The sequence below is a fragment of the Streptomyces siamensis genome, from assembly GCF_039543605.1.
GTDB lineage: Bacteria > Actinomycetota > Actinomycetes > Streptomycetales > Streptomycetaceae > Streptomyces > Streptomyces siamensis.
The window spans coordinates 113,822-160,751 of record NZ_BAABKB010000009.1; the positions used below are offsets into that span (position 1 = coordinate 113,822).

The window sequence follows — 46,930 nt, forward strand, 5'->3', positions numbered from 1 at the left end:
CCCCCCGAAGCGCGTCGGACCCTGAAGGACGCGGTGGACGTCATGACGGCGAGCTGGCTGTGGGAGCTGTCCAACCAGATCCAGCACCGCGTCCCGGACCCGATCGACTACCTGGAGATGCGGCGCGCCACCTTCGGCTCCGACCTCACCCTGAGCCTGTGCCGGATGGGCCACGGGCCCGCCGTCCCGCCGGAGGTGTACCGCAGCGGACCGGTCCGCTCCCTGGAGAACTCGGCCGTCGACTACGCCTGCCTGGTGAACGACGTCTTCTCGTACCAGAAGGAGATCGAGTACGAGGGCGAGATGCACAACGCCGTCTTCGTCGTGCAGAACTTCTTCGGCTGCGACTACCCGACCGCGCTCGGCGTGGTGGGCGATCTGCTGAACCAGCGCATGCGGCAGTTCCAGCACGTTGCCACGCATGAACTGCCCGTCCTGTACGAGGACTTCGGTCTGTCGGAGGAGGTGCGCGAGATCATGGCGGGCTATGTCGCCGATCTGCAGAACTGGATGGCGGGCATCCTGAACTGGCACCGGAACGTCGACCGCTACAAGGCCGAGTACCTGGCGCGCCGTGCCCACGGCTTCCTCCCGGACCGGCCGCCCGCTCCGGCGCTGCCCGTCGGCTGAGGCCGCCCATGCCGGACGGCTCCGCCGGGAGCGCGGGTGGCGGCCCCGCTTCCCGGCCGGTGCCCGCACGGGGCGGGCACCGGCCGGGACCGCCCCGCTGGGGGCGCGGGGAACTGCGCGCCCGGCGGCAGCCGACGCGCGCGGGCGGGCACCGGTCGGGACGGCCCCACCCAGGGGCGCGGGGAACTGCGCGACCAGCCCCCACCGGCCCGCGGTCGCCCTGCATCCGCCGCCGTCCCCTGGTCGGGCGGTTTTGACCTGCGCTCGCCCGTGCGGGCCGGGTGTCGCCGGACGCGCGGTTCCTCGCGCCCCTGGCCGGGTGGGCTCGGGCCCTGTTCGCCTGCGCAGGGTGGGTGTGGCTGGGTGCGCGGTTCCTCGCGCCCCTGGGCGGGTGGGTTCGGGCCCTGTTCGCCTGTGCAGGGTGGGTGTGGCTGGGTGCGCGGTTCCTCGCGCCCCTGGGCGGGTGGGTTCGGGCCCTGTTCGCCTGTGCAGGGCGGGTGTGGCTGGGTGCGCGGTTCCTCGCGCCCCTGGGCGGGTGGGTTCGGGCCCTGTTCGCCTGCGCAGGCCGGGTGTCGCTGGGGGCGTGGTTCCGCGCGCCCCTGGGCGGGCGGGTCAGGGGCGGCCGGTCGTCCTGCGTGCCGCCTCCTCGGCGGGCTGCCGCACGGCCGCGGCGCCGGCGGGCGACAGCTCGTCGCGTATCGCGTCGCCGGCCGCGAGAACCGCGCGGGCATCCTCGGGAAGATCCGCGTCGGCCAGGGCATGGGCGAGGGCGTAGTGCTCCTCGGCGATGAACCGGCCGAGATTGACGCCCTGCCAGTGCCGCAGCGAGTCGTCGCCCGGAGCCGCCAGGACCCTTCGGAGAACCCCCAGGGTGCTCACGGCTCCGTCGAGACGGGCCGCCTCCCGCTCCAACCGGGCCTGGGTCAGCCGGGCCGAGACCTGGTCCCACGCCCGCTCCTGGAGCTGCGCGTACAGCCGCTGGGCGCGCAGCGCCTGGGGAAGGTCGCCGAGCCGCTCGAACTCCCGGGCGAGCGAGCCGAGCGGGGACGGGTCGAGGCGCGTCGGGGCGTCCGGCCGCCGCAGCATGCTCTGGTTCATCTCGATCTCGTCCAGCCGCCGGATCAGCGCCACCCGGGCGAGCTCCGTCAGGCCCTGGTCCAGGGCGAGTTCGGTCCAGGTGAGCAGCGGTTCGTCGGCGGGGTCGGTGCCGAACAGGGACTCGTCGAGGTCCCGCGCCCAGGAGCGCAGTTCGGCGCCGTCCACGTCCGGTTCGGGAATTCCGCCGAGCCCGCACCAGGTGTCGAAGTCGGTGTCGCGGACCTCGTGGAGCAGGGGCAGGTCAGCGGGGTCCCCGCGCAGGCCCACCAGCACGGCGGCCAGCCGCAGTTCGTCCGTCATCGAGGACCGCGCCTCGTGTCGGAGCAGTCGGCGGAGCAGGCCGGTGTCACCGTCCGCGCGGTCGAACTGCGCGGCGCGCAACGCGACCCGACGCCGTACCGGATCCTCGGCCAGCGCGTCCTCCACCGTCTGCTCACCCGCCCGCAGCCTGGCCAGGTCGGCGTGTCCGCGGGCCAGAACGGCCTCCCACAGGGGTGGGCCGGGCAACTCGTCCAGCAGGCGGTAGGCGAGGAGTTCCTCTCCGTGGATCAGCACGAAGTCGGGCTCGGTGCGCCGCAGTGCCGCGTACAGCATGCCGACGAGCTCGACCGGGGAACGCTCGGGGAAGCCCAGAGCGGCGCGCAGTTCGGTCCGCTCGTCGTCGAAGCCGTAGCACTCGCGGAGCTCGTCCTCGGTCTCCGCGACCGCGGCCAGGATCTTCTCCGCGCCGTCCTGCGGCGACAGCCCGAGGTAGTCGTGCCAGCCGGGCAGGCCGACGAATATCTCCAGTGCCTCGTCGGCGCTCGACCCCACGACGCCCGAGCCGCCTTCCGAGTCCGCGTACAGCAACGAGCCGTCCGCGCACAGGAAGTAGGTGCCACCGGTGTCGTCCCCGGCCACCACCTCCAGGGGTCCGCCCGAGGCGAGACGGACCGGCTCGACATGGCCGTGGGCCGTGCGGCTCAGGTCGAAGCCGAAGGGGAACGCGGCCAGGCCGGCCAGGTGCGGGTCCTGCCGGAGCAGGCGCAGGGCGTCGTCGGTCATGTCACAGAAAGTAACAGCTGCCACTGACAAGGGGACTTGACCCGTGTGCGGCAAGGGGGACGTGACCGGTCGCGGCATCGGCACGCACCGCCGTGTGCCTGCCGGGCACCGTCACTCGGCACGTACCCGCGCGGCGTGCTCCACCGCGGCCCGTGCGAGCGCCCTGATCAGCGGGTGCGGGCGCGAACCGTCCCCGGACAGCTCCGGCTGGAACAAGGTGGCCAGGAAGAAGGGGTGGCCCGGGAGTTCGGCGATCCGGACCCGGCCGTCCTGGTCGTGCCCGCTGAAGCGCAGCCCCCGCGCGCGCAGGGTGTCGAGATGGCGTGAGGGACCGTACGAGCAGAAGTACCGTTCGACCGTCCGCTCCGCCCCGATCAGGGACTGCGCGAGCGTGCCCGGCTCGACGGTGACGGCGGCCTCGTGCCCCACGAGCGAGCACGCGAGCGGCTCGATCAGGAAGTCGTCCGCGTCGGGGTCGTTCTCGGCGTGCGCGACCCGGGTGAGGCCGCAGACGTCGCGGGCGTACTCCAGGAGGGCGTGCTGGAAGCCGCCGCACGTGCCGAGGAACGGGATGCCCTCCTCGCGAGCCGTCCGGATCGCCGTGAGCACGCCCGCCTCGCTGCGGTAGGGGCTCCCGGGAAGCACCCACACGGCGTCGAAGCCGTGTACGGCCGTCGCGTCCTCGGCGTCCTCGGAGGGGATCCAGTAGGCGTCCAGGACGATCCGGTCGCGGTCCGCGAGCGCGTCGAGCAGGAGCGGGACGCGGGTGTGCGAGACGACGGTGGGGGAGCGGTCCCCGACGAGGGCGATCCGGGCACCGCGTGCCGGGCCCGCCGTGCCGCCGCCGTTCGCGGCCGGGGTGTTCGTGGCCGGCCCGTTCGCAGCCGTGCTCGCGGGGGCCGAGCCGCTCGTGGCCGGACCGTTCGTGGTGATGGCGCCCGTCGGGCCGTTCGCGGCCGTGCCGCTGTTCGTGGACATGCGGTTGTTCGTGGTCATGCGGTTCATCCTCGGCGCGCCGCCGAGTTCACGTCCAACGATGATTTCCGCACCCCCGATAAGCAACGCTGATACGGTGCGCCATCCTTGGCGGCATGGATCCGCATCTCCTGCGTACGTACGTCGCCGTGGCGCGGCTCGCGTCCTTCTCGGAGGCCGCGCGCGAGCTCGGCTACACCCAGTCCGCGGTGTCCCAGCACGTCGCGGCGCTGGAGCAGGACCTGGGTGCGCCGCTGCTCACCCGGCGGCCCGTCGCACCGACCGCGGCGGGCGAGCGGCTCCTCGAACACGCGGGCCCGCTGCTGCTGCGCCTGGACGCCGCCCGGGCCGACGTCGCACGGACGGTGGCCGCGCCCGAGCACGGTCTGACGCTCGCCGTGGCGCCGACCGCACTCGGGCCCCGTGTCGTCGCGGCGCTGCCCGCCGCGGGTGTGACCCTCAGGATGCTGTCCCGCGACGAGGTCCCGGCGGCCGTCGCGACCGGCGGCGCGGACCTGGGGCTCGTCGACGGACTCGCCGCGCCCAGCGACCCCCTGCGGCTGCCGGACGTGGCGCCGCTGACGACCCACGGGGTCGGCGAGGAGCCGGTCTGTGTCCTGCTGCCCGCGTCGCATCCACTGGCCCGGCGCACGGGGCTGCGGTTGGGCGACCTGGTGGACGCCCGCTGGCTGGACGCCCCCGGCGCGGGGCTGCCGCTGGCCCACCTGCGCGCCGCGCACGGCAGTGCGGGCTTCCGCCCTGCCCTGCGCTACGAGGGCACCGACCTGCGTGCCCTCACCGCTCTGGCCGCCGCGGGGCACGGCCTGCTCCTGCTGCCGCGCACGGCGGCCGTCGGCGTGCCCGGCACGGCGGCCGTGCCGCTGGTGGCTCCCCGGCTCGTGCACCGTACGGAGCTGGTGCACGCCGGATCGCCGCGGGGCGCGGCGGCCGCATTGGTGGACAAACTTCTCGAACGGTCCTGAAAGTCTCACTCGTTAGTGAATCGTCGCGCGTCGGCGCGCAGGGTAGAGCAAGAGCCGGAGGCGGTCCGTAGAACAGCTGCCGGAGGCGATCCATGGAACAGACCGCGTTGCGTCCCAAGCCGATGCCCGGTCAGGAGCCGGGCGGTGGCCGCCCGTCCGGCGGCGGGCGGCGACCGCATGCCGCCCGACGCCGCGGCAGGCGTCTGATGACGCTGCTGTTCAGTTTGTTCGTCGGCGTGGTGCTGGTCCTGTCGGGGGTCGGGCTCGGCACCGTGGGTGCCACGGTGATCGGCATGAGCAGACTGGCGGCCCTCCAGCAGAAGGCGGGCGGTGCGGCGGGACCCGGGCCGTCCGTGTCGCCGGGCGCCTCCGGGCGTGTCTCCGGTCCGGCCGCGCCCGGCGGTTCCAAGTCGGCGTCGGTGGGCGGCGGGACGGCTCCGGTGACGGAGTCCGCGCCGGCCACGCTGGGTGTCGAGGCCGTCGACGCACCGAAGGGCGGGGGTGCGCTCGTCGTCGCCGTCCATGTCCCCGGGCCCGGGTACACCGCGGGCCTGGTGCGTGGTGACGTCCTGCTCGCCCTCGGGGAGAGCCGGATCGGTTCGGCGGCGGACCTCGCGCACGCGGTCGCCGCCGCGCGCCCGGGCGCGTCCGTCACCCTCTCCGTCCGTCACGCGAACGGGTCCCGACGTCAACTGTCCACGGTCCCGGGCGTCGTGACCTGATTCCGGCCCCGGCTCACGCGACCCTGAAGTGGCTCGTCAACCGCCCTTCGTCGTCGAGCACATGGAACGCGAACCCGGGCGGGGCGTCCCGGTCCGCGACCCCTTCGCCCTCCCAGGGCAGCCGCAGTGTCCAGGTCACGCCGGGGCCGACGACGAGCGGCCGTCCGGCGAAGGCGGTGGCCGCCGGTGTGTGCGCGTGCCCGGTGATCAGTCCGACGATCTCGGGCCTGCGCTCCAGCAGCCCGGCCAGGGCGCGCGGCTCGCCCAACTGGTAGGCGTCCGGCAGCGGATGGTGCAGGGCGACCGGCGGGTGGTGGAAGGCGAGGAGCGCGGGCAGGCCGCCGTCCAGGTCGTCGAGCGTCGCCTCGATCCAGGCATACGTCTCCTCGTCGAACTCGCCCTCGTCCCGGCCCGGGATGCTGGAGTCGCACATGAGCACGGCCGCGTCGTCGAAGACGTGCAGGCTGTTGACCGGGCCGTCGCCGGCGGGGCCGCCGAGCAGGGCCTTGCGGTAGGGCGCGCGGCTGTCGTGGTTGCCCGGGCAGGTGAGGACCGGGAACGGGGCCGTGTCCGGGTCGCGCAGTCCCAGCAGACGAGCCGCCTCCTCGTACTCCGCCTCCGCGCCGTGGTCCGCGATGTCTCCCGTCACCAGGAGCGCGTCCACCCGCCCGGCGAGCCCCCAGAGCCGGTCGCGCACCCGCTCGGCCCGCTCCGTCGCCCGCTCTGTCCCGTCCAAGTGAAGGTCGCTGATGTGCGCCAGCACGAGCATGCCGTTCCCCTCCCCGTCGTTGAGGCGTCGAGGCCCCGAGTTCATGTAATGGAACAACAGAATCTAAGCATTAGCTCTAATGGCAAGGCAATGCCCAGGCGTTAGAAGAAGGCCGGGCGAGGTCCGTGCGGAAAAGTGCTGGCCGCCCCGACGGCGCTGCGTCACCATGGCCGCATGCTGAGCACCCTTCTCGCCTTCCTCGGCGCCTGCACGCTGATCGCGGCGTCCCCCGGACCCAGCACCGTGCTGATCATCAAGCAGTCGTTGCGCAGCCGGCGGTCCGGTTTCCTGACCGTCCTCGGCAACGAGACGGGGGTGTTCGTCTGGGGCGTCGTCGCCGCCTTCGGCCTCTCCGCGCTGCTCGCCGCCTCCGAGGTGGCGTACGGCGTCATGCGCGTCGTCGGCGCCGTCGTCCTCGTCGGCTTCGGCATCCAGACGCTGCGGCAGGCGCGCCGCTCCAAGGACGCCCCGGACGGTGCCGGCTGGGAGGGCACGGAGCAGAGTGGCTGGGCCTCCTACCGGGGTGGACTGCTGCTCAACCTCGCCAACCCCAAGGCGGCCGTCTTCGCGATGTCCTTCCTGCCGCAGTTCGTGCCCGAAGGAGCCCCGCACCTGCCCACCATGGTCGGCCTCGCCGCGCTCTGGGCGGTCTACGAGGTCGGCTACTACGGCCTGTACGTGTGGTTCGTCGGGCGGATGAAGGCCGTGCTGTCCAGGACCGGCGTGCGACGGCGTCTGGAGCAGGTCTCGGGCGGCGTCCTGCTCCTCCTGGGTGCGCGCCTCGCCCTGGAGAGCTGACACAAAGGCACCGCAATCGGCTCGCGCACGCCCCAGCGGAGGGGCAGGATGCTGCCCGTAGCCCCCTGGGGGACTCCGGACGGTTGGAGGCATGCATGACCGCCACACCCGCGCCCTTCGCGGCCGGCGACTACGAGGCCCGGATGCGGCGTGCGGCCGGGGCCGCCGCGGACGCCGGGCTCGACGGCGTGCTCGTCGCGCCGGGTCCCGACCTGGTGTGGCTGACCGGGTACCGGCCGGTGGAGACCGAGCGGCTCACCCTCCTCGTGCTGCGGCCCGGCCAGGACCCGGTCCTGGTCGTGCCCACCCTGGAGGCGCCCGACGCCGCCAAGGCCCCCGGCGCGCCCGCCCTGACGCTCCGCGACTGGACCGACGGCAAGGACCCCTACGAGGCGACCGCGCCGCTCCTCGGCCACCAGGGCCGCTTCGGAGTCAGCGACAACGGCTGGGCCCTGCACCTGCTCGGACTCCAGCAGCACCTGCCCGGCACCCGCTACCAGGCCCTCACCAAGGCCCTGCCGATGCTGCGCGCCGTCAAGGACGCCGCCGAACTGGAGCGGCTGGCCGCGGCGGGCGCCGCGGCGGACCAGGCCTTCGAGGAGATCCGCAAGGTCCGCTTCTCCGGCCGCCGGGAGACCGACGTGGCCGCCGACCTCGCCGATCTGCTGCGCCGGTTCGGGCACTCCCAGGTCGACTTCACGATTGTCGCCTCCGGCCCGAACGGGGCGAATCCGCACCACGAGGCCGACGACCGCGTCATCGAGCACGGCGACATGGTCGTCCTCGACTTCGGCGGCCTCAAGCACGGCTACGGCTCCGACACCTCCCGCACCGTCCACGTCGGCGAGCCCGACGCCGAGGAGCGCACCGTGCACGACGTCGTGCGCGCGGCCCAGGAGGCGGGCTTCCGCGCGGTGCGGCCGGGCGCCGCCTGCCAGGACGTCGACCGCGCGGCCCGGGCGGTCATCACCGAGGCCGGATACGGCGACCGGTTCATCCACCGCACCGGACACGGCATCGGCGTCACCACCCATGAACCGCCGTACATGATCGAGGGCGAGGAGCAGCCCCTCGTGCCCGGCATGTGCTTCTCCGTGGAGCCCGGCGTCTATCTGCCGGGCCGCTTCGGGGTCCGCATCGAGGACATCGTCACGGTCACGGAGGACGGCGGGCGGCGCCTGAACACCACCTCCCGCGAGATGGTGATCGTCGACTGACCTGCACCCACCGACCGTGCGGCAGAAGCCCCGCCCACGCCCCCGAACGACAAGGGCGCGACCATGACCCAGGCACCGACACCGACCGAGGACACCGTCCGCGAACTGGTCCGTTCGCTGCTCGCCGACGGCAGGGCGGAGGGAGCCGGTTTTGACGTGCGCCCGGTCGCCGAGGGCGGTGAACACTCCAGCTGGTGGGTGGGCCGGCGCCATGTGCTGCGGCTCGCCCGGGACCGTGACGCCGCCGCGCGCCAGCGCCGCGAACGGCGGCTGCGCGACCTGATCCGGCCGCACCTCGGCGTCCCGGTCCCGGTGAGCGTCGCCCACGGCGAATGGGCGAGCGGACTCGGCTGCACCCTGGACACCCGGCTCGCCGGCGGTTCGGGCGAGGTCCAGGACGTCTCGGCCGTCGGCGAGGCCGACCTGGCGGGCCTGCTCACGGGTCTGCGCGAGGTGCCCGTACGGCAGGCCGAGACGCTCGGCGTGCCCCGCGTCGCGCCGCGCTCCCTGGAGGCGCTGCGCGACGCGGCCGCCGGTGCCGCCGAGCGGCTCGCCGCCGCCGAGGAGTTCGACCCGGCTCGGCTCGCCCAGCTCACCGCACCGGGCGCCGCCCAGCTCGCCGCACAGCCGGGAGTCGCGTTCCTCGTGCACCACGCCCTCAAGGGCGAACACCTCGTGGTCAGCGCCGACGGGCGGGTGCGCGGCGTCCTCGACTGGACCGACGCGGTGATCGGCGACCCGGCCGAGGACATCGGCGGGCTGGCGATCGCCGTCGGCGCGGGGGCGGCCGTCCGCGCCGCCACCCTGGCCGGGTACGGCGCCCGCCCTTGTCTGCGCGGCCTGTGGCTGTCGCGCTGCGACACGGTGATCCGTCTCGCCGACCGTCTGCGGGGCGGCGACGGCAGCCCCGTCCCGCTCCTGCGGACCCGACTGGGCCGCGCCTGGGAGGCGATCATGCTGGAACGGGTCACCGATCTGCGGGACGACCCCGACGAGTCGCCCTAGGGTCACGCCTGGGTCAGCACCACGCACGATTCGCCGGGCACGGTCAACACCCCGTCCGTGTCCGGCGCTTCCACCGGTTCCCACGCCGCCAGCACGCGCGCGTGGCGCAGGCCCAGCGGGATCGCCGCGGGCTCCTTGCCGAGGTTCACCGCCACCCGGACGTCCCCACGCCTGAGGGCGATCCAGCGAGCCCGGGGGTCCTGGGCCACCCTGACCGCGGCGAGGTCGGGGTCCGAGAGGTCGTGCTGCCGGCGGCGCAGCGCGATCAGCTCCCGGTACCAGGCCAGCACGCGCGCGTGGAGGGCCTTGTCGGGCTCCGACCAGTCGAGGCAGGAGCGGTCCCGGGTCGCCGGGTCCTGCGGGTCCGGCACCTCCTCCTCGGCCCAGCCGTGCGCGGCGAACTCGCGGCGTCTGCCCCTGCGCACGGCCTCCGCCAGTTCCGGGTCGGTGTGGTCGGTGAAGAACTGCCAGGGTGTGCTCGCGGCCCACTCCTCGCCCATGAAGAGCATCGGGGTGAAGGGCGCGGTGAGCGTCAGCGCGGCCGCGCAGGCCAGCAGCCCGGGGGAGAGGGACGCCGACAGCCGGTCCCCCTGGGCGCGGTTGCCGATCTGGTCGTGGGTCTGGGAGTAGCCGAGCAGGCGGTGCGCCGAGACGCGGGTGCGGTCCAGCGGGCGGCCGTGGTGCCGCTCGCGGAAGCTGGAGTACGTGCCGTCGTGGAAGAAGCCGGAGGTCAGCGTCTTCGCGAGCGCCGCGAACGGGTCCCGCGCGAAGTCCGCGTAATACCCCTGCGCCTCACCGGTCAGCGCGGTGTGCAGCGCGTGGTGGAAGTCGTCGTTCCACTGGGCGTGCAGCCCGAGACCGCCCTCCTCGCGGGAGGTGACGAGCCGCGGGTCGTTGAGGTCCGATTCCCCGATCAGGAAGAGCGGCCGCCCGAGCTCGCCGGAGAGCGCGTCCACTGCCGTCGACAGCTCCTCCAGGAAGTGCAGCGCGCGCGTGTCCCGCAGCGCGTGCACCGCGTCCAGTCGCAGCCCGTCGAACCGGTAGTCGCGCAGCCAGGCGAGAGCGCTGCCGACGAGGAACGCGCGCACCTCGTCCGAACCGGGCGCGTCCAGGTTCACCGCGGAGCCCCAGGGTGTGTGATGGGTGTCCGTGAAGTACGGCCCGAACGCCGGCAGGTAGTTGCCGGACGGCCCGAGATGGTTGTGCACGACGTCGAGGACCACGCCCAGTCCCAGCCCGTGCGCAGTGTCGACAAAGCGCTTGAGCGCCTCGGGTCCGCCGTACGGCTCGTGCACGGCCCACAGCGAGACCCCCTCGTACCCCCAGCCGTGCCGGCCGGGGAACGGGCACAGGGGCATCAACTCGACGTGCGTCACACCCAGTTCCACCAGATGGCCCAGCCGCTCGGCGGCCGCGTCCAGTGTGCCCTGCGGCGTGTACGTCCCCACGTGGAGCTCGTACAGCACCGCACCGGGCAGCGGGCGCCCCGCCCACGGCGCCCGCCATGCGTACCGGTCGTGCTCGACCACCGCGCTCAGCCCGTCCGGGCCGTCGGGCTGGCGCCGCGAGCGGGGATCGGGCAGCACGGGGCCGTCGTCCACCGCGAAGCCGTAACGCGTCCCGTGCTGCGCGTCCGCCTCGCCCGTCCACCACCCGGCCCGTTCCGGATCGCGCGCCAACGCGCGCGTGGCGTCCGCGCAATGCAGCGTCACCCGGTCGGCCTGCGGTGCCCACACCTCGAACCGCACAGACGGTTCCCCCTTGTCAGCTCACCGTGACGTAATCCGTCCATGGTGCTTCACCTGAGATCAATTCGCTTTCGAATCCACCCTTTTGCCGCGTGTCCGCCGCGCATGTGTCACACCCGGGCCGCCGAATCGTTCCGGTCGGCCGAGGCGTCCCTTTCCCCGTTTTCTGGACACCCCGCCCGCCCTGTCCGACAATCACCAGCGTGACGTCGTCTTTCGAGTTCCACACGTACCCCGCGCGGCTGTCCGACGCGGAGCGCGACCGGGCGCTCAAGGCGCTCCGCGACGGCGTCGCCCTCGGTCGCCTCTCCCACGACACCTTCATCCGCCGCATGGAGCTGGCGCTCGCCGCCCGCAGGCCCGACGAACTCGCCGTGCTCACCGCCGACCTGCCCACCGAGGGGCGCTGGGCGAAGCTCGTGTTCGGCACCGTGGAGGCGATCTCCGGCTTCTCCGTACGGGTGCGCAGGGCCTGGCAGGCCGAGCGGCTCCCCAAGCTCCAGCTGCCCCACCCCGGGAACCCGTACCCGCTGCGCATCGGCCGCGACCCCGCCAGCGGGCTGCGGCTCAACCACGAGACCGTGTCCCGGGTGCACGCCGAACTGAGCCGGCAGGGCGGGCTGTGGGTGCTGCGCGACCTCGGCTCGACCAACGGGACGACCGTCAACGGCCGGCGCGTCGTCGGCTCCACCGTCGTCAAGGACGGCGACCAGGTCGCCTTCGGGCGGATGGCGTTCCGACTCGCCTCGGACTGACCGGGTCCGCTTCGGAAGTAACCGATTTCCCCAACATCCTCGGTGTTCCGCGGTGTTGACGAACCCTTACCGCCGTGACTGACTGTGCGTACACCATGCACATCAGGTGAACCGACGGCACCACATGAGTGGAGGTGTGTCCTGCCGCCACTCCTCCGCTACCCGACCGTGGACGAGCTCGGCACCCGGGCGGCCGCGCTCGCCGCCCGTCGCCCCCGGGACGCCCGACTGCGCCGCGTGGGCACCTCGCGGGCCGGCGCGCCGCTCTGGCTCCTGTCCGTCGGGCACGGCAGCCGCCAGGCCCTCGTCGTCGCCGGACCGCACGCCAACGAACCCGTCGGCGGCGCGACCGTCCTGCGCCTCGCCGAACGAGTCCTCGCCGACCCCCGGTTGTGCGAGGGAGCGGACGCCACCTGGAACCTGCTGCTGTGCCTCGACCCCGACGGCTCCCGTCGCAACGAGGCCTGGCTGTCCGGCCCGTACACCCTCGGCCGCTACTTCCGGCACTTCTTCCGGCCCGGCTTCCTGGAACAGCCCGAATGGCTGCCGGACGGCGCGGACAGCGCCGTACTGCCGGAGACCCGGACCCTCCTCGACCTCCAGGACGAACTGCGGCCCTTCCTCCAGTGCTCCCTGCACGGCGTCGACGTGGGCGGCGCCTTCGTCGAGCTCACCCACGATCTGCCCGGCCTCGCCCAGCGCGTCGCGCACGCCGCCGCGCGCCTCGGCATCCCGCGGGAACTCGGCCCGTACGACACCCTGTACTGGCCGGCCCTCGGGCCCGCCGTCTACCGCATCCCACCGCCGCGCCGGGGCGACCTGGCCGCCGCCATCACGGAGGCCGCGGTCGAGTCGACCTGGTTCCACCCGCACCCGTACGGCACGGTGACCGCCGTCGTCGAGGCCCCCATGTGGGGCGTCGCCGCCGTGGAGGACGCGGGCCGGCCCGCCGACGCCGAGGCCGCGCTGCGCTCCGTCAGCCGCAAACTGCGTGACGACACACGGCTCCTGGAAGGCATCCTCGCGCGCGTCAGACCGGGCCTCGGCACCTCCCCGGACACGGCCTGCCTGCTCGCGCCCGTCGACGACTATTTACTGGTCGGACCCGGACTCGCCGACTCCTGGGATCCCGACCTGGACCAGCCCGCCGCGCGCCCGCTGCCACCGCTCGACACCGCCCGCCTGACGGCCCTGCGCCTCGCGGGCCGGCGCGTCGCGCTGCGGACGGCGGGGCTGCTGCACCAGCTCGTGACCGCGTCCGGCCACGATCCCGCGGGGGCGCTGCCGGAACTCGACCGGCTCATCGACGCGTGGTGCGCCGACTACCGCGACGGCTGCGGAGCGCGCTGGATCCCGGTCGCCCGCCAGGTCGAGTACCAGGCGCGTGTCGTGCTCTCCGCGTTCCACCTCGCCACGCGGCGGGCCCCCGCGCGCTCCCGTTCGAGTGACTCCGGGTGGGGTTCGCCCACCGCCGTGCCGATGCACCTGGAATGACGACACGCATGCGAGCGGTCCGGGCCCTGGTGCTGGCCGGGGCCGCGCTCCTGACCGCGGGCACCGTCCCGGCCGACGCGGTGCCCCGGACGTCCCACGCCGGCGACTGGCTCCACCTCACCGTCACCCACGGGGACGTGGCCACCGGCGGCACCCGCGGCGCCCTGCTGCTCTGCGACCCGCCGGGAGGACACCCGCACGCGGCCCGGGCCTGCGAGGAACTGGACGCCGCCCACGGCGACATCTCCCGCATCCCGCCCGCCCCCGACGCCGTGTGCTCGCTGATCTACGCCCCGGTGACCGCCTCGGCGCAGGGCGTGTGGGACGGCCGCCGGATCGACTACACGCACACCTTCTCCAACTCCTGTGTGATGGAGGCCGAGACCGGAGCGGTGTTCGCCCTGACGGACTGAGCCGGACGACGGCACCGCGCGGACGCCCCGGCACCGACGGACCGGGCCGGATGACAGCCCCGCAGGGGCCGCGGCACCGACGGACCGGGCAGCACGGACGACCCCGCGCGGACGCCCGCCGTCGCCCGCCCCGGCCGAGGATCCGGCCGGCGATCACGCGCGCGGACGCCGCGGCCGGTGTCAGGCCGCCCCGCCGCGCGCGTGCCGGGCCGCCGCGACCACCGTGCGGGCCTGGTGCTCGACCTGGTTCTCCAGCGGAACCCAGCGGGCACGGAAGCGGTCGGCGAAGGCGTCGCTCCAGGAGGCGACCAGACGTTCGAGGTGCGGCGCCGCACGGTCGTCGGCCTCCTGGAGCACCCGCAGCAGCATCGAGGCGGCCCGCAGCGGGAGCCGGCGGCCGAACGCGTCGACACTGCCGACGTACGCCATCGTCGTGTCCGGGGGCGGTGTGCGGGCCCAGTCGTCGGCAAGTCCCGGCACCAGCCCCAGCGCCCACTTCGCGGCGCGCAGGAGCGGCCCGTCGGGCCCCGGCAGCCGTGGCAGCGCCTCCGCGAGCACCACCTCCACCTGGAGCGCGTCGCGCAGCAGGCGGCGCGCCAGCCGGCGCATCGCCGCCACCGGCGCCGGGTGCGGCGCCGGATCGTCCACCAGGTCGCTGGCCCACATCGGTACCTCCACGACGGCGGTGAGCCCGCCGTACCGGTGGGCGTGGTACCAGGTGCTGTGCCGGGCGTCGTCCGGCATGCTCGGATACGCCGCGTCCGAACCCGGCGCCGGCATCACGTGCACCCCGGGCCCCGAGGCGGGCCAGCCCGCGGCGTCCGACGCGGCCGTCTCCACCGGGATGTGCAGCTCCGCCGCCGACTTGGCGAACGGCTCGGCGAGTCCGGGGATGTCCTTCGTCAGCTGTACCCAGCTGCCGCCCAGATCGGTCCCGTGCAACGTCACCTGGAGGTAGGGCCGCAGCTCGTCGATGACCCGGGTCAGGGCGCGGGTCTCCGGCGGCAGCCGGTCGGGAGGCAGTACGGACGGAGACCACTCCGGCTGCTCGGGACCCGCCGGACGGAAGAAGCCCCGGTGGTAGTCGAACAGGGTGCGCGGCGCGGGCGTGACATGGAGGTTCGCGCCGTCCGGGTCCGCGCACAGCAGGAAGTGCCAGGAGGTGCCCGCCCTCAGCTCCCGCTCCTGAAGGGCTCGTTCGGCCAGGGCCAGCAGGGTCGAACCACCCGTCGGCTCGTTCGAGTGAGCCCCCGCCACGACGAGGACCGCGCGCCGGGCGTGCCCCACGGAGAGCAGGTGCAGGGGTCTTCCCGCGCGTGAGGAACCCACTTGCCTCAGGGTGCACAGGCCGGGACGATGAGCGGCCAATGCCCGTGCGGCGGAGACGATTTCGGTCACACTGGGGTAGCGCAACTCCGGCAGGAGACTCACCCCCGACTTGTCCGCCCTGCGTCGCTTTTGGCAGTAGTCCACGGTCTGGATGAACTGTCAAGGATCGGGCCGGGCGGCTCCAGGGGGCGCCAGGTGGCACGTATCGACGGCAGGGGGAGCGCCAGGCCGGTCACCGCTGGTGCAGACCGCGTCCCGCGAGCGTCAGGAACGTCTCGCCGACCGCCTCGGAGAGCGTCGGGTGCGCGTGGATGTGCCGCGCCACGTCCGAGGGCTCGGCGTCCCAGCCCACGATCAGCTGGCTCTCCGCGATCATCTCGGACACGTTCGGGCCCACCAGATGGACGCCGAGCACCTGTCCGCCGCCCGCCTCGGCCACCACCTTCACCATGCCGCCCCGGCCGTGCACCATGCCCTTCGCGACGGCGGTGAGCGGCATCGTGCCGACGTCGACCCGGTGCCCACGCGCGCGTGCCTCCGCCTCGCTCAGCCCCACCGCCGCCGTCTGCGGCGACGAGTAGGTGACCCGCGGCACGGCCGCGTAGTCGACCGGCGCGGACTCCACGCCGGCCAGCGTCTCGGCGACCAGCAGCCCCTCCGCGAACGAGGCGTGCGCGAGTCCGGGCGACGGCGGCGGCAGCAGGTCCCCGACGACGTGGATGCCCGGCACAGCGGTCTCCAGCCGGTCCCAGTCGGCGGATTCGAGGAAGCCCCGCCCGTTCGCCGCGAGGCCTGCCGCGGCCAGGTCCAGTCCCTCGGTCACCGGAACCCGTCCCACGGCCACCAGGAGCCGTTCGGCCGCGACCGTGCGGGTCCCGCCCCGCTCGGTGCGCACCCGGGCCCGTACGCCGTCGTCCACGACCTCCGCGTCGAGCAGCCGCGCCCCCGTCAGCACCTCGATGCCGCGCTTCTTCAGACCGCGCGTCAAGTGCCGGCTCACGTCGGCGTCCTCCAGCGGGACGAGCCGTTCGGCGGCCTCGACGACCGTCACCTCGGCGCCCATGGAACGGTGGAACGACGCGTACTCGACACCGATGGCACCGCCTCCGAGGACCAGGACGGACCGGGGGAGGCCGGGGGCGAACAGGGCGTCGTCGCTCGTCACCACGCGCCGCCCGTCCGCCACGAGCCCGGGGAGCGTGCGCGGGCGTGATCCGGTCGCGAGGACGATGCCACGGCGCGCGGTGAAGGTGCCCGCGCCCTCGACCTGTACGGCACGGACGCCGGTCAGCCGGGCGCTGCCCCGCACCACCCGCACGCCCGCGTGGGCGAGGTGTCCCTCCACGCCCCGGTGGTTGCGCTGCACGATGTCGTCGCGGGTGGCGACCAGCGCGGCCCAGTCGACCTCGTCCAGCGTGGCCTTCACGCCCCACCGCTCGCGGGCCTCGGCGATGCCGTCGACGAGTTCGGCGGCGTGCAGCATCGCCTTGCTCGGGATGCAGCCGCGGTGCAGGCAGGTGCCGCCGACCTTGTCGCGCTCGGCGAGCACGACGTCGAGGCCCAGGGCGGCGGCGCGCAGCGCGGTGCTGTACCCGCCGGTGCCGCCGCCGATGACGACGACATCGGCCGCGGCGTGGGACGTGCCGGACGCGCCGGGGGTGCCGGATGTCCTGGAGGCGGCGGATGCGCCGGCGGTGCCGGATGCGCTGGAGGTGTCCATGTCCTCAGCCTCCGCCCGCTCCTTGTCATGAGTCCAAGGCAATGTTTGTGTGGAACTCATGCAGAACACTTATGGGTCTCCCGGCGTACGGACGTGCCCGGGATGAGCCTGCGTCAGATGGAGTACTTCCTGACCGTCGTCGAAGAGGCGTCGTTCACCCGCGCCGCCGAGACCCTCCACGTCACCCAGCCCGCGCTGTCCCACCAGATCAAGGCCCTGGAGAAGACCGTCGGCGGGCCCCTCCTGGAGCGCATGCCGCGCGGTGTGCGGCTGACGCCCATGGGCCGGGCCTTCCGGCCGCACGCCGAGCTCGCCGTCCGCAGCGCGGCCCAGGCCCGCCGGGCCGCTCGCGCCGCCGCCGGCGCGGAGGGCGGCGAACTGCACATCGCCGCCGTGCACTCGGTGGCCGTCGGCGTCCTGCCCGACGTCTTCGCGCGCTGGCGGGCGGCCCACCCCGGCGTCCTGCTGCACCTTCACGAGTACGCCACCTCGCAGGCGCTGGAGGAGCAGGTCGAGCGGGGCGTCGCCGACCTCGCCGTCGGGCCCGCGCCCGTCGACTGGCCCGGCAGCGTCCTGCCGGTCGGCGAGGAGGAGGCCGTCCTCGTGGTGCCCTTCGACGACCGGCTGGCCGGCCGCACGACGGTGACACCGGCGGAGCTGTCCGACCGTCCCTGGATCCGCTGCGCGATGGAGCCCGTGGTCGACGGGGAACGCTTCCTCGACCGGGTGTGCGGGCAGGCGGGATTCCGGCCGCGTACGGCCGTGTTCACCGAGCACACGTCGACGGCGGTACGGATGGCCGCGGCGGGGGTCGGCGTCGCCGTCGCGCCCTCGCACATCGTGCGCGGAGCCGTCGGCGAGGACTGCGTGGTGCTCTCCGCCGACCCGCCCTGGAAGCGTCCCCTGACCGTCTTCACGCGCGAGCCGCCGACAGGCGCCGCGGAGGCCTTCGTGAACCTCCTGCGCGCGTCCTGGCCCGAGGCTCCGGCGCCCCGCCGCGAGACGGCCGATTCACCCGTACGGGCGCACGGGGACTGCGGTCCGGGGGCGGCGGTGGTCGGCTGATACCAACCGCGCGCGGGTCCGGCGCGCAGACCCGAGGCGGGAGGCCCCGGTGCTGTGTTCTCACGGCCTTCCCGGCGAAGGCGCGCCCACGCCCGTGCACGCGGGACCGCGGTCCGCACGGCCGGCCGCGTGCCGCGACAGCCCGGCCACGGCGCCGGTCCCGCCGGGCGAACGCCCGTCCGGCGAGGGCCCGCCTGAGGTCGGAGAGCGACCTCGGCACGGCGGCCCACCCGACCCGGCGGCCCCCTCGCGCACGACCGCGCCGCCGTCGCCTGGCTCGGCGGTGCCTTCCGGCTCGGCGGTGCCTCCTGGCTCGGCGGCGCCTCCTGGCTCGGCGGTGCCTCCCGGCTCCGCGGTGCCTCCTGGCTCGGCGGTGCCTCCTGGCTCGGCGGTGCCTCCTGGCTCGGCGGTGCCTTCCGGCTCGGCGGTGCCTCCTGGCTCGGCGGTGCCTCCTGGCTCCGCGGTGTCGCCCGGCCGATCCGCTGCCGCCCCGTCAGCACCGCTCGGCCCGTCGGTGTCGCCCGGGCCCGCGGGAGCTTCCGGCCGGTCGGTGCAGACCGGACCGCCGGCCTCCTCTGGTCCGTCGGCCGGTCCACCGGTCCCGGGCGGCACGTCGGCGCATTCCGGCCCGGTGGTGCCGCCCGCCCCGTCGGCTCCTTCTGGTCCGTCGGTCGGCCCGGCGGCGCCTGGCGGCCCGTCGGGGTCGCCCGCCGCGGCGGCGTCCTCCCGCCCGGTCGTGCCGCCTGCCCCGTCGGCATCTGCCGGCTCGGCGGTGTCGCCCGGCGCGGTGACGCCTGCCGCCCCGGCCGGGTCCTCCGGTCCGCTGGTCGCGTCGACCGCCCCGGTGGTGTCCTCCGGACCGCCGGCGAGGGACTCCGTGTCGCCCGGGCGGGGCGGCGGGGGACCGGGCCGAGCGCCGAGTCTGCTCGACGTGGGGACCGAGCACGACCCCCACGCGTTCTACCGCACCCTGCGGACCCGCTTCCCGCTCGTGTACGACGAGCGGTCCGACGCGTGGCTGATCAGCAGGTACGCCGACGTGCGCGGCGCGCTCGCGGACCCGCGACTGGTCGTGCCGCCGTCCGGACGCACCCTGGTCCATCGGGAGGGCGGCACGCACAGCGCGCACCGCGCCCTCGTCTCACCGGCCTTCCGCGGTGCCGCACTGGCCGCGCTGACGGCCGGCGTCGAACGCACGGCCTACGTCCTGGCCCGGCGCATCGCCGCCCGCGAAGAGGCCGACCTCGTCGCCGAGTTCTGCCACTGGCTGCCCACCGCGGCCGTCGTCGGCGCGCTCGGACTGCCGTACGAGGACACCGCGCGCGTGCACGCCTGGTGCCGCTCGGGTCTGGACCACCTCGGCGGTCACCACCCCGAACTCGAAGTGTTCCTGCGCCCGTACATCGCGCGCCGCCGTGCCCACCCCGGGGCCGATCTGCTGTCCGCCCTGTGCACGGCCAGGACCGACGGGCGCCGGCTGTCGGACGAGGCCGTGGCGGGCCTGGCCGGCACCCTGCTCGGCGCGGGCGGCGAGACCACCGCGCGGGCACTCGGCTCGTTCCTCGCCAACCTCCTCGACCACCCCGGCCAGCTGGCGGTGATCCGGACCCGTCCGACGCTGACCCAGGGCGCCTGGGCGGAGTCGCTGCGCCGGGACCCGCCGCTGCACATCGTGGAGCGGCGGGCCCTCGCACCGGTCGGCGTGATCCCCGAGGGCGCCACCGTGGCCTGCCTGCTGGGCTCCGCGGGCCGCGACCCGGCACGGTTCGCAGACCCGGACCGCTACGACGCCTTCCGTGCCGATCCGGGGGACCTCGCGTACGGCTCCGGAAGGCACTTCTGTCCTGGCCCCCTGCTGGCCGCGCTCACGGCGGAACACGGTCTGCACGCCCTCATGAGCGTGGCTCCGGCTCTGCGCTGGGTGCCCGGTTTCCGTCCCGTCCCGGAGGGGCCCGTCAGCCCCTCGCCCCGGGCCCTGCGGGTGCTGCTTCACTGAGGCGCGCCGAGCCGTTCGAGGAGGGCGGCAGGCGCGTGCGCGAACAGGTCGGCCACGCGCGCGTGCCCGGTGAACTCCCGCCCCGGGGACAGCACATCGGCCCACCGTCCCTCGGGGAGGGGCAGCAGGGTGTCGCCCCAGCCCCCGGAGTCGGCCAGCCTCAGCGAGAGCCGGGTGACGGCCGTGACCACTTCGCCGGAGCGCGCGAACGCCACGCAGTGCGCGGCCCCGGCCCCCTCCGCCGGCAGCCGCTCGTACGTCGCCGACTCGCCGAAGGCGGCGGGTCGCCGTGCGCGCAGCCCCAGCGCGGCCCGGGTCAGTTCCGTCTTCTCGGACGGGCTCCTCGGCGGAGCGAACGGCTGCCGGTTGTCCGGGTCCACCAGAGCCAGGTACTCGTCCTCGGTGCCCTGGTAGAGATCGGGCACCCCAGGCATCGTCAGATGGACCAGAGCGGCGCCCAGGACGTTGGCCCGCACGTGGGGAGCCAGGGACGCCCGGAAGGCGGCCACGCGCCGCCCCGGGGCTCCGCAGGGCCCCTCGGCGACGAAGGCCGCCACCCTGTCCTCGTAGGCCGGGTTCCGCTCGGTCCAGGCGGTGTGCAGACCGGCCTCGCGGACGTGCTTGAGCAGCGCGTCGCGCAGCCGTGCCTCGGCGTCGGGGCCCAGCCCGAGCACGGTCTGCCACGCGGCCCACGCCAGCTGCGGGTCGGGTACGCCCGTGCCGTCGCGGGTCACCTCCGCGAGCAGTCCGGCCCACCGGTCCGGGCACTCGCTGAGCACGGCGAGGGCCGCGCGCACGTCGGCGCTGCGCTTGGTGTCGTGCGTCGACAGGACCGTGCCGGTCGCGGGCCAGTCGCGCTGCACGCGCGCGCAGTAGGCGTGGAAGGCGTCCGGCGACAGGGCCGGGCTGCCCGGACTGCCGCCCACCTCGTTGGCCGACAGGAGGGGCACGTAGCGGTAGAACGCGGTGTCCTCGACGGACTTGGCGCGCAGCGCCGACGCGGTCTGCGCGAAGCGGACGCGGAACTCCCGGTGCACGGGCCCGTCCCCGGCCCGCCCGAGCACCAGGTCGCGCACGACGTCGACGGCGTGCGCCTCGTCGGGCACCGTGAACGCGGCCCGTGCCTCGTCGGCGGCCTGCTCCGTCACCACCAGGGAGGCGTCCGTCGACGAGTAGGGGCGGTACACGTCGAGGCGTACGAGGAGCTCTCGCAGCGCGGTGCCCAGGGCCCAGGGCGCGTGGTCGCGCAGCGCCGGATCGGGGGACGCGGCGCACAGACCGCTCACCACGCGGGTGAGGCGGTCGACCTCGGTGGCCAGTTCGTGCGTGACCACCTTGTACGCGGCGCGGCGCACCGTGGCCTCCCAGTGGCCGCCGCGGTCGGGCTGCGGTGCCGCGAACCTCCGGTACTGGCCGAGGAGTTCGCCCGCGCCGGCCGGGTCGGTGAAGAGGCCGTCCACGTGGCGCAGCGCGTCGTAGCCGGTGGTGCCCGCCACGGGCCAGGCCGCCGGGAGCGGCTCGCCGTCCGCGAGGATCTTCTCGACCACCGTCCAGCGGCCCCCGGACGCCTCGTGCAGCCGGCGCAGATAGGCGTCCGGGTCGGCCAGGCCGTCCGGGTGGTCGACCCGCAGGCCGTGGACGACGCCTTCGTGGAGCAGCTCCAGGATCTTCGCGTGGGTGGCGTCGAAGACCTCCGGATCCTCGACGCGTACGCCGATGAGTTCCGAAATGCTGAAGAAACGGCGGTAGTTGAGCTCGGTGCGGGCCTGCCGCCACCAGGCGGGGCGGTACCACTGGGCGTCGAGGAGCTGGAGCAGGGGCAGTTCTTCGGTGCCGGCGCGCAGCGGAAAGGCGTGGTCGTAGTAGCGCAGGACGTCGCCGTCGACCTTCAGGTGGTCGATCTCCGCGCCGAGCCTGCGGGCCAGTACCGGCAGCAGCAGTTGACCGCCCGCCTCCCAGTCGATGTCGAACCAGCGCGCGTACGGCGACTCGGGGCCCTCGCGCAGCACGTCCCACAGGGCGCGGTTGTGGCGCGGGTCCATGGCCATGTGGTTCGGCACGATGTCCACGACGAGGCCGAGGCCGTGCTCCCGCGCGGTGCGGGAGAGCGCGCGCAGTCCCTCCTCGCCGCCCAGTTCGGCCCGTACGCGTGAGTGGTCCACCACGTCGTACCCGTGCGTCGAGCCGGGGACGGCCTCCAGGACGGGCGACAGGTGCAGATGGGAGACGCCGAGCGAGGCCAGGTAGGGCACGGCCGCCTCGGCGCCGGCGAACGGGAACTCCGGCTGCAGCTGGAGCCGGTACGTGGCCGTCGGCACGGCCGGAATCACCGGGCCGGGAGCCGTCGGGTCCGAAATCTCCGGGTCGGGACGCTCAGGTGTCATGCGAACCTACGTACCCTTCTTGTCGCCTTTCGTGTCATCGGCGCGCGCATCCGGACGCCGGGCACCCGCACCCAGGCCCTTCACGCGCGTGCGCACCGGGAACGGTGCGCACGCGCGCGTGCCGGGCGTCGTGGACCCGGGCTGATCCGAACGAAGCCCCCTAGGCGGGCCGCTGAAGCACCGTCATGCTCCGGTCGACCAGCGTGAGCCGGTCACCGGCCTCCACCTTGGCGCCCGTGCCAGGAGCCACCCCCTCGGGGACGGCCGTGTCGACGACGACCTGCCACTGCCGTCCGTGGTCGAGCGGCACCACGAACTCCAGCGGCCGCGGCGAGGCGTTGAACATCAGCAGGAAGGAGTCGTCGGAGATGCGCTCCCCGCGCGGGCCGGGCTCCGAGATCGCGTTGCCGTTGAGGAACACCGACAGGGCCTGGGCCTGGGCGGAATCCCAGTCGCGCTGTGTCATCTCCTTGCCCTCCGGGGTGAACCAGGCGATGTCGGAGAGTTCGTCGTGCGTGCCCTGGACGGGCCGGCCGTGGAAGAACCGGCGTCGCCGGAAGACGGGGTGGTCCCGCCGCAGCCACACCATCGCCCGTGTGAAGTCCAGCAGCTCGCTGCCGTCCTCCGGCCACTGCACCCAGGACAGTTCGTTGTCCTGGCAGTAGGCGTTGTTGTTGCCGTCCTGGGTGCGGGCGAACTCGTCGCCGTGACTGAGCATGGGCACGCCCTGGGAGAGCATGAGCGTGGCGATGAAATTGCGGATCTGACGTCCCCGGAGGGCCAGCACGTCCTCGTCGTCGGTGTCCCCCTCGGCTCCGCAGTTCCAGGACCGGTTGTGGCTCTCGCCGTCGCGGTTGTCCTCCCCGTTGGCCTGGTTGCGCTTGTTGTTGTAGGAGACCAGGTCGTGCATCGTGAAGCCGTCGTGGCAGGTCACGAAGTTGATGGAGGCGAGCGGACGGCGGCCGTCGTCCTGGTAGAGGTCCGAGGAGCCCGTGAGGCGGGACGCGAACTCCGCCAGGGTGCGTGGCTCGCCGCGCCACAGGTCCCGGACGGTGTCGCGGTACTTGCCGTTCCACTCGGTCCACAGGGGCGGGAAGTTGCCCACCTGGTAGCCGCCCTCGCCGACGTCCCACGGCTCGGCGATCAGCTTCACCTGGGAGACCACGGGGTCCTGCTGGACCAGGTCGAAGAACGACGACAGCCGGTCCACCTCGTGGAACTGGCGGGCCAGCGTGGCCGCCAGGTCGAAGCGGAACCCGTCGACGTGCATGTCCGTGACCCAGTAGCGCAGGGAGTCCATGATCAGCTGGAGCACGTGCGGGGAGCGCATGAGGAGCGAGTTGCCGGTCCCCGTGGTGTCCATGTAGTAGCGGGGGTCGTCCGTCAGGCGGTAGTAGGACGCGTTGTCCAGGCCCCGGAAGGACAGCGTCGGGCCCAGGTGGTTGCCCTCGGCCGTGTGGTTGTAGACCACGTCGAGGATGACCTCGATCCCGGCCTCGTGCAGGGCCCGGACCGCCGACTTGAACTCCAGGACCTGCTGGCCCCGGTCGCCCCAGGAGGCGTACGCGTTGTGCGGGGCGAAGAAGCCGATCGTGTTGTAGCCCCAGTAGTTGTTGAGGCCCATCTCCACCAGCCGGTGGTCGTTCACGAACTGGTGAACGGGCATCAGTTCCAGCGCGGTGACGCCGAGTTCGGTCAGGTGTTCGATGATGGCGGGGTGGGCCAGCGCCGCGTAGGTCCCGCGCAGCTCGTCGGGCAGCTCCGGGTGCTGCATGGTCAGGCCCTTCACATGGGCCTCGTAGATCACGGTGTGGTGGTACTCGGTGCGTGGTCGCCGGTCGTCGCCCCAGTCGAAGTAGGGATTGACCACGACCGAGGACATCGTGTGGGGCGCGGAGTCCAGGTCGTTGCGCTTGTCGGGCGAGCCGAAGGGGTAGCCGTACACCTCCTCGCCCCACTTGATCGAACCGCTGACGGCGCGCGCGTACGGATCGAGGAGCAGCTTCGCCGAGTTCGTCCGCCGCCCCCGCTCGGGCGCGTACCGCCCGTGCACCCGGAAGCCGTACCGCTGGCCGGGCATGATCCCCGGCAGGTACGCGTGCCGGACGAAGGCGTCGGTCTCGCGCAGCTCCACCGCTGTCTCCGAGCCGTCGTCGTGCAGAAGACACAGCTCGATCCGGTCGGCGGCCTCCGAGAAGACCGCGAAGTTGGTGCCGGCGCCGTCGTACGTGGCGCCGAGTGGATATGCCTCTCCAGGCCAGACCTGCATGGATATGACTCTTCCAGTAGTGCCGAGCCCCTGGGGGCGAGTCCGGGCCGAGTCTCCCTGAAAGTGATGGAACCTCCTGTGACTTACATCCCTCTTACCCGGTGACCAGGCATACGGCGTATGCCGAACCAGTGGGGCTCGAACGACTCCTGACGACATGGGGGGAGTAGGGGGAAATGTGCGCAAGATAGTGCACCGCCATCTGGGCAAGGTGGTGGCGGGTGCGGCCATCGCGGTGGCGGGGACGGCCGTGATGGTCGGAATCACCCTTCCGGGCTCGGCGGGGGCCGAGGAATCGGGAGGCGCCAAGGGAAGCGGGGGGACCTCGCGGCAGGCGGCTCAGCAGGGACAGGGAGCGGTGCAGCCGGGCGTGGTCGAGCAGGCCCCGGACGAGGGCGAGAAGGGCAAGGGCCGCGACCCGCTGACCGACGACGAGACCGAGCGGGTGACGCGGATCGCGCTCAGCCGCCAGATGCTCACCGCCGGGGAGAACGTCGAGGGCAAGCGCGGCCCGCAGCGGCTCAGCGTGAACCTCGCCGAGCCCGAGGCGGACGAACTGGACGACCCGAACGCGCCCCGGCGCGCCGACGTCTCGTTCTACGACTACAAGAACGACACGCTCGTCACCCGGACCGTCAACCTCGACACGGGGAAGGTCGAGAAGACGGGCTCCCAGCACGACGTCCAGCCGCCGATCAGCCGCGACGAGATGACCGAGGCCGCCGAGCTGCTGATCGCCGACCCGCTCGGCGCGGGTCTGAAGGCCGACTTCAAGGACGCCACCGGCAAGGAACTGACCTCGCCCGGCCAGCTGGTGCTGAACAGCATGGTCTACCGCGCGACGCCCGGCGCCCAGCCGGCCGTCCTGGGCGCCTGCGGCGAGCACCGGTGCGTGCGGCTCTTCCCGAAGGTCAAGAACGGGCCCTGGATCGACAGCCGTGACCTGGTGATCGACCTGAGCGCCCGCAAGGTCGGCAAGCTCGGCTGACCGCGGCCTTCTCCGACTTCCCACACTTACTGCTTTCCGCAAGGAGTCACTTCTTCATGCGCGTCAACAGAAACAGCCGTGCTCGCAGCCGGACGGCGGTGGGCCTGACGGCACTGGCCCTGGCCGCCGGCGCGACGACGGCGGCGGGTCCGGCCGTGGCCCAGCCCGGGAGGGCCGCCGCGGCGGCCGCCGACTGCAGCGCGGCCTACCGGATCGAACAGAAGCTCTCCACCGGCACCACATGGCGGATGTGCTGGCACTACGAGAGCGAGGCCGGGCTCGTCCTGGAGAACATCTCGTACCAGCCGCCCGGCGAGGCCCAGCCGATCAAGGTCCTCAACACGGCGAAGCTCGCCCAGATCGACGTCCCGTACGACGACGGCTCGGTCGAGTACAGCGACCTCACCGGTGCCGGGTTCGGGCAGGGTCTGGTCGACATGGCGCCCGCCGAGTGCCCCGGCGGCACCATCAAGACGGTCAAGGTCCCCGACGCCTGGGACCCGCAGCACGCCGACGTCAAGGGCCTGTGCACCACGACCCGCTCGCGCGGCCACGCCTACCGCATGCAGGCCGACACGGGGAACAAGGTCTTCCAGAAGCAGGGCAAGGACCTGCTGGTCTACACGGTCAACAAGGTCGGCTGGTACGAGTACATCACCGAGTGGCGCTTCCAGGACGACGGCACCCTCAACATGAACGTCGGCGCCACCGGCAGCCTCTCGCCCGGTGACTACGACGCGGGCGACGGCCGTGGCTGGCCGCTGGGCAAGAACGCCAAGGACTACGCCACCAGTCACAGCCACAACGTCTTCTGGCGGCTGAACTTCGGCCTCGACGGCTCCTCCAAGACCAAGGTCGAGCAGTACGACTCCGCGGTCAGCCCGCCCGCGCAGGGCGCCGAGGCCCCGAGCAAGAAGACCACGCTCACGAAGGTCACCAAGGAACTCGCGGGCGACGCGAAGAACTCGCGCTGGTGGCGCATCGTCAGCAACAGCGGCAAGAACAGGGACAACCACGCGCGTTCGTACGAACTCGTGCCGGGCCCGACCACCAAGTACCTCGGGCGTAACTTCACGAAGCACGACGTCTACTTCACCGAGTACAACAAGTGCGAGCAGTTCGCCAGCGACAACCTGCGCAACTGCGGTGCCGGGCACGGCAAGTCCGTCGACAAGTGGGTGGACGGGCAGACCCTCACCCACCCCGTCGTCTGGGTCAACGTGGGATTCCACCACATCGCGCGCGACGAGGACCAGCAGCCCATGCCGGTCCACTGGCAGGGCTTCTCCATAACGCCGCGCGACGTCACAGCTATGAATCCGCTCACTCCGCCGGAGCTCGCGGACCAGAACGGCCATGTGGAACAGGGTCGTTGAGAAACGACCTGCGCATCGGGCTGCACCGCCCACCGCTCCCGGAGTACCCTTCCTTGATCGTTGACTAGGGGAGAGCTCGGGGGAGCGGAAGGCGGTGCGCGGGTGGGCTCGGGAGGGCTGGAGTTGCCTCCTGGTGACGAGGGTCACGAGGGAAACTCCACAGATGTCCCACCCGGCGCGGTGTCCCTGGCACGGCCGATGGAGATGGGATCCATCGGTCCGGAACTGGACTGGGGGGCCGACGCCTGGCGCGAGGTGCGGACGCGTGCCCAGCGCGCCGGACGCGCCTACATCTGGCTGAACCTCGTGGAACAGCGGCTGCGCGCGGTCGTGGCCGCTGTTCTGCGTCCCATCTACGAACCCGTCCACGGGGACGACTGGGTCGTCGCCGCCGCCGGTCCCGCGGGGCAGGAATGGGTGCAGCGCGCGGTCGCCGTACGCGAAGTCAGCCGCCGCAAGGGGTACTTGCTCGACCCCGCCGACGACAACGTGCTCAGTTTCCTGACGCTGCCGCAACTGCGCGAGCTGATGGTGCAGCACTGGCCGTGCTTCGAGCCCTACTTCGACGAGCGCCGGGACGTCGAACTCGCCCTGGACGAGCTGGAAGTGACCCGCAACGTCGTCTCCCGCAACCGCGCCCTGTCGGAGGCCGTCCTCAACCAGGCCGAGCGGGCCGCGGCCAGGCTTCTGGAGATACTCGGCGCCGGCAGTGACGTGCCCTCCGCGCGCCGGCTCCCCGTCGACGCCGTGGAGGACCTGGTCGGCGACCGGTACGCGGACGTGGTCGGGGTGCACCCGGACCGGGTGCGGCTGCTGCGCCAGTTTCCCGCCGAGGACCTCTTCGGCGGGGCCCGGCGCCTCGACGCCATCGGTATCGGCCTCAACCTGCTGGTGCAGAACTTCTCCGGCCGGCGCCTGGTGCGGCTGGCCGAGTCCGGCTGCCGGGTGCGGCTGCTGTTCCTCAATCCCGCGTCCAGCGCGGTCAAGCGGCGCGAGCGCGAGCTGGGCATCAAGCGCGGCGAGCTGAGCCGCAGCGTGGAGATGAACATCCTGCACATGCGCCGGGTGCGCTCCAAGCTGCGCGATCCGGGCGCCTTCGAGATCCAGGTCTTCGACGAGACGCCCCGCTTCACCGCCTATCTGGTGGACGGCGACGGCTCGGACGGCGTCGCCGTCGTCCAGTCGTATCTGCGCCGCACCCGGGGCATGGAGGCGCCGGTCCTCGTCCTGCGCGGCGGGGGACGGGTGGTCAAACCGGGCGACACCGGCGAGGAAGGGCTTTTCCCGACCTATCGCGAGGAGTTCGAGGTGGCTTGGGCGGATTCGCGTCCCGTGTCCTGAGGGTCGGGGACCCGGACGCGTGGAGCCCGCCGGCCCGGGTAAGCGGAAGGCCGTCCTCGGATTGTCAGTGGCTCATGGGATCGTGGAGACCACTGGGGGAAAGCACCACGAAGAAGGGGGGCCGCCCATGGGCTGGCACCGGGAGCTGCTGATCGGCTTCGACCTGGAGACGACCGGGACCGATCCGCGCGAGGCGCGCATCGTCACGGGCGCGGTGATCGAGGTCAGGGGCGGAGAGCCGCTGGGCCGCCGCGAGTGGCTGGCCGATCCGGGCGTGGAGATCCCGGTCGACGCGGTGGCGGTGCACGGGATCACCAATGAGCGGGCGGCCGCCGAGGGCCGGCCCGCGGACGAGGTGGCCGCCGCGATGGCGGACGTCCTCGTCTCGTACTGGAAGACGGGCGTCCCCGTCGTCGCCTACAACGCCGCCTTCGACCTGACCCTGCTCTCCGCCGAGCTGCGGAGGTACGGGCTGCCGTCGCTGCGCGAGCGGCTCGGCGGCGTCGACCCCGCCCCGGTCATCGACCCGTACACGATCGACCGCTCCGTCGACCGCTACCGCCGCGGCAAGCGCAACCTCGAAGCCGTCTGCACGGAGTACGGCGTGCCGCTCGACTCCGCCCACGACGCCTCCGCCGACGCGCTTGCCGCGGCCCGGCTCGCCTGCGCGATAGCCGGCCGCCACCCGAAGGTCGCGGGCCTCGGCCCGGCGGAGCTGCACCGCCGCCAGATCGAGTGGTACGCCGAGTGGGCGGCCGACTTCCAGAGCTTCCTGCGCCGCAAGGGCGACGCGGGCGCGGTGGTGGACGGCACCTGGCCGCTGCGCGACCTCGCGGACGAGCGCGTCTGAGGACGGCCGGGCGGCTCGTCCCGAGTCGCTCACCGCGTCGTGTCGCCGTCGCGCCCCGTGCGCACCGAGGCGTTCCGTCAGAAGGGGTACCAGCGCACGGTCTCGTCCCCGTCGCGCAGCGACGCCACCCGCCGCTCGAACTCGGCCAGGGCCTTGGGATTGGCCGGCGCGTGCTGGGCGACCCAGGCGCAGCTCGCGGTCTCCCGCGCTCCGCGGAGCACCGAGCACCCCTCCCACTCACGGACGTCCCAGCCGTACGTCCGGGTGAACGACTCGTACGCCTCGGCCGGCAGCCCGTAGCGGTCCCGGGACAGCGCCATCACCACCAGGTCGTGCTCGCGCAGATCGGCGGAGAAGGTCTCCAGGTCGACGAGGACGGGGCCGTCGGGGCCGACATGGACGTTGCGGGGCAGTGCGTCGCCGTGGATCGGGCCCGGTGGCAGATGCGGGGTGAGTGCTGCAGCGGCAGCCGCGAAGCCGTCGCGCCGCGCCCGCAGGTACGCCGCGTCCGCGGGGTCGACGGCCTCACCCGCGAGCCGCAGCCAGCGCTCCACACCGCCCAGCAGCTCGCGCGGCGGGAGGGCGAAGGAAGGCGAGGGCAGGGCGTGCACCACCCGTAGCAGTTCGGCCAAATCCCTCGGCTCCGCGGGGCGTACGGGGTCCGGCAGCCGGTGCCACACGGTCACCGGATGGCCGTCGGTCAGCAGGGCCTTCGGCTCGGCGGCGCGCACCGCGGGGACGCCCGCCTCGGCCAGCCAGGCGGCGATGTCCAGTTCGCGCCGGGCGCGGTCGAGGAGTTCGGCGTCGCGCCCGACCTTGACGACCAGGTCACCGGCGGCGAACACCGCGTTCTCACCCAGGGCGAGGAGCGTTGCGTCCCGTGCCGGGCCGGGCAGCACCCCCGCCCCGGCCAGTACGTCACGCGCCCGTGCCTCGTCCATCCGTCGCCTCCGTCCTTGTGCGGCACTCGTGCAGGTCCCGCGCAGTCCTCGCGTATGGCGTCGTGTTCACGCCATCCGTCGGCCAGTGTCGCATTCGCACAGGTCGGAGTGCGTGCACGGTGCCTTGACGGCCCACCCCTGCTTCACGACCATGACGGGGGCCGCCCGGGCGGCCAGACCCCCACGAGCCGCCCAAAGGAGCCGATTCCATGACATTGGCGACCGCGACGAGGCGGTCGGTGAAGCGTGCGCCCGTCCGCGCCGGCGGCCGCCGCGCGGCCGACCGCGGCGCCTGGTTCCTGGTCCTGCCCGCGCTGATCCCGATCCTGGTACTCAGCGTCGGACCCCTGCTCTACGGGATCGCGCTGGCCTTCACCGACGCGCAGTCCGGCCGGACCGCGGCCACGCAGTGGATCGGCACGCTCAACTTCCAGGACCTGCTGCACGACACGCTGTTCTGGGAGTCGTTCCGGATCGGTCTGCTGTGGGCGGTCGGCGTGACCGTGCCGCAGTTCCTCCTCGCCCTCGGGCTCGCCCTCCTCCTCGACCAGGACCTCCGGCTGCGCTGGCTCGCCCGCGCCCTCGCGATCATCCCCTGGGCCATGCCGGAGGTCGTCGTCGGCATCATGTGGCGGCTCGTCTACAACCCGGACGCCGGCATCATCAACGAAACCCTGCGCGACCTCGGCCTCGGCGACGGCCACGACTGGCTGAGCGGCCTCGGCACCGCCCTTCCCGCCGTGATCGTCGTCGGCGTCTGGGCGGGCATGCCGCAGACCACGGTCACGCTGCTCGCCGGACTGCAGAACACCCCGCGCGAACTCCACGAGGCCGCCGCGATGGACGGCGCGGGCGCCTGGCGGCGCTTCCGCACCGTGACCTGGCCCGCCCTGCGGCCGGTCGCACTCGCCGTCACCGCACTCAACTTCATCTGGAACTTCAACTCCTTCGCCCTGGTGTACGTGCTGACCAACGGCGGTCCGGGGGGCCGTACCCGGCTCCCGATGCTCTTCGCCTACGAAGAGGCCTTCCGCTACGGACAGTTCGGCTACGCGGCGGCGATGGGCTGTGTGATGGTCGCGGTGATCTCGGTGATCCTCGCCGTGCACCTCGTCGGCCGTCTGAGCGGGGGTGAGGACGCGTGAGGACCGGCAAGGGCGCCCGCGCGGGACAGTACCTCGCGCTCCTCGCCTATCTCCTCTTCCTCGCCTTCCCGTTCCTGTGGCTCGTCTCCACCGCGTTCAAACCGGCGCGCGAGCTGGCGAGTCTGCACCCCACCTGGATACCGAAGGACCCCACCCTCGCCAACTTCCGTCAGGCCTTCGACGAACAGCCGCTGCTGCGCGCCGCGCTCAACTCCCTGGTCGCGGCCCTCGGTGCCGCACTCATCGCCGTGCTGATCGCCACACCGATGGCGTACGTCCTCGCCCGGCGCCGCACGCCGCTCGCCAAGGCCGCCACCGGGTGGGTCGTGGTCAGCCAGGCGTTTCCGTTCGTGCTCGTGATCATCCCGCTCTTCCTGCTCCTGAAGAACCTCCGGCTGATCGACTCGGTGCCCGGACTGGTCATGGTCTACGTGGTGTGGGCGCTGCCGTTCGCGCTGTGGATGCTGGTCGGATACGTGCGGGCGGTGCCCGCCGAACTGGAGGAGGCGGCCGCGGTCGACGGCGCGGGCCGGGTGCGGACCCTGGTCTCGATCACCGCACCGCTCCTCGCCCCCGGCATCGTGGCGACGGCACTCTTCGCGTTCATCAGCGCCTGGAACGAGTTCTTCTTCGCGCTCGTCCTGCTGAAGACCCCGGAGAAGCAGACGCTGCCGGTCGTCCTCACACACTTCATCGGGGCGGAGGGGGTCGCGGACCTCGGCCCGCTGGCCGCCGCGGCGTTCCTGGCGACCCTGCCGTCACTGGTCGTCTTCGCGATCATCCAGAAACGGATCACGGGCGGCATGCTCGCCGGGGCGGTGAAGAGCTGATGAGGACGAGACTCCTGGTGATCCTGGCCGTCTTCGGCCTGCTGCTCACCGCGTGCACGGACAGCGGCCGCGACGCGCACGGAGTGATCACGCTCCGCTTCCAGTCCCTCGCCTGGCAGCAGGAGTCCGTCGCCGCCAACAAGGACCTGGTGGCGGAGTGGAACGCGACCCACCCGGACGTCAAGGTGAAGTACGTCCAGGGGAGCTGGGACAGCGTCCACGACCAGTTGCTCACGTCCTTCGAGGGCGGTGAGGCCCCGGACGTCATCCACGACGCCTCGGACGACCTCGCCGACTTCGCCTACGGCGGCTATCTCGCCGATCTGCGGGGGCTGCTGTCCGATCGCCTCAAGTCCGACATCCCGCAGCGCAGTTGGCGGACCGCGACCTTCGGTGACGGTATCTACGGCGTGCCGTTCCTCCAGGAGCCGCGGGTGCTGATCGCCGACGCCGGCCGGCTGCGGAAGTCCGGGGTGCGCATACCGACCCCCGAACGGCCGTGGAGCTGGGCCGAGTTCCGGCAGGTCACCAAGAAGCTCAGCGGGGACGGCAGGTACGGCGTCGCCTGGCCTCTCAAGGAACCCGTCTCCGCCACGCTCAACCTCTCCCTGTCGGCGGGCGGGCAGCTGTTCCACCGGGGCGCGGACGGCAAGGTGACCGTGCGTTTCGAGGCCGGCGACCAGCTCGTGCCACGCACGATCCACGACCAGGTCGGCACCGATCGCAGCGCCCCGGACTCGACGCTCGGCAGCGGTGGCTCGGACACGCTGCCCGGTTTCTTCGGCGGCAAGTACGCGATGGTCCCGCTCGGCTTCTCCTACCGTCAGCAGATCGTGCAGCAGGCGCCGAAGGGCTTCGACTGGCAGGTGCTGCCCGCCCCGGCCGGCGCCGACGGGCTCACCCAGGGCGTCAGCCCGCAGACCCTCTCGATCGCCGAGGACAGCCCGCACAAGAAGGAGGCGGCCGAGTTCGTCGATTTCCTGCTCCGGCCGAAGAACATGGTCCGGCTGGCGTTGGGCGACTGGATGCTCCCCACCGGCACCGAGGCCCTGAAGGACCCGGCCCTGCACACGGACAAGTACGGCTGGGCCACCGGCACCGCGCTCGCCGACCGGCTCAGCCCGGCCCCGGCCCAGTCCGTGCGCGGCTATCCCGAGTGGAAGGACAGGGTCGCCACCCCCGCGTTCCAGGAGTACTACAGCGGAGCGATCGGGCTGGGCGAACTGCGCCGCCGTCTGGAGAAGGACGGCAATCTGGTGCTGGCGCGCTACCAGCGCTGAGCGCCGGTGGCTCCGGGGCCCGCCGTGGCGCGCAGCCCCGGGGCGGCGCTGTCAGTGACCGTGGAGCCGGCTCCCGCAGGGCGCGCGGCCGGCCGGCCGGTACGGGCCGATCGCCGCCGTCGCCGCGACGAGCCCGAGCACGCCGAGCCGGACGCGGACCGGGGCCACGACCGTCGGCGCGGAGTGCTGTCCGGTGAGGGTCCGCCGGTCGCGGCAGCGCCTGATGCCGCCGGCGCACACGGCCCAGAAGCGGTGCAGGGCCGGACCGCGGCCAGACCCCACGGCTCGCCCGCGGCCGGAGCCGCAAGGTTCGCCCGCGCCCGGAGCCGCACGGCTCGCCCGCGGCCGGAGCCGGCAAGGTTCGCCCGCGCCCGGAGCCGCAAGGCTCGCCCGCGGCCGGGGCCGCACGGCTTGCCCGCGGCCAGGCGCCACGGCTCGCCCGCGGCCGGAGCCGCAGGGCTCACCCGCGACAGGAGCCCCAAGGCTCGCACGCGACAGGAGAGCAAAAGAATTGGACGAGACGTATCGTCTTGTTTAGTCTCGCTCCCATGACCACTCCCGCACACATCGCCATGTTCTCCATCGCCGCCCACGGCCATGTGAACCCGAGCCTGGAGGTGATCCGCGAGCTCGTCGCACGGGGGCACCGGGTCACCTACGGCATCCCGCCGGTGTTCGCCGAGAAGGTGGCGGAGACCGGGGCCCGGCCCGTGCCCTACACCTCCGTCCTGCCCGGCCCCGGCGCCGACCCGGAGGCCTGGGGGGCCACGCTGCTGGACAACGTGGAGCCGTTCCTGAACGACGCGATCCAGGCACTGCCCCAGCTGATCGCGGCCTACGAGGGGGACGAGCCCGACCTCGTCCTGCACGACATCGCCTCCTACCCGGCCCGCGTCCTCGCCCACCGCTGGGGGGTGCCCGCGGTGTCCCTCTCGCCGAACCTGGTCGCCTGGGACGGCTACGAGGAGGAGGTCGCCGAGCCGATGTGGGCGGAGCCGAAGCGGACCGAGCGCGGCCGGGCCTACTACGCCCGCTTCGAGGCCTGGCTGGCGGAGAACGGGATCACCCAGCACCCCGACCCCTTCGCCGGGCGCCCGGCCCGCTCGCTCGTCCTGATCCCCAAGGCACTCCAGCCCCACGCCGACCGCGTCGACGAACGGGTCCACACCTTCGTCGGCGCCTGCCAGGGCGACCGCACGGCGCAGGGCGACTGGCGGCGGCCGGCCGGCGCCGAGAAGGTGGCCCTCGTCTCGCTCGGCTCCGCCTTCACCAAGCAGCCCGACTTCTACCGGGAGTGCGTGGCGGCGTTCGGTGACCTGCCGGGCTGGCACCTGGTGCTCCAGATCGGCGAACACGTCGACCCGGCCGAACTCGGCGAGCTGCCGGGGAACGTGCAAGTCCGTTCCTGGGTACCACAGTTGGCGATCCTGAAGCAGGCCGACCTGTTCGTCACGCACGCCGGAGCGGGCGGCAGCCAGGAGGGACTGGCCACCGCCACGCCGATGATCGCCGTGCCCCAGGCCGTGGACCAGTTCGGCAACGCCGACATGCTCCAGGCGCTCGGAGTCGCCCGCCGGCTGTCCACCGAGGAGGCCACCGCCGAGGCCCTGCGCGCCACCGCCCTCGCCCTGGTGGACGACCCGGAGGTCGCCCGTCGGCTGAAGGAGATCCGGACGCAGATGGCCCACGAGGGAGGCACCCGGCGGGCGGCCGACCTCATCGAGGCCGAACTGCCCCGGCGCGCATAGGCGAAGGGCCTGCCGGTCCCCCTGAGGGAGACCGGCAGGCCCTTGTCCGAGCGCGGTTGCCGTCCGGTGGTGCCGCGGGCTACACCCCGGCCCGCTCACCCTCCCGGGCGACCGGCGGCGCCACCGGCTCCGGCGACTCGTCGTGCGTGAGGTCCGGCAGCCGGTGCATCCACTTCGGCAGGTACCAGTTGCGCTCGCCGAGCAGGGCCATCACGGCGGGCAGCAGCACACCGCGGATGATCGTCGCGTCGATGAGCACCGCCGCGGCCAGGCCCACACCCATCTGCTTCATGGACTGCATGGACAGCGTGCCGAAGATCGCGAAGACGGCGACCATGATGACCGCGGCGCTGGTGACCACACCCGCCGTGGTGACCACACCGTGCCGGATCGCGTCCCTGGTGGTGCGGCCCCGCAGCCGTGCCTCGCGGATCCGCGAGACCACGAAGACGTGGTAGTCCATCGACAGTCCGAACAGGATCACGAAGAGGAACAGCGGCAGCCAGGTGACGATGGCGCCGACGCCCTCCGCCCCCACCAGGGACGCCCCCCAGCCGTGCTGGAAGACGGCGACGAGGATGCCGTAGGCGGCGCCCACCGACAGCAGGTTGAGCAGGATCGAGGTGACCGCGACCGTCAGCGAGCGGAACGACAGCAGCATCAACAGGAAGGCGAAGACCACCACGAACGCGAAGACCGGGAGGACCGCGCCGCCGAGCTGGTCGTTGAAGTCGTGCGAGCCCGCGACCTGTCCCGTGATCGGTGCCTGGACACCGTCCACCTTGCCGAGCGTGGCGGGCCGTACCTCGTCGCGCAGCTTCTCCAGGCTGGCGCCAGCCTTGTCGAGGTCGGAGCCGCCGACCAGCGGGACGTACACGTAGGCGATGTTCTGCGCGTCGTGCAGCTTGATCTCGACGGGGCCGCGCGAGGCGCCCGAACTGATCGCCCGGTCCTTGAAGTCGGCGAGAGCGCTCTTCACCTCGGGGGCGTTGATGTCGGCGGCCTTGACGACGACCTCGGCCGGCTCGGAGCCGCCCGGGAAGGCGTCGTTGACCCGGTTGTACGTCTGCACGATCGGCAGGGAGTCGCCGAACTCCTGGTCCAGCGTGAGGTTCTGCGTCTTCATGCCGACCGCGGGAGCCGCGATCGCCAGCAGCGCACCGGCCGCCACCACCACGGAGACCACCGGCTTGGCGAGCACGCCGCGCAGGACGGCGGTCCAGAACCGGCTCTCGCCGTTGGTGCGCTCCGCGCGGCGCTGCATGGCCTTGTGCAGGAAGGGGATACGGCCCTTCTCGACCCGCTCGCCCAGCAGCGAGAGCAGCGCCGGCAGCACCGTCACCGACCCGACCATGGCGACCGCCACGACCATCAGCGAGGCCAGGCCCATCGCCTCGAACTCGGCGAGCCCGGTGAACAGCATGCCCGCCATCGCCACGCACACCGTGACACCGGAGACGACGATCGCACGGCCACTGGTGGCGGCGGCGATCCGCAGGGCGGCACCGGCGTCGCGGCCCGCCGCGCGCTCCTCGCGTTCCCGGCGCAGGTAGAACAGGCAGTAGTCGACACCGACGGCCAGACCGACCAGCAGCATCACGGAGTTGGCGGTGTCGCTCATCGGCTGGAGGTGGCTGACGATGCCCATCAGGCCCATCGTCGCCATGATCGCGGTGACGGCCAGTGCCACCGGCAGCAGCGCGGCCACCAGCGCGCCGAAGGCGATGAGCAGAATGCCGAGGGCCACCGGAACGGCGGAGTACTCGGCCTTCTGGAAGTCGTCCCCGAACGCGTCGTCGAACGTCTTCATCATGCTGGCGCCGCCGATCTCCTCGATCCGCAGCTCCGAGTGGTCCTTCTGCACGCGTTCGACGGCGTTCAGGACGGGCTCGACGCGGTCGCCCGCGGTGTCCGAGTCGCCGCGCATGTCGAACTGGACCAGCGCGCTCCGCCCGTCCTCGGAGATCGTCCGCGTGTCGTACGGCGACTGCACGTCGGTGACCTTGCCGGTCGCGTCGACGGCGTCGACGACCGCGCCGACGGCGGCCTTGAACGCGGCGTCCGTGGCCTTCGGGCCGCCGTCCTTCGACTGGACCAGGACGGTCTCGCTCGCCGGCTCCTCGATCCCCGCATCCTCGATGATCTTGGCGGCGGTGTGCGTCTCGCCCTTGAGCTGATCGCTCTCGCTGACGTCGACGCGGCCGGCGGCCGAGCCCAGCCCCATGGCCAGGACGACGAACAGCACCCATATCCCGACGGCCGCCCATCGGTGCCGGGCGCTCCAGCCGCCGGCCCGCGCGGCGAAGCCCCGCACCCGTGTGTCTCCGTTCCCCATGACGGGCAAGCCCCCTCGTGTGCGGCGACGGCCCCCTGCCGTCACCTTTCGATACGAAGGTATGGGCCGGATAAGCGCGTCTCGTCGTGCTGCCTGGTGAACCCCGGGGCCCGCGAGTCCTACCCGCGGACCCCGGCATCTCCGCACTGGGGAGGATGGAAGCCCCCTACATGTAAACCGACTTCTCGGGGATGTGGATCAGGGGCGAGCCGCTCCGGGCCCCCTCGCCGTCACGTCCGCCCGGCACACCGCGGCGGCCGTATGGTGTGCGGATGACGACGAGGTACGCGGCACTCCTGCGCGGGATCAACGTGGGCGGCGCCAAGAAGGTGCCGATGGCCGAACTGCGCACCCTGATGGAGGGGCTCGGCCACGGCGACGTGCGCACGTATCTGCAGAGCGGCAACGTCGTGTTCAGCAGCGATCGCGGCGACGAGGAGTCCCTCGCGGCACAGCTCGCCGAAGCCGTCGAGAAGCACTTCGGCTTCACCGTCGGCGTGCTGGTGCGCGACCACGCCTACCTCAAGGCCGTACGCGAGGCGTGCCCCTTCCCGGAGGCCGAGCTGGAGGCGAAGCAACTGCACGCCACCTACTTCTCCGGCCCCGTCGACGCGCAGCGCTTCGCCGCAGTCGCCCCGGACGCGTTCCTCCCCGAGGAGTACCGCCTCGGCGACCGCGTCCTGTACCTGTACACCCCCGACGGGCTCGGCCGCTCCAAGCTGGCCGAGGCACTGGCCCGGCCGAAGCTCCTCAAGGGGATCCTCGCCACCACCCGCAACTGGAACACCGTCGTCAAACTGGAGGAGCTGACCGGTGCTTGAGCGCAACGCCGCCGTCGAGGCGGCCATCGAGGGCGAGCTGCGCCTGCTGGACCCCGCGATCCGCCGGTCGCCCGAGCGGCTCGGGGCGCTGCTGCACCCCGAGTTCCACGAGTTCGGCTCCTCCGGCCGGCTGTGGGACCGCGCCTCGATCATCGCCGAGCTGACCGCTGTGCCCGGGGCGGGGACCCGTCCGATGACCGCGTCGCGGATGCGGGGAGTGCAGCTCGCAGCGGACCTGGTCCACCTCACCTTCGACACGGAGGGCCACAACGGCCGGCGCGCGCACCGCAGTTCGCTGTGGCGGCGGTCGGTGGACGGCTGGCTGCTGTACTTCCACCAGGGCACCCCGTTCAGCGTGGGCGCAGAGTGACCTTCCGTACGCCCTGATATGCGGTGTACGAGACGATCTCGTCCGGCACACGCAGCCGGGGGTCGCGGTACAGCCGGCGCAGTTCCTCCTCGGATCCGGCGGCGGCGACCGCGTCGGTCAACGCGAGATCCTCGGCGGTCAGCGACGCGTCGTCGAGGATCTCGGGGCCCCAGCCGTCCCAGGGCAGTACCTCGACGCCGTTGAGCGCGGCGAGATCGTGCAGGACGTTGCCGCGGACGTACCACAGACCCCTGATCTCCTCCAGCCGGCTGACACCGAAACCGGACGGGTCCGCGCGCCCGGCCCGGCACTCCCGCCAGGCCTGCCCCGCCACCACGAAGCGGTCCCTCGGGACGTCCAGCGGATCGAAGTCCACGTCGTAGGGCCCGTGGGCGATCTGCGCGTCCACGAGCCGCAGGCGTCCGTCCGGGAGGCGGTACTCGGTGACCCAGTGGTCCTCGTGGAAGCCCTCGACGAAGTACGTGGCGAACCCGCAGCGCAGCCGGGCGGGCGTGCCCGTCGCGCGCAACAACGAGCACAGCAGCAGCGAGAAGTCCCGGCAGGTCCCGACGAACCGCTCGGCCGGCTCCCGCCGCTCGGTCAGCGGACGGTCCGAGCGCTCGCCGAGCAGGCGCAGGATCTCCGTCACGTAGCGCGACTCGGCGTCCTCGTGCAGCCGCGCCTCGGGGAGGGTCACGCCGAAGCGTTCCCCCTCGCCCCGGTGGATGATCACGTCCCTGACGATGCGGGCGAGGCTGCCGGGGTCCCTGGGGAGCCCGGCGATGTCCAGGCCACCGGGATCGCTGAACACACTCTGTCTGCGGTGGAGGTCCATGCGCGGGACTCTGAGGTCTGCCCCAGGGGCAAGGTCAACCGAGGGAGCCGGGCGGGGTGTCCGCGAGGGCGTCGAGACGGTCCATGTCCTCGTCCGTGAGCCGGACCGCGCCCGCGTCCAGGTTCTCCTCCAGGTGGGCGAGGCTGCCGGTGCCCGGCGTCGGGCAGAGCACGGGGGAGCGGCGCAGCAGCCAGGCCAGCGCGACCTGCCCCGGCGTCGCCCCGTGCGCGGCGGCGATCCCCGCGCACACCGGGTCGGAGGTCAGCGAACCGTTGCCCAGCGGGAACCACGGCAGGAACGCGATCCCGCGCGCCTCGCACAGCTCCAACAGGGGCTGGGAGGCACGGTCGAGCAGGTTGTAGCGGTTCTGCACGGAGGCGATGTCCGTCAGCTCCAGTGCCGCCGCCAGCTGTCCGTCCGTGACGGTGTCGAGCCCGATGTGCCTGATCTTGCCCTCGGCGCGCAACTCGTCGAGCGCGCCCAGCTGTTCGGCCATCGGCACATCCGGGTCGAGGCGGTGCAGCTGGTACAGGCCGATGGTGTCGAGACGCAGCCGGCGCAGACTCGCCTCGCACATCGCGCGCAGCTGCTCGGGCCGTCCGGAGACGTGCCAGGCGCTGTCACTGGTGCGCACGACGCCGCCCTTGGTGGCGATCAGCAGATCCTCGGCGTACGGGTGCAGGGCCTCGGCGACCAGTTCCTCGGCGACCGACGGGCCGTAGTTGTCGGCGGTGTCGACGAGGGTGACGCCGCGCTCCACGGCCCGCCGCAGCACGGCCGTCGCGTCCCGGGCGTCACCGCGCGGACCCCAGTACCCGGGGCCGGTGAGCTGCGCGGTGCCGTACCCGAGGCGGCGCACGGACAGGTCGCCGCCGACGAGGAAGGTGCCCGTGCCGCTCTCGAGGCCGCCGCTGGTCTCGGTGTCGCCGGTGGACGTGCTCATGCTGCCGTTCCGATCTCGCGTGTGCGCCGTGCGACGGTGACCTGGTGGCCGATGACGAACAGCAGTCCTGCCGTGCCGAAGACCGCTCCCAGTATGTAGACCGGAAAGGTGTCGTCGCCCTGCGGGTAGTGGTCCTCGCACATGCGGACGATGTCGGGGTGCTCGCGGGCCGCCTCCAGGCAGACCCGGTCCCCGCGCCGGGGGTCCTGGAGACTGGTGTCGTAGCCCTTCTGGAGGGTGTGGCGCCGCCCGTCGACCGTGTAGGCGATCACCTTGCTCTTGTTGCCCTTGCCCACGTCGAGGAGCCGGGTGACGGTTCCGGTGACCTGCACCCCGGTCTCGTCGATGAGCCTGCCGCGCTGCCACTGGACGGTCGCGGAGTACACCGTGAAGGTGGTGAGGGCCAGAAAGGACAGGCCCAGGACGAGGGGCACCCATTTGCGCACGGCGGACAGCGTGGCACGGATCGGTGGGGAGTGCACCCATCCGTGTGAGGCTTTCGGCGCGCGGCCTTGCCCGGGAACGTGTCGCGTTTCTTCAAGAGGGCCCGACGCGGAGTCCCTAGCGTGGGACGCATGAACGAGCCGTACAAGAACGTGCATCCGTACATGGTCGAGTGCGCCACCGAGGCCGCCCGCGTCGCCCGCGGTGTCACGGCGGCGCAGCTGTCCGGGCCCACCCACTGCCCGCCGTGGGACGTCCGCGCCCTGGTGAACCACTGGGTCCTCTACACCTCGCACGGTCTGGAGCACCGGGCGCTGCGCAGGCAGCTCCCCGACGAGCTGACCACGCGGGACTTCACGGCCGACTCCGACTGGGCGCGGGCGTACGCCGACCAGCTCGACCGGGCCGTGGCCGCCTGGGACGACCCCGCCGTCTGGGAGGGCGAGGTCGATCTCGGGATGGCGAAGATGCCGGCCGCCGAACTCGCCCCGATGATCGTCAAGGAGATGGCGGTGCACGGCTGGGACGTCGCGACGGCCACCGGACAGCGGTTCCGGATCTCCGACGGCGCGGCCCGGCTGGTCCTGGACGTGGTCGACACGCACGGCGACCTCTACCGGCAGTACGACGGCTTCGCCGACCCGGTGGACGTGCCCGACGACGTCTCCGTCTTCGACCGCGCCCTCGCCCACAGCGGCCGGGACCCGCGGCTGTCCCAGGCCTGACGGGGGCCAGGTCCGCTGTCAGCCCCGAGGGAGGCCAGGAGGGGCAGGTCTGAGGGACCAGGTCTGACGGGACCCGCCCGATTGGACCAGGGAATCCGCGCCGTATTGGACCGTGATCCTGGGCCATCCGCGGACTAGCCTCGGCGCCATGACGACCACCGCACCCACTCGCGTCGACTTCTGGTTCGACCCGGCCTGCCCCTTCGCCTGGATCTCCTCCCGCTGGATGCTGGAGGTCGAGCGTGAGCGCCCGCTCGACCTCCGCTTCCACGTGATGAGCCTCTACCTGCACAATCTCGGCAACGAACTCCCGGACTGGTACCGGGAACTGGTCGACAGGTCGATCGGCCCGGTCAGGGTGGCGGTGGCCGCCGCCGAGCAGCACGGCGACAAGGTGCTGCGCGACCTCTACACCGCCTTCGGCACCCGTATCCACGAACGCCGCACGGAGGACTTCGACGCGGTCGTCGCCGAGGCCCTGGCCGAACTCGGACTCCCGGCCGAACTGGCGCACGCGGCGCACGATCCCGCGTACGACGAGGCGGTGACCCGCAGCCACGACGCGGGCAGGGAGCCGGACTCGGACACCTATGTGGGCACGCCCACGATCCACGTCGACGGGACCGTGTGGTTCGGCCCGGTGCTGCGCGCCGTCCCGCGGGGCGAGAAGGCGGCCGAACTCTTCGACAGCTTCCGGGTCCTCGCCACGCACCCGGACTTCTTCGAACTCAAGAGGACCCGGACCGGCGGACTCAGCTTCGACTGACCCCCGGCCCCGGCGCTTCGCCCACCTACGCGCCGAGCGCCGTCAGGACCGGCGTGCGGGCCGCGTCGTAGCGCTCCAGCAGGACCTCGGCCACCTCGGGGGCGGGACCGAGGACGTCGGCCAGGACATCCGCGTCGGCGGCGCCCCGGGCGATGCGGTCCGGCAGGAAGCCCGGCGCCAGCACGTACGGGGCGACCGCCACCCGGGCGCAGCCGGCGGCGCGCAGTTCGCGCACCGCGTCCTCGGTGCGCGGAAGAGATGCGGAGGCGAACGCAGGCCGCACGGCGCACCAACCGGTGTGCCGCCACTCCCGCGCGATTTCAGCGATCACTGCGATCGCCTCCGGGTCCGTGGACCCCGCCGAGGCCAGCACGACCCCGGTCGAGGACTTGTCGGCGGGGCTCAGCCCCGCCTCGTACAACCGTCGTTCCAGCGCCGCCGTCAGCAGCGGGGACGGACCGAGCACGTCGGCCTGGCGGACGCGCAGCCGGGAGGGGGCCTCCCGCAGGACCGCCGGAATGTCCGCCTTGGCATGGAAGGCCCGCGTCAGCAGCAGCGGCAGCGCCACCACGTCCCGCACGCCCTCGGCGGCGAGGGACTCCAGCACACCCTGCACGGACGGGATGTTGAAGTCCAGGAAACCGGTCTCCACGCGCAGCCCCGGACGCCGGGCCCGCACCTGTCGTACGAGGGCATGCACCGTCGCGGCATGGCGCGGGTCGCGGCTGCCGTGGGCGACGACGACGAGGACGGGGCTGGCGGGTCGGCGCATGTCGGACTCAGCTCTTGACCAGCAGACCGCGGCTGCGCAGCACCCACCGCTCCAGCGGGCTGAAGATCAGCAGGTCGATGGCGATACCGACGATCAGAATGAGCAGGATGGCGAGGAAGACCATGGACATGGAGCTGGCGGTGCGGCCGTTCTCCAGCAACTGGCCCAGGCCGACGCCCAGGTCGGGGGAGGAGGCGATGATCTCCGCGGCCATCAGGGAGCGCCAGGAGAAGGCCCAGCCCTGCTTCAGGCCCGCCAGGTAGCCGGGCAGCGCCGCCGGCATGACGATGTGCCAGGTGCCGCGCAGCCCGGTGGCGCCCATCGTGCGGCCGGCCCGCAGGAACAGCGGCGGTACCTGGTCCACGCCGGACACCAGGCCGTTGGCGATGGAGGGGACCGCGCCGAGCAGGATCACGGCGTACATCATCGAGCTGTTCAGACCCAGCCAGATCACGGCCGGCGGCACCCAGGCCACCGACGGCAGCGACTGGAGGCCGGACAGGATCGGGCCGATGGCGGCGCGCACGAACTTCACCCGCGCCACCAGCAGCCCCAGCGGTGTGCCGATGACCAGCGCCAGCAGGAAGCCGAGCAGGCCGCGCGAGACGCTCGTCCAGATGTAGCCGAAGAGCTTGCCCTGGAGCCAGGCGTCCTCGACCTCACCCCACACGTCCCCGGGGGAGGGCAGCTTGGTCGGGTCGTCGACGACCTTGAACGTGATCAGCGCCTGCCACACGACGAGGACGAGCGCGACGGCGACGACGGGCGGCAGGACCTTCTGGACGAGGGTCTGCCGCAACGGGGGTCGGCCCGTGTGGACCGTCTCCAGGGCGTCCAGGCCCGCCTCCAGACCCGCCAGGTCGTGGCTGTCGTCGACGGCCGCGGCGGACTTGGTCTCAGTGCTGGCCATGACGGCGGATCTCCCCACGCAGTTGTTCGGTGATCTCGACGGACAGCTCCGCCACGGCGGTGTCCTCGATGCGGCGCGGCTGCGGTATGTCCACGGTCCACTGGTGCGCGACCCGCCCCGGGCGCGAGGACAGCAGCACGACGCGCTGCGCGAGCCGCACCGCCTCGCGCACGTTGTGCGTGACGAACAGGACGGACAGCCGGGTCTCGCGCCAGATCCGGGTCAGCTCGTCGTGCAGCACGTCCCGGGTGATGGCGTCGAGCGCCGCGAACGGCTCGTCCATCAGCAGCAGCTGGCTGTCCTGGGCGAGCGCCCGCGCCAGCGCCACCCGCTGGCGCATACCGCCGGACAGCTCGTGCACCCGCTTCCCGTACGCGCCCTGCAGCCGTACGAGTTCGAGCAGTTCCTCGGCCTTGTCGCGGCGGTCGGCCTTGGCCACCCCCCGCAGCTTCAGGGCGAGTTCGATGTTCTTGCCCGCGGTCAGCCACGGGAACAGGGCGTGCTCCTGGAACATCAGGGCCGGGCGCCCGTCGGTCGTGATGCTGCCCGCGGTCGGCTCGTCGAGCCCCGCGACCAGATTGAGCAGCGTCGACTTGCCGCACCCCGAGGCCCCCAGGAGGGTGACGAACTCGCCCGGCGCGACATCCAGCGTGATGTCGTCGAGGACGAGCTGCTGCCCGGCGGGTCCGGCGAAGGACTTCGAGACGTTCTCGATCCGCGCGGCGTGCTCCACCGACGTCGTGACGTCGGCGGCCTTGGCGAGAGCTGTTGCCATGGTCGTCACCTCCTGGGAACTCATCGGTGTCCGGGCTTACTTGGCGCCGAGACCGGCGTCGTCGACCGAGCTCTCGCCCGCGGCCGACAGGACCTTGTTGAGCAGCGTCAGGTCGTAGATGCCGTTCAGGTTCGGCTTGTCCAGCAGACCGGCCTTCACCGCGTGCGCCGCCTCGGTGTTGAGGGTGGCGGCCAGCGGGTCATTGGTGATCTGGATCGACTTCCAGGCGGGGTCCAGGACCTCGGCCGGGAGCTCCTTGCCGGAGTCGACCTTGAGCTGCGCGTTGGCCGCGGCCTTCGCCTTGTCCGGGTTGGCGCCGATCCACTTGTTGGTCGCCACGGAGCCCTTGAGGACCGCCTCGACGACCTTCGGGTGCTCCTTGAGGAAGCTCTGCGACACGATGATGTTCGTGATCACGAACTTCTTGTCGGGCCACAGCGTGGACTCGTCGAGCAGCACCTTGCCGCCCTCGGCGACCAGCTTGGACGCGGTCGGCTCCGGCACCCAGGCACCGTCGATGGAGCCGGACTTGTAGGCGTCCGGGGTGATCTTGTTGTCCGTGCGGATGACCGAGACGTCGCCCTTGCCGCTGTCGGCGTCGACCTTCCAGCCCTGCTCCGCGATCCAGTTGAGGAACGCGACGTCCTGCGTGTTGCCGAGCTGCGGGGTCGCGATCTTCTTGCCCTTGACGTCCTTCAGGGACTTGATCTTCTTCGGGTCGACCACGAGCTTCACGCCGCCGGACGCCGAACCGCCGATGATGCGCAGGCTCTTGCCGTTGGACTTGGTGTAGCCGTTGATGGCCGGCGAGGGGCCGATCCAGCCGATGTCGATCGAGCCCGAGTTCAGCGCCTCGATCTCGGAGGGACCGGCGTTGAAGGTGGTGTACTCGGCCTTGGTGGCGCCGAGTTCCTTCTGGAAGAGGCCCTCGTGGCGGCCGACGAGCGCGGTCGCGTGGGTGAGGTTGCCGAAGTACCCGATCTTCACGGAGTCGAGACCGTCGATCTTCTCGGACCCGGCGGCGACCTTCTCCTTCTCGGAGGTGTCGTCCTTCGCCTCGGAGCCGTAGCTGCACGCGGCGAGAGCGAGAAGGGGGAGCGCGGCGGCGACGGCGAGGCCGCGGCGGAGCAAGGCGGAGCGGTTGCGGTTGGCAGGCACGGGAGGTGTTCCTCTCGTTGGCCCGGCGGTCACGGTGTCTCAGGTCGTGGCCGGGAGGTCGGCAGGTCTTCGTCTGTGCAGGCGGTGGGGGGTGAGGGCGCGCAGGCAGTGCGCGTACGTCATCGCGCACATCGCGCCACCCCGCCCTGCCCGCTGCCGAGGGCGCCGCTGCCGACGCGGCCGCCCTCCTTGGCGAACGTGGAGTAGAAGTCGGTGGACGTCATGTCAGAAGTCCCACCCGTCGTCGTCGGCCTCGTCCTTGACCGGCTGCGGCGCGGCGAAGGACTCGCCGACCATGCCCGCGGTCAGGGTGGTTCCGTCGGCGGGGTCGATCAGGATGAACGCGCCGGTGCGCCGGGAGTCGGCGTACGAGTCGACGGGCAGCGGCTCCGCGGTACGGATCTTGACGCGGCCGATGTCGTTGGCGGCGAGCTGACCGGGGTGCGGGTGCAGCGACAGGTCGTCGAGGGTCAGCCGGGACGGGATGTCCTTGACGATCGCCTTGACCGTGCGGGTGCCGTGCTTGAGCAGCACCCGGTGTCCCACGGTGAGCGGCTGGTCGGCGACGTGGCACACGGTCGCCTCGATGTCCTGCGTGGTCGGCGGCGCGTCCTTGCTCGGCACGATCAGGTCGCCGCGCGAGATGTCGATGTCGTCCTCCAGCAGGAGGGTCACCGACTGCGGCGTCCACGCGACGTCGGCGGGCTCGCCCAGCACGTCGATCCCGGCGACCTTCGAGGTGCGCCCGGAGGGCAGCACGGTCACGCTCTCGCCGACACGGAAGGCACCGGCCGCGATCTGGCCGGCGTAGCCCCGGTAGTCGGGGTGTTCGGCGGTCTGCGGGCGGATCACGTACTGCACGGGAAGCCGGGCGTGGCAGTGCCCCAGGTCGTGGCTGACCGGCACGGTCTCCAGGTGCTCCAGGACCGTCGGCCCGCCGTACCAGTCCATGTTGGCGGACGCCTCCACCACGTTGTCACCGGCGAGCGCCGAGATCGGGATCGCGGTGATCTCCGGGACGCCCAGCTCGGAGGCGTACGCCGTGAACTCCTCGGCGATCGCGGCGAAGACGGACTCCTGGTATTCGACGAGGTCCATCTTGTTGACGGCGAGGACGACGTGGGGGACGCGGAGGAGGGCGGCGACGGCGGCGTGGCGTCGGG

41 protein-coding genes and 1 pseudogene (1 of these 42 only partly in view) are annotated in these 46,930 nt (G+C 72.7%); 23 read left to right on the forward strand and 19 right to left on the reverse strand.

Annotated features, from left to right (window positions below):
• Positions 1 to 630 carry the final stretch of a germacradienol/geosmin synthase Cyc2 gene (gene cyc2, locus ABEB03_RS16395; RefSeq protein ID WP_345648612.1) on the forward strand. It extends 1,530 nt beyond the left edge of the window, so the window shows 630 of its 2,160 coding nt (coding positions 1,531–2,160); its start codon lies off the left edge, out of view; the stop codon is at positions 628 to 630.
• 612 nt (positions 631 to 1,242) lie between these two features.
• Here cyc2 and ABEB03_RS16400 read toward each other — a convergent pair.
• Together ABEB03_RS16400 and ABEB03_RS16405 are read right to left on the reverse strand one after the other, a co-directional pair.
• On the reverse strand, positions 1,243 to 2,772 hold the full coding sequence (locus ABEB03_RS16400) for a hypothetical protein (protein ID WP_345648616.1): 1,530 nt from the start codon (positions 2,770 to 2,772) through the stop codon (positions 1,243 to 1,245).
• Between the two features lie 111 nt (positions 2,773 to 2,883).
• On the reverse strand, positions 2,884 to 3,768 hold the full coding sequence (locus tag ABEB03_RS16405) for a CTP synthase C-terminal region-related (seleno)protein (RefSeq protein WP_345648619.1): 885 nt from the start codon (positions 3,766 to 3,768) through the stop codon (positions 2,884 to 2,886).
• A 95-nt stretch (positions 3,769 to 3,863) separates the two neighbouring features.
• Between ABEB03_RS16405 and ABEB03_RS16410 the strand changes: the two genes are divergently transcribed.
• Both ABEB03_RS16410 and ABEB03_RS16415 read left to right on the forward strand, forming a co-directional pair.
• Positions 3,864 to 4,730: a LysR family transcriptional regulator gene (locus ABEB03_RS16410; RefSeq protein WP_345648622.1), complete on the forward strand. Its 867-nt coding sequence runs from the start codon at positions 3,864 to 3,866 to the stop codon at positions 4,728 to 4,730.
• Between the two features lie 92 nt (positions 4,731 to 4,822).
• Entirely contained in the window at positions 4,823 to 5,452 is a 630-nt protein-coding gene (locus ABEB03_RS16415) for a PDZ domain-containing protein (RefSeq protein ID WP_345648625.1), read from the forward strand.
• A 13-nt stretch (positions 5,453 to 5,465) separates the two neighbouring features.
• On the opposite strand, the gene ABEB03_RS16420 is transcribed toward ABEB03_RS16415, so the two are convergent.
• A complete protein-coding gene (locus ABEB03_RS16420) occupies positions 5,466 to 6,221 on the reverse strand; it encodes a metallophosphoesterase (protein ID WP_345648742.1) in 756 nt (251 codons plus the stop codon).
• A gap of 174 nt (positions 6,222 to 6,395) precedes the next feature.
• Here ABEB03_RS16420 and ABEB03_RS16425 point away from each other — a divergent pair, with 174 nt between their 5' ends.
• The 3 genes from ABEB03_RS16425 (at position 6,396) to ABEB03_RS16435 (ending at position 9,241) form a co-directional block, all read left to right on the forward strand.
• Positions 6,396 to 7,019: a LysE family translocator gene (locus tag ABEB03_RS16425; RefSeq protein ID WP_345648628.1), complete on the forward strand. Its 624-nt coding sequence runs from the start codon at positions 6,396 to 6,398 to the stop codon at positions 7,017 to 7,019.
• Positions 7,020 to 7,114: 95 nt separating this feature from the next.
• A complete protein-coding gene (locus ABEB03_RS16430) occupies positions 7,115 to 8,236 on the forward strand; it encodes an aminopeptidase P family protein (RefSeq protein ID WP_345648631.1) in 1,122 nt (373 codons plus the stop codon).
• A gap of 63 nt (positions 8,237 to 8,299) precedes the next feature.
• Complete coding sequence (locus tag ABEB03_RS16435; RefSeq protein ID WP_345648636.1) at positions 8,300 to 9,241, forward strand: aminoglycoside phosphotransferase family protein; 942 nt, start codon at positions 8,300 to 8,302, stop codon at positions 9,239 to 9,241.
• A 2-nt stretch (positions 9,242 to 9,243) separates the two neighbouring features.
• Here the strand turns inward: ABEB03_RS16435 and treZ are convergent, their stop codons facing one another.
• Positions 9,244 to 10,989, reverse strand: a complete 1,746-nt coding sequence (treZ, locus tag ABEB03_RS16440) for a malto-oligosyltrehalose trehalohydrolase (RefSeq protein ID WP_345648639.1) — start codon at positions 10,987 to 10,989, stop codon at positions 9,244 to 9,246.
• Between the two features lie 203 nt (positions 10,990 to 11,192).
• On the opposite strand from treZ, the gene ABEB03_RS16445 reads away from it, so the two are divergent.
• The 3 genes from ABEB03_RS16445 to ABEB03_RS16455 all read left to right on the forward strand — a co-directional run bounded on the left by ABEB03_RS16445 (position 11,193) and on the right by ABEB03_RS16455 (position 13,651).
• Positions 11,193 to 11,744: a DUF1707 and FHA domain-containing protein gene (locus tag ABEB03_RS16445; RefSeq protein WP_345648642.1), complete on the forward strand. Its 552-nt coding sequence runs from the start codon at positions 11,193 to 11,195 to the stop codon at positions 11,742 to 11,744.
• Positions 11,745 to 11,912: 168 nt separating this feature from the next.
• On the forward strand, positions 11,913 to 13,238 hold the full coding sequence (locus ABEB03_RS16450; protein WP_345648645.1) for a M14 family zinc carboxypeptidase: 1,326 nt from the start codon (positions 11,913 to 11,915) through the stop codon (positions 13,236 to 13,238).
• Entirely contained in the window at positions 13,235 to 13,651 is a 417-nt protein-coding gene (locus tag ABEB03_RS16455) for an SSI family serine proteinase inhibitor (protein WP_345648649.1), read from the forward strand. Before ABEB03_RS16450 ends, ABEB03_RS16455 begins: the two co-directional genes overlap by 4 nt.
• A 180-nt stretch (positions 13,652 to 13,831) precedes the next feature.
• Here ABEB03_RS16455 and ABEB03_RS16460 read toward each other — a convergent pair whose 3' ends face one another.
• The gene (locus tag ABEB03_RS16460; protein ID WP_345648745.1) at positions 13,832 to 15,082 is read right to left on the reverse strand and encodes a M14 family zinc carboxypeptidase; all 1,251 of its coding nucleotides are present in this window, start codon (positions 15,080 to 15,082) and stop codon (positions 13,832 to 13,834) included.
• A gap of 130 nt (positions 15,083 to 15,212) precedes the next feature.
• A complete protein-coding gene (gene lpdA, locus ABEB03_RS16465; RefSeq protein ID WP_345648652.1) occupies positions 15,213 to 16,700 on the reverse strand; it encodes a dihydrolipoyl dehydrogenase in 1,488 nt (495 codons plus the stop codon).
• 102 nt (positions 16,701 to 16,802) lie between these two features.
• On the opposite strand from lpdA, the gene ABEB03_RS16470 reads away from it, so the two are divergent.
• Together ABEB03_RS16470 and ABEB03_RS16475 are read left to right on the forward strand one after the other, a co-directional pair.
• Positions 16,803 to 17,765, forward strand: coding sequence for a LysR family transcriptional regulator (locus ABEB03_RS16470; RefSeq protein WP_345648654.1), 963 nt, complete (start codon positions 16,803 to 16,805; stop codon positions 17,763 to 17,765).
• A 931-nt stretch (positions 17,766 to 18,696) separates the two neighbouring features.
• Positions 18,697 to 19,761: a cytochrome P450 gene (locus ABEB03_RS16475; RefSeq protein ID WP_345648657.1), complete on the forward strand. Its 1,065-nt coding sequence runs from the start codon at positions 18,697 to 18,699 to the stop codon at positions 19,759 to 19,761.
• Here the strand turns inward: ABEB03_RS16475 and treY are convergent.
• Positions 19,755 to 22,145 (reverse strand): malto-oligosyltrehalose synthase, encoded by a 2,391-nt coding sequence (gene treY, locus ABEB03_RS16480; RefSeq protein ID WP_345648659.1) that lies wholly within the window; start codon positions 22,143 to 22,145, stop codon positions 19,755 to 19,757. The two genes, ABEB03_RS16475 and treY, sit on opposite strands and share 7 nt — an antisense overlap.
• Positions 22,146 to 22,305: 160 nt before the next feature.
• Positions 22,306 to 24,414 (reverse strand): glycogen debranching protein GlgX, encoded by a 2,109-nt coding sequence (glgX, locus tag ABEB03_RS16485; protein ID WP_345648662.1) that lies wholly within the window; start codon positions 24,412 to 24,414, stop codon positions 22,306 to 22,308.
• Positions 24,415 to 24,592: 178 nt separating this feature from the next.
• Here glgX and ABEB03_RS16490 point away from each other — a divergent pair, with 178 nt between their 5' ends.
• From ABEB03_RS16490 to ABEB03_RS16505, 4 genes are all read left to right on the forward strand, one after another.
• Entirely contained in the window at positions 24,593 to 25,402 is an 810-nt protein-coding gene (locus tag ABEB03_RS16490; protein ID WP_345648665.1) for a Tat pathway signal sequence domain protein, read from the forward strand.
• A gap of 56 nt (positions 25,403 to 25,458) precedes the next feature.
• On the forward strand, positions 25,459 to 26,778 hold the full coding sequence (locus tag ABEB03_RS16495; protein WP_345648670.1) for a copper amine oxidase: 1,320 nt from the start codon (positions 25,459 to 25,461) through the stop codon (positions 26,776 to 26,778).
• Positions 26,779 to 26,880: 102 nt separating this feature from the next.
• Positions 26,881 to 28,119, forward strand: a complete 1,239-nt coding sequence (locus tag ABEB03_RS16500; RefSeq protein WP_345648748.1) for an SAV2148 family HEPN domain-containing protein — start codon at positions 26,881 to 26,883, stop codon at positions 28,117 to 28,119.
• A 127-nt stretch (positions 28,120 to 28,246) separates the two neighbouring features.
• Positions 28,247 to 28,969, forward strand: coding sequence for a 3'-5' exonuclease (locus ABEB03_RS16505; RefSeq protein ID WP_345648673.1), 723 nt, complete (start codon positions 28,247 to 28,249; stop codon positions 28,967 to 28,969).
• Positions 28,970 to 29,046: 77 nt separating this feature from the next.
• Here ABEB03_RS16505 and ABEB03_RS16510 read toward each other — a convergent pair whose 3' ends face one another.
• Complete coding sequence (locus ABEB03_RS16510) at positions 29,047 to 29,910, reverse strand: phosphotransferase enzyme family protein (protein WP_345648676.1); 864 nt, start codon at positions 29,908 to 29,910, stop codon at positions 29,047 to 29,049.
• Between the two features lie 209 nt (positions 29,911 to 30,119).
• Here ABEB03_RS16510 and ABEB03_RS16515 point away from each other — a divergent pair, with 209 nt between their 5' ends.
• The 3 genes from ABEB03_RS16515 to ABEB03_RS16525 are packed head-to-tail and all read left to right on the forward strand — an operon-like array spanning position 30,120 to position 33,165.
• Positions 30,120 to 31,055, forward strand: a complete 936-nt coding sequence (locus ABEB03_RS16515) for a carbohydrate ABC transporter permease (protein WP_345648679.1) — start codon at positions 30,120 to 30,122, stop codon at positions 31,053 to 31,055.
• A complete protein-coding gene (locus ABEB03_RS16520; RefSeq protein WP_345648681.1) occupies positions 31,052 to 31,885 on the forward strand; it encodes a carbohydrate ABC transporter permease in 834 nt (277 codons plus the stop codon). Before ABEB03_RS16515 ends, ABEB03_RS16520 begins: the two co-directional genes overlap by 4 nt.
• On the forward strand, positions 31,885 to 33,165 hold the full coding sequence (locus ABEB03_RS16525) for an ABC transporter substrate-binding protein (protein ID WP_345648683.1): 1,281 nt from the start codon (positions 31,885 to 31,887) through the stop codon (positions 33,163 to 33,165). Before ABEB03_RS16520 ends, ABEB03_RS16525 begins: the two co-directional genes overlap by 1 nt.
• Positions 33,166 to 33,216: 51 nt before the next feature.
• Here the strand turns inward: ABEB03_RS16525 and ABEB03_RS45340 are convergent, their stop codons facing one another.
• Positions 33,217 to 33,597 carry a DUF6336 family protein gene (locus ABEB03_RS45340; protein WP_425589247.1) on the reverse strand — a complete coding sequence of 127 codons (381 nt, stop codon included), beginning with the start codon at positions 33,595 to 33,597 and terminating at the stop codon, positions 33,217 to 33,219.
• A gap of 79 nt (positions 33,598 to 33,676) precedes the next feature.
• Here ABEB03_RS45340 and mgt point away from each other — a divergent pair.
• Positions 33,677 to 34,913, forward strand: a pseudogene (mgt, locus tag ABEB03_RS16530) (macrolide-inactivating glycosyltransferase).
• A gap of 79 nt (positions 34,914 to 34,992) precedes the next feature.
• Here the strand turns inward: mgt and ABEB03_RS16535 are convergent.
• On the reverse strand, positions 34,993 to 37,248 hold the full coding sequence (locus tag ABEB03_RS16535; RefSeq protein WP_345648687.1) for an MMPL family transporter: 2,256 nt from the start codon (positions 37,246 to 37,248) through the stop codon (positions 34,993 to 34,995).
• A 272-nt stretch (positions 37,249 to 37,520) separates the two neighbouring features.
• Here ABEB03_RS16535 and ABEB03_RS16540 point away from each other — a divergent pair, with 272 nt between their 5' ends.
• Both ABEB03_RS16540 and ABEB03_RS16545 read left to right on the forward strand, forming a co-directional pair.
• Positions 37,521 to 38,069 (forward strand): DUF1697 domain-containing protein, encoded by a 549-nt coding sequence (locus ABEB03_RS16540; protein ID WP_345648690.1) that lies wholly within the window; start codon positions 37,521 to 37,523, stop codon positions 38,067 to 38,069.
• Positions 38,062 to 38,439, forward strand: a complete 378-nt coding sequence (locus ABEB03_RS16545; protein WP_345648693.1) for a nuclear transport factor 2 family protein — start codon at positions 38,062 to 38,064, stop codon at positions 38,437 to 38,439. The genes ABEB03_RS16540 and ABEB03_RS16545 overlap by 8 nt, the downstream gene beginning before the upstream one ends.
• Here the strand turns inward: ABEB03_RS16545 and ABEB03_RS16550 are convergent.
• From ABEB03_RS16550 to ABEB03_RS16560, 3 genes are read right to left on the reverse strand one after another with little or no spacing between them, the layout of a single operon-like run.
• Complete coding sequence (locus ABEB03_RS16550) at positions 38,420 to 39,274, reverse strand: transglutaminase-like domain-containing protein (RefSeq protein WP_345648696.1); 855 nt, start codon at positions 39,272 to 39,274, stop codon at positions 38,420 to 38,422. The two genes, ABEB03_RS16545 and ABEB03_RS16550, sit on opposite strands and share 20 nt — an antisense overlap.
• A 34-nt stretch (positions 39,275 to 39,308) precedes the next feature.
• The gene (locus ABEB03_RS16555) at positions 39,309 to 40,217 is read right to left on the reverse strand and encodes an aldo/keto reductase (RefSeq protein ID WP_345648698.1); all 909 of its coding nucleotides are present in this window, start codon (positions 40,215 to 40,217) and stop codon (positions 39,309 to 39,311) included.
• Entirely contained in the window at positions 40,214 to 40,663 is a 450-nt protein-coding gene (locus ABEB03_RS16560) for a DUF3592 domain-containing protein (protein ID WP_345648701.1), read from the reverse strand. Before ABEB03_RS16560 ends, ABEB03_RS16555 begins: the two co-directional genes overlap by 4 nt.
• 129 nt (positions 40,664 to 40,792) lie before the next feature.
• On the opposite strand from ABEB03_RS16560, the gene ABEB03_RS16565 reads away from it, so the two are divergent.
• Positions 40,793 to 41,386: a TIGR03086 family metal-binding protein gene (locus ABEB03_RS16565; RefSeq protein ID WP_345648704.1), complete on the forward strand. Its 594-nt coding sequence runs from the start codon at positions 40,793 to 40,795 to the stop codon at positions 41,384 to 41,386.
• A 148-nt stretch (positions 41,387 to 41,534) separates the two neighbouring features.
• Positions 41,535 to 42,152: a mycothiol-dependent nitroreductase Rv2466c family protein gene (locus ABEB03_RS16570; RefSeq protein ID WP_345648708.1), complete on the forward strand. Its 618-nt coding sequence runs from the start codon at positions 41,535 to 41,537 to the stop codon at positions 42,150 to 42,152.
• A gap of 25 nt (positions 42,153 to 42,177) precedes the next feature.
• On the opposite strand, the gene ABEB03_RS16575 is transcribed toward ABEB03_RS16570, so the two are convergent.
• The 5 genes from ABEB03_RS16575 to ABEB03_RS16595 form a co-directional block, all read right to left on the reverse strand.
• The gene (locus tag ABEB03_RS16575) at positions 42,178 to 42,924 is read right to left on the reverse strand and encodes a sirohydrochlorin chelatase (RefSeq protein ID WP_345648711.1); all 747 of its coding nucleotides are present in this window, start codon (positions 42,922 to 42,924) and stop codon (positions 42,178 to 42,180) included.
• Between the two features lie 7 nt (positions 42,925 to 42,931).
• Positions 42,932 to 43,834, reverse strand: coding sequence for an ABC transporter permease (locus ABEB03_RS16580; RefSeq protein WP_345648714.1), 903 nt, complete (start codon positions 43,832 to 43,834; stop codon positions 42,932 to 42,934).
• Positions 43,821 to 44,609, reverse strand: a complete 789-nt coding sequence (locus ABEB03_RS16585; protein ID WP_345648717.1) for an ABC transporter ATP-binding protein — start codon at positions 44,607 to 44,609, stop codon at positions 43,821 to 43,823. Before ABEB03_RS16585 ends, ABEB03_RS16580 begins: the two co-directional genes overlap by 14 nt.
• A gap of 36 nt (positions 44,610 to 44,645) precedes the next feature.
• Positions 44,646 to 45,767, reverse strand: a complete 1,122-nt coding sequence (locus ABEB03_RS16590; RefSeq protein WP_345648720.1) for an aliphatic sulfonate ABC transporter substrate-binding protein — start codon at positions 45,765 to 45,767, stop codon at positions 44,646 to 44,648.
• 225 nt (positions 45,768 to 45,992) lie between these two features.
• Positions 45,993 to 46,930: elongation factor 1-alpha C-terminal domain-related protein (locus tag ABEB03_RS16595; protein ID WP_345648724.1), on the reverse strand; the 938-nt coding region annotated here is incomplete at its 5' end.

Excerpts from the sequence above, each read along its gene's own strand:
- ABEB03_RS16580 (WP_345648714.1), bottom strand. The coding sequence starts at position 43,834 with ATGGCCAGCACTGAGACCAAGTCCGCCGCGGCCGTCGACGACAGCCAC.
- ABEB03_RS16535 (WP_345648687.1), bottom strand. The coding sequence starts at position 37,248 with ATGGGGAACGGAGACACACGGGTGCGGGGCTTCGCCGCGCGGGCCGGC.
- ABEB03_RS16585 (WP_345648717.1), bottom strand. The coding sequence starts at position 44,609 with ATGGCAACAGCTCTCGCCAAGGCCGCCGACGTCACGACGTCGGTGGAG.
- ABEB03_RS16515 (WP_345648679.1), top strand. The coding sequence starts at position 30,120 with ATGACATTGGCGACCGCGACGAGGCGGTCGGTGAAGCGTGCGCCCGTC.
- ABEB03_RS16565 (WP_345648704.1), top strand. The coding sequence starts at position 40,793 with ATGAACGAGCCGTACAAGAACGTGCATCCGTACATGGTCGAGTGCGCC.
- ABEB03_RS16575 (WP_345648711.1), bottom strand. The coding sequence starts at position 42,924 with ATGCGCCGACCCGCCAGCCCCGTCCTCGTCGTCGTCGCCCACGGCAGC.
- ABEB03_RS16495 (WP_345648670.1), top strand. The coding sequence starts at position 25,459 with ATGCGCGTCAACAGAAACAGCCGTGCTCGCAGCCGGACGGCGGTGGGC.
- ABEB03_RS16405 (WP_345648619.1), bottom strand. The coding sequence starts at position 3,768 with ATGACCACGAACAACCGCATGTCCACGAACAGCGGCACGGCCGCGAAC.
- ABEB03_RS16555 (WP_345648698.1), bottom strand. The coding sequence starts at position 40,217 with ATGAGCACGTCCACCGGCGACACCGAGACCAGCGGCGGCCTCGAGAGC.
- ABEB03_RS16415 (WP_345648625.1), top strand. The coding sequence starts at position 4,823 with ATGGAACAGACCGCGTTGCGTCCCAAGCCGATGCCCGGTCAGGAGCCG.
- ABEB03_RS16430 (WP_345648631.1), top strand. The coding sequence starts at position 7,115 with ATGACCGCCACACCCGCGCCCTTCGCGGCCGGCGACTACGAGGCCCGG.
- lpdA (WP_345648652.1), bottom strand. The coding sequence starts at position 16,700 with ATGGACACCTCCAGCGCATCCGGCACCGCCGGCGCATCCGCCGCCTCC.
- ABEB03_RS16550 (WP_345648696.1), bottom strand. The coding sequence starts at position 39,274 with ATGGACCTCCACCGCAGACAGAGTGTGTTCAGCGATCCCGGTGGCCTG.
- ABEB03_RS16570 (WP_345648708.1), top strand. The coding sequence starts at position 41,535 with ATGACGACCACCGCACCCACTCGCGTCGACTTCTGGTTCGACCCGGCC.
- ABEB03_RS16540 (WP_345648690.1), top strand. The coding sequence starts at position 37,521 with ATGACGACGAGGTACGCGGCACTCCTGCGCGGGATCAACGTGGGCGGC.
- ABEB03_RS16455 (WP_345648649.1), top strand. The coding sequence starts at position 13,235 with ATGACGACACGCATGCGAGCGGTCCGGGCCCTGGTGCTGGCCGGGGCC.
- ABEB03_RS16425 (WP_345648628.1), top strand. The coding sequence starts at position 6,396 with ATGCTGAGCACCCTTCTCGCCTTCCTCGGCGCCTGCACGCTGATCGCG.
- ABEB03_RS16505 (WP_345648673.1), top strand. The coding sequence starts at position 28,247 with ATGGGCTGGCACCGGGAGCTGCTGATCGGCTTCGACCTGGAGACGACC.
- ABEB03_RS16510 (WP_345648676.1), bottom strand. The coding sequence starts at position 29,910 with ATGGACGAGGCACGGGCGCGTGACGTACTGGCCGGGGCGGGGGTGCTG.
- treY (WP_345648659.1), bottom strand. The coding sequence starts at position 22,145 with ATGACACCTGAGCGTCCCGACCCGGAGATTTCGGACCCGACGGCTCCC.
- ABEB03_RS16435 (WP_345648636.1), top strand. The coding sequence starts at position 8,300 with ATGACCCAGGCACCGACACCGACCGAGGACACCGTCCGCGAACTGGTC.
- ABEB03_RS16470 (WP_345648654.1), top strand. The coding sequence starts at position 16,803 with ATGAGCCTGCGTCAGATGGAGTACTTCCTGACCGTCGTCGAAGAGGCG.
- ABEB03_RS16420 (WP_345648742.1), bottom strand. The coding sequence starts at position 6,221 with ATGCTCGTGCTGGCGCACATCAGCGACCTTCACTTGGACGGGACAGAG.
- ABEB03_RS16400 (WP_345648616.1), bottom strand. The coding sequence starts at position 2,772 with ATGACCGACGACGCCCTGCGCCTGCTCCGGCAGGACCCGCACCTGGCC.
- glgX (WP_345648662.1), bottom strand. The coding sequence starts at position 24,414 with ATGCAGGTCTGGCCTGGAGAGGCATATCCACTCGGCGCCACGTACGAC.
- ABEB03_RS16410 (WP_345648622.1), top strand. The coding sequence starts at position 3,864 with ATGGATCCGCATCTCCTGCGTACGTACGTCGCCGTGGCGCGGCTCGCG.
- ABEB03_RS16525 (WP_345648683.1), top strand. The coding sequence starts at position 31,885 with ATGAGGACGAGACTCCTGGTGATCCTGGCCGTCTTCGGCCTGCTGCTC.